49 protein-coding genes and 1 pseudogene (2 of these 50 only partly in view) are annotated in these 57,671 nt (G+C 63.0%); 14 read left to right on the top strand and 36 right to left on the bottom strand.

The window, feature by feature from the left end; translation table 11 throughout:
• The 11 genes from A9K66_RS22420 to A9K66_RS22370 all read right to left on the bottom strand — a co-directional run.
• Positions 1-1,264, bottom strand: partial view of a phage portal protein gene (locus tag A9K66_RS22420; protein ID WP_067328035.1) — the 5' portion only. It extends 341 nt beyond the left edge of the window; 1,264 of the gene's 1,605 nt are visible here — the first part of the coding sequence; its start codon is at positions 1,262-1,264; its stop codon lies off the left edge, out of view.
• Positions 1,261-3,261, bottom strand: a complete 2,001-nt coding sequence (locus tag A9K66_RS22415) for a terminase gpA endonuclease subunit (RefSeq protein WP_245307644.1) — start codon at positions 3,259-3,261, stop codon at positions 1,261-1,263. The genes A9K66_RS22420 and A9K66_RS22415 overlap by 4 nt, the downstream gene beginning before the upstream one ends.
• Positions 3,258-3,824, bottom strand: a complete 567-nt coding sequence (locus A9K66_RS22410; RefSeq protein ID WP_067327961.1) for a hypothetical protein — start codon at positions 3,822-3,824, stop codon at positions 3,258-3,260. Before A9K66_RS22410 ends, A9K66_RS22415 begins: the two co-directional genes overlap by 4 nt.
• A 174-nt stretch (positions 3,825-3,998) precedes the next feature.
• On the bottom strand, positions 3,999-4,595 hold the full coding sequence (locus tag A9K66_RS22405) for a phage tail protein (RefSeq protein WP_082954019.1): 597 nt from the start codon (positions 4,593-4,595) through the stop codon (positions 3,999-4,001).
• A gap of 96 nt (positions 4,596-4,691) precedes the next feature.
• On the bottom strand, positions 4,692-5,528 hold the full coding sequence (locus tag A9K66_RS22400; RefSeq protein WP_156751125.1) for a hypothetical protein: 837 nt from the start codon (positions 5,526-5,528) through the stop codon (positions 4,692-4,694).
• A gap of 341 nt (positions 5,529-5,869) precedes the next feature.
• Entirely contained in the window at positions 5,870-7,681 is a 1,812-nt protein-coding gene (locus tag A9K66_RS22395; protein WP_067327959.1) for a phage/plasmid primase, P4 family, read from the bottom strand.
• Complete coding sequence (locus tag A9K66_RS22390; RefSeq protein ID WP_067327958.1) at positions 7,678-8,928, bottom strand: hypothetical protein; 1,251 nt, start codon at positions 8,926-8,928, stop codon at positions 7,678-7,680. Before A9K66_RS22390 ends, A9K66_RS22395 begins: the two co-directional genes overlap by 4 nt.
• A 2-nt stretch (positions 8,929-8,930) precedes the next feature.
• Positions 8,931-9,626: a DNA methyltransferase gene (locus A9K66_RS22385; protein ID WP_067327957.1), complete on the bottom strand. Its 696-nt coding sequence runs from the start codon at positions 9,624-9,626 to the stop codon at positions 8,931-8,933.
• The gene (locus A9K66_RS22380) at positions 9,623-9,862 is read right to left on the bottom strand and encodes a hypothetical protein (RefSeq protein ID WP_067327956.1); all 240 of its coding nucleotides are present in this window, start codon (positions 9,860-9,862) and stop codon (positions 9,623-9,625) included. The genes A9K66_RS22385 and A9K66_RS22380 overlap by 4 nt, the downstream gene beginning before the upstream one ends.
• A complete protein-coding gene (locus A9K66_RS22375) occupies positions 9,852-10,136 on the bottom strand; it encodes a transcriptional regulator (protein ID WP_067327955.1) in 285 nt (94 codons plus the stop codon). Before A9K66_RS22375 ends, A9K66_RS22380 begins: the two co-directional genes overlap by 11 nt.
• A 262-nt stretch (positions 10,137-10,398) precedes the next feature.
• Entirely contained in the window at positions 10,399-10,647 is a 249-nt protein-coding gene (locus A9K66_RS22370; protein WP_082954018.1) for a Cro/CI family transcriptional regulator, read from the bottom strand.
• Positions 10,648-10,729: 82 nt separating this feature from the next.
• Here A9K66_RS22370 and A9K66_RS22365 point away from each other — a divergent pair, with 82 nt between their 5' ends.
• A complete protein-coding gene (locus tag A9K66_RS22365; protein ID WP_067327954.1) occupies positions 10,730-11,434 on the top strand; it encodes an XRE family transcriptional regulator in 705 nt (234 codons plus the stop codon).
• 21 nt (positions 11,435-11,455) lie between these two features.
• Here the strand turns inward: A9K66_RS22365 and A9K66_RS22360 are convergent, their stop codons facing one another.
• The 6 genes from A9K66_RS22360 to A9K66_RS22330 form a co-directional block, all read right to left on the bottom strand.
• Positions 11,456-12,274: a Dam family site-specific DNA-(adenine-N6)-methyltransferase gene (locus A9K66_RS22360; RefSeq protein WP_067327953.1), complete on the bottom strand. Its 819-nt coding sequence runs from the start codon at positions 12,272-12,274 to the stop codon at positions 11,456-11,458.
• 31 nt (positions 12,275-12,305) lie between these two features.
• Positions 12,306-13,637: a hypothetical protein gene (locus tag A9K66_RS30475; RefSeq protein ID WP_156751124.1), complete on the bottom strand. Its 1,332-nt coding sequence runs from the start codon at positions 13,635-13,637 to the stop codon at positions 12,306-12,308.
• Positions 13,637-15,136 (bottom strand): DGQHR domain-containing protein, encoded by a 1,500-nt coding sequence (locus A9K66_RS22345; RefSeq protein ID WP_156751123.1) that lies wholly within the window; start codon positions 15,134-15,136, stop codon positions 13,637-13,639. Before A9K66_RS22345 ends, A9K66_RS30475 begins: the two co-directional genes overlap by 1 nt.
• A 317-nt stretch (positions 15,137-15,453) precedes the next feature.
• Positions 15,454-16,338, bottom strand: coding sequence for a thermonuclease family protein (locus A9K66_RS22340; protein ID WP_245307643.1), 885 nt, complete (start codon positions 16,336-16,338; stop codon positions 15,454-15,456).
• Between the two features lie 126 nt (positions 16,339-16,464).
• Entirely contained in the window at positions 16,465-17,307 is an 843-nt protein-coding gene (locus tag A9K66_RS22335; RefSeq protein ID WP_067327948.1) for a plasmid partitioning protein RepB C-terminal domain-containing protein, read from the bottom strand.
• Complete coding sequence (locus A9K66_RS22330; RefSeq protein ID WP_067327947.1) at positions 17,304-18,866, bottom strand: recombinase family protein; 1,563 nt, start codon at positions 18,864-18,866, stop codon at positions 17,304-17,306. The genes A9K66_RS22335 and A9K66_RS22330 overlap by 4 nt, the downstream gene beginning before the upstream one ends.
• 62 nt (positions 18,867-18,928) lie before the next feature.
• On the opposite strand from A9K66_RS22330, the pseudogene A9K66_RS22325 reads away from it, so the two are divergent.
• The 7 genes and pseudogenes from A9K66_RS22325 to A9K66_RS22295 all read left to right on the top strand — a co-directional run.
• Positions 18,929-19,183, top strand: a pseudogene (locus A9K66_RS22325) (type II toxin-antitoxin system HicB family antitoxin); the annotation flags it as partial.
• A 182-nt stretch (positions 19,184-19,365) separates the two neighbouring features.
• Positions 19,366-19,683 carry a YMGG-like glycine zipper-containing protein gene (locus A9K66_RS22320; protein ID WP_067327946.1) on the top strand — a complete coding sequence of 106 codons (318 nt, stop codon included), beginning with the start codon at positions 19,366-19,368 and terminating at the stop codon, positions 19,681-19,683.
• Between the two features lie 114 nt (positions 19,684-19,797).
• Positions 19,798-20,415, top strand: coding sequence for a methyltransferase domain-containing protein (locus tag A9K66_RS22315; protein ID WP_067327945.1), 618 nt, complete (start codon positions 19,798-19,800; stop codon positions 20,413-20,415).
• Positions 20,416-21,004: 589 nt separating this feature from the next.
• The gene (locus tag A9K66_RS22310) at positions 21,005-22,591 is read left to right on the top strand and encodes a hypothetical protein (protein ID WP_156751121.1); all 1,587 of its coding nucleotides are present in this window, start codon (positions 21,005-21,007) and stop codon (positions 22,589-22,591) included.
• A gap of 81 nt (positions 22,592-22,672) precedes the next feature.
• Entirely contained in the window at positions 22,673-23,695 is a 1,023-nt protein-coding gene (locus A9K66_RS22305) for a phosphatase PAP2 family protein (protein ID WP_067327943.1), read from the top strand.
• Positions 23,696-23,704: 9 nt separating this feature from the next.
• The gene (locus A9K66_RS22300; protein ID WP_067327942.1) at positions 23,705-25,252 is read left to right on the top strand and encodes a S8 family serine peptidase; all 1,548 of its coding nucleotides are present in this window, start codon (positions 23,705-23,707) and stop codon (positions 25,250-25,252) included.
• 165 nt (positions 25,253-25,417) lie between these two features.
• Positions 25,418-26,119: an adenylate/guanylate cyclase domain-containing protein gene (locus A9K66_RS22295; protein WP_067327941.1), complete on the top strand. Its 702-nt coding sequence runs from the start codon at positions 25,418-25,420 to the stop codon at positions 26,117-26,119.
• A 163-nt stretch (positions 26,120-26,282) separates the two neighbouring features.
• Here the strand turns inward: A9K66_RS22295 and A9K66_RS22290 are convergent, their stop codons facing one another.
• Both A9K66_RS22290 and A9K66_RS22285 read right to left on the bottom strand, forming a co-directional pair.
• Positions 26,283-26,534, bottom strand: coding sequence for a hypothetical protein (locus tag A9K66_RS22290; RefSeq protein WP_156751120.1), 252 nt, complete (start codon positions 26,532-26,534; stop codon positions 26,283-26,285).
• Between the two features lie 177 nt (positions 26,535-26,711).
• Entirely contained in the window at positions 26,712-27,233 is a 522-nt protein-coding gene (locus A9K66_RS22285; RefSeq protein ID WP_156751119.1) for a hypothetical protein, read from the bottom strand.
• On the opposite strand from A9K66_RS22285, the gene A9K66_RS22280 reads away from it, so the two are divergent.
• From A9K66_RS22280 to A9K66_RS22270, 3 genes are all read left to right on the top strand, one after another.
• On the top strand, positions 27,209-27,724 hold the full coding sequence (locus A9K66_RS22280; protein ID WP_156751118.1) for a hypothetical protein: 516 nt from the start codon (positions 27,209-27,211) through the stop codon (positions 27,722-27,724). The genes A9K66_RS22285 and A9K66_RS22280 overlap by 25 nt on opposite strands.
• A 35-nt stretch (positions 27,725-27,759) precedes the next feature.
• On the top strand, positions 27,760-28,404 hold the full coding sequence (locus A9K66_RS22275; protein WP_067327938.1) for a hypothetical protein: 645 nt from the start codon (positions 27,760-27,762) through the stop codon (positions 28,402-28,404).
• 233 nt (positions 28,405-28,637) lie between these two features.
• Positions 28,638-29,933, top strand: coding sequence for a tyrosine-type recombinase/integrase (locus tag A9K66_RS22270; RefSeq protein WP_067327937.1), 1,296 nt, complete (start codon positions 28,638-28,640; stop codon positions 29,931-29,933).
• A gap of 281 nt (positions 29,934-30,214) precedes the next feature.
• Here A9K66_RS22270 and A9K66_RS22265 read toward each other — a convergent pair whose 3' ends face one another.
• The 6 genes from A9K66_RS22265 to A9K66_RS22240 form a co-directional block, all read right to left on the bottom strand.
• Positions 30,215-32,005 carry an alpha/beta fold hydrolase gene (locus A9K66_RS22265; protein ID WP_067327936.1) on the bottom strand — a complete coding sequence of 597 codons (1,791 nt, stop codon included), beginning with the start codon at positions 32,003-32,005 and terminating at the stop codon, positions 30,215-30,217.
• Positions 32,002-34,536, bottom strand: a complete 2,535-nt coding sequence (locus A9K66_RS22260) for a glycoside hydrolase family 2 protein (RefSeq protein WP_067327935.1) — start codon at positions 34,534-34,536, stop codon at positions 32,002-32,004. The genes A9K66_RS22265 and A9K66_RS22260 overlap by 4 nt, the downstream gene beginning before the upstream one ends.
• 37 nt (positions 34,537-34,573) lie before the next feature.
• Positions 34,574-35,572 (bottom strand): DUF1839 family protein, encoded by a 999-nt coding sequence (locus tag A9K66_RS22255; RefSeq protein ID WP_067327934.1) that lies wholly within the window; start codon positions 35,570-35,572, stop codon positions 34,574-34,576.
• 1 nt (position 35,573) lies between these two features.
• Positions 35,574-36,497, bottom strand: coding sequence for an amino acid--[acyl-carrier-protein] ligase (locus A9K66_RS22250; protein ID WP_067327933.1), 924 nt, complete (start codon positions 36,495-36,497; stop codon positions 35,574-35,576).
• A gap of 1 nt (position 36,498) precedes the next feature.
• Positions 36,499-37,638, bottom strand: coding sequence for an acyl-CoA dehydrogenase family protein (locus tag A9K66_RS22245; RefSeq protein WP_095823921.1), 1,140 nt, complete (start codon positions 37,636-37,638; stop codon positions 36,499-36,501).
• 68 nt (positions 37,639-37,706) lie between these two features.
• Positions 37,707-37,952 (bottom strand): acyl carrier protein, encoded by a 246-nt coding sequence (locus tag A9K66_RS22240; protein WP_067327931.1) that lies wholly within the window; start codon positions 37,950-37,952, stop codon positions 37,707-37,709.
• A 350-nt stretch (positions 37,953-38,302) separates the two neighbouring features.
• Between A9K66_RS22240 and A9K66_RS22235 the strand changes: the two genes are divergently transcribed.
• Positions 38,303-38,626 (top strand): hypothetical protein, encoded by a 324-nt coding sequence (locus tag A9K66_RS22235; RefSeq protein ID WP_067327930.1) that lies wholly within the window; start codon positions 38,303-38,305, stop codon positions 38,624-38,626.
• Between the two features lie 27 nt (positions 38,627-38,653).
• On the opposite strand, the gene A9K66_RS22230 is transcribed toward A9K66_RS22235, so the two are convergent.
• From A9K66_RS22230 to A9K66_RS22215, 4 genes are all read right to left on the bottom strand, one after another.
• Positions 38,654-40,270, bottom strand: coding sequence for an ABC transporter ATP-binding protein (locus tag A9K66_RS22230; protein ID WP_067328032.1), 1,617 nt, complete (start codon positions 40,268-40,270; stop codon positions 38,654-38,656).
• 17 nt (positions 40,271-40,287) lie between these two features.
• Complete coding sequence (locus tag A9K66_RS22225) at positions 40,288-41,412, bottom strand: ABC transporter permease subunit (RefSeq protein WP_067327929.1); 1,125 nt, start codon at positions 41,410-41,412, stop codon at positions 40,288-40,290.
• The gene (locus A9K66_RS22220; protein WP_066997760.1) at positions 41,405-42,328 is read right to left on the bottom strand and encodes an ABC transporter permease subunit; all 924 of its coding nucleotides are present in this window, start codon (positions 42,326-42,328) and stop codon (positions 41,405-41,407) included. Before A9K66_RS22220 ends, A9K66_RS22225 begins: the two co-directional genes overlap by 8 nt.
• A 174-nt stretch (positions 42,329-42,502) precedes the next feature.
• Positions 42,503-44,095, bottom strand: coding sequence for a peptide ABC transporter substrate-binding protein (locus A9K66_RS22215; RefSeq protein ID WP_067327928.1), 1,593 nt, complete (start codon positions 44,093-44,095; stop codon positions 42,503-42,505).
• A gap of 290 nt (positions 44,096-44,385) precedes the next feature.
• Here A9K66_RS22215 and A9K66_RS22210 point away from each other — a divergent pair, with 290 nt between their 5' ends.
• The gene (locus A9K66_RS22210; RefSeq protein WP_082954015.1) at positions 44,386-44,832 is read left to right on the top strand and encodes a TadE/TadG family type IV pilus assembly protein; all 447 of its coding nucleotides are present in this window, start codon (positions 44,386-44,388) and stop codon (positions 44,830-44,832) included.
• A gap of 23 nt (positions 44,833-44,855) precedes the next feature.
• The gene (locus A9K66_RS22205; protein WP_245307640.1) at positions 44,856-46,649 is read left to right on the top strand and encodes a pilus assembly protein TadG-related protein; all 1,794 of its coding nucleotides are present in this window, start codon (positions 44,856-44,858) and stop codon (positions 46,647-46,649) included.
• Between the two features lie 6 nt (positions 46,650-46,655).
• Here the strand turns inward: A9K66_RS22205 and A9K66_RS22200 are convergent, their stop codons facing one another.
• The 7 genes from A9K66_RS22200 to A9K66_RS22170 all read right to left on the bottom strand — a co-directional run.
• Positions 46,656-48,299 (bottom strand): alpha-glucosidase family protein, encoded by a 1,644-nt coding sequence (locus A9K66_RS22200; protein ID WP_067327926.1) that lies wholly within the window; start codon positions 48,297-48,299, stop codon positions 46,656-46,658.
• The gene (glgX, locus tag A9K66_RS22195) at positions 48,299-50,299 is read right to left on the bottom strand and encodes a glycogen debranching protein GlgX (protein WP_067327925.1); all 2,001 of its coding nucleotides are present in this window, start codon (positions 50,297-50,299) and stop codon (positions 48,299-48,301) included. The genes A9K66_RS22200 and glgX overlap by 1 nt, the downstream gene beginning before the upstream one ends.
• Before the next feature lie 196 nt (positions 50,300-50,495).
• Positions 50,496-52,124, bottom strand: coding sequence for an alpha-D-glucose phosphate-specific phosphoglucomutase (locus A9K66_RS22190; RefSeq protein ID WP_067327924.1), 1,629 nt, complete (start codon positions 52,122-52,124; stop codon positions 50,496-50,498).
• A 3-nt stretch (positions 52,125-52,127) separates the two neighbouring features.
• Positions 52,128-53,573 carry a glycogen synthase GlgA gene (gene glgA, locus A9K66_RS22185; protein WP_067327923.1) on the bottom strand — a complete coding sequence of 482 codons (1,446 nt, stop codon included), beginning with the start codon at positions 53,571-53,573 and terminating at the stop codon, positions 52,128-52,130.
• A 67-nt stretch (positions 53,574-53,640) separates the two neighbouring features.
• A complete protein-coding gene (gene glgC / locus A9K66_RS22180) occupies positions 53,641-54,906 on the bottom strand; it encodes a glucose-1-phosphate adenylyltransferase (protein ID WP_067327922.1) in 1,266 nt (421 codons plus the stop codon).
• Between the two features lie 14 nt (positions 54,907-54,920).
• Positions 54,921-57,155 (bottom strand): 1,4-alpha-glucan branching protein GlgB, encoded by a 2,235-nt coding sequence (gene glgB / locus A9K66_RS22175; protein ID WP_067327921.1) that lies wholly within the window; start codon positions 57,153-57,155, stop codon positions 54,921-54,923.
• Between the two features lie 114 nt (positions 57,156-57,269).
• Positions 57,270-57,671, bottom strand: partial view of a glycogen/starch/alpha-glucan phosphorylase gene (locus A9K66_RS22170; protein ID WP_067327920.1) — the 3' portion only. Its footprint extends 2,061 nt past the window's final position; the window shows 402 of its 2,463 coding nt (coding positions 2,062-2,463); the start codon falls outside the window, past its right edge; it ends in the stop codon at positions 57,270-57,272.

The following is a 57,671-nucleotide window of genomic DNA, read 5'->3' as shown; positions in this document are numbered from 1 at the left end:
TCAGCTCGTCCACCAGATGCTCGAAGCCGATCTGGCAAATCGGCGAAGCGATGCGATCGCGGCGGCGGGTGACAACCGGGTGCAGGGACGCCCCTTCCATTCTGGTCGAGGAATAGGTCGCGCCCTCATAGTTCATCGTGTAGCTGGCAACGCTGATGCCGATCGCGCGCGCCATGCCGCGCTGCAGCTCGTTGGACACGGGCAGGAATTGCGGCCCCGGAATGCCCGTCGACATCAGGTCCAGTTTCTCTCCGGGCGCCAGATGTGAGATTTTCGGATCGCTGCCGACCGAGATTTCGCTTTCGGCCGCCTTGTCCATGACGGCAAGGAAATAGTCGCGGAACTGGGCGCGCAGTTCCTTGCCGTCCTGACTTTCGCCGAGCGCTTCAAGAGCCTCGAAGGCCTCTGCCGAAGGCTTTTCGCTGGTCAGCACCTGGGCAAAGACGGTCTGCAGGATGCCGGTCTGGATCGTCACGTCGACCAGCGTCTCCCATTGCAGGTATTCCCGAAAGGCCGCGACGAGTCGAGAAATGCCGCGCACGTCGTTGCCGTCCACCGGGTCGAACACATGAGCGACCATCTGGCGCCCTTCCGCGTCAAAGGCCCGATGGTCGCGCTTGACGACGATGCCGGTATCTTTCTCGGCGAGACGGTAGGCGACAGGACGGCCGTTCGGATCGTGGATAACGCCCTGATACAGCCCCTCGAACTCACTGGTGTCCTGCACCAAAGCGGCGGGGGTCGTCAGGCACATCTTGGTTCCGGACGTGATGCCGTAGCGGCGGCGGTCGCCGGCGGACATATAGTCCATCAGCATCAGCGCCTCGCCAAAGACGACGTCATGGCGCAGAGCGATGTCGACCTTTTGCGGCACGATGAACTTGCCCTTGAGGTCGCATTCGCGCGCGTTCCATGCCCAGCGTTTCCACTCGGCCTTCAACAGCTTGATGAAATCGTCCGTCTCCTTCCTGTCATAACCAAGCTTGGACAAATCCGGCATCGGATTGAGGATGAGCTCGACTCCGACGGTGTCGGCGATGACCTGGTCGACCGCGCCTCTCAGACGGCCGGAATTCTGGATGATGTCCATGGCAAGGCCGGCCGCGCGGCGCCAGGCGGTGCGGACCTCGTCGCGGTGGTCGCGCAGCGCGGTGCCGCGCGTCGACAGGATCCGGGAACGGCTGTCGCGCAGATACCCGGCATTTGCAGGCGGGCGCGGAGCGGACGCGCCTCCCCTGCCGAATATCCGCTCCAGCAACTTCATGCGCGCCTTTTCCATTTCTCGCGACGGGCTTGCGAGGCCTCGTCCGTCGTCGATTCCGTCGGGTCCGTGGTCTCAGGCTTCGGGGCATGGCGCAGGCCGTGAAGCAGATCCGGCTCCGAAGCCGGTCTCAGCCGCTCGCGCAGCGCCGCCCAGTCGTCCGCCCTGTTGGTCGACAGCCCGAGCATTTCCGCCATCGCCATGGCGTAGACCTGCGCGTCCAGGCAGTGGTTGTCCGGCCGCAGGCGTTTCCATTCCTCATGGAGCTTGCCGCGCACCACCTCGGCGACGAAGGCCTCCGCCGTGAGCTGCAGGAAATATTCCTTCGGCAGGAAGTCGCCGAAATGCACATAGCCCGGCGGATCAGCCGGCTCGCCGGAACGCAGGCCTGGCTTGTGCAGGTTGGCGAACAGTTCCGACTTGAGGCCCCATGTGCCGACGGGCCACAGCATGGCGCTGCCGAAACGCTTGCGCTTGCCGCGCTTGGTGACCGACTTCTTCGCCGGGACGCTGATTGCCGGCACACCGCGCCCGCCGACGCCCTTGACAGCATAGGCATTGGGGCGCCGCCGGCACCATTCCAGGACCTGGTTGGTACGACCGCCGTCGCCGCCGTCCACCGCCATCGCCTCGATCCGCCGCCAGCTACCGAAAGCGTCGTCGAGCGGCTTGGCGAGGAACTCACCGAGCTTCGTCCAGGCGCCTTCGCCTGCATTGTCCGTCGCGCCCTCGAAGAAGCGGACGCCCAGCACCCAGCACTGTCGGTTCTCGCCAAAGGCGACGACAACGGCCCAGATGCCATTGTGCTGCACGTCGGCGCCGGCGACGAGAATAAGTCCTTCGGCGGGGATCTTCATTTCCGCGAAGGGCTCGCGGCGCTCCATCAGCCGCTCATATTCCGGCGCGTTGCCCTTCACCTTGGCGGGAAGGCCGTACACCAGATTGAAAATACCCTTGTCACCGAGACCGCCGGCCTTGGAGTGGTTGAGAATGTCCTCGGCGATCGCTTCGTAGCTCATCATCAGCGAGATGAAGGCATCGACATGGAAGCCGGGGTGCCGGTCAGGACCGGTCAGGGTGGCGATGTAGCGCCCATTGCGGACGCCGATGACCCGCTCGGTTTCGCTGATGATGTGCCCGCAATGCGGGCAGACATAGAAGCTCTTGTGCGGATGCAGTCGATCGAGATGGAAGCCCTCGTGGCCTTGGACGAACTCTTCGCCGCATTCAACGCAGCCAATGTTCCAGAAACGCTGGTCGGAGCGCTTGAAGGAGCGGTCGATCCGGCAATGCCCCGGCAGGTCGCCCAGGTCGTCGCCGGTGTCGATCTCAGGCGTCGACAGCTCGAAGATCTTGAAGGCCTTCGTGCGCCGGAAGGCGGTGAAGCGACCGAAGAACAGCGTTTCCGGATCGTCGCCGCTGACATGGGTCTGCCACTTGGAGACCTCGTCCTTGACGCCGTAGCGCGTCGTCTTGCCCGAGAGATCGGTCGCGACGTTGGCGTTGGCGAGCATCAGTGATCCGCCGGCGAAGCGCTTCTCGTAGATGGTCGAGCCCGAGCCGGACCGGCTCACGGCCGGGAAGATCACCTGCTTGCCGGTCTTCACCTGCCAGGCCTCGATAAGCGGCTGCAGCTTCTGGCTGTTCATGTCCTGCAGGAAATCGATCGACGGCAGGCCGTAGATGGTGTTGTCCGGGGCCGTGTCGGCGATGTAGAGCGACCAGGCAAGGGCGAGGATCGAGACGCCGGTCTGCTGCGACTTGCGCACCGTCACCAGATTGCAGGGATGCTCGAGCGACAGGCAGTCGGCGATCTCGCCGAGATATGGCGCGTCTTCGAGCGCCCAGAGTTCTCCCTTCTTAGGCCCGTCGACCAGCACGATGTTGTCGGGCAGCCAATGGCGAAAGCGCGCCGGCGGGCGAGGCCTGATCGCCTCCGCAAGCGCCATGCCGGCAAGGCGCAGCGCGCCGGGATGGCCGGGCCCGACGTGGATGCTCACAACTCTTCGTCCTCGAGCACGTCGTCATGCTCGGCAGCTTTCTCGACGATGGCGCCGAGCCGATCGGCGATTTCGGTGTTCAACTCGAAAGCGATGCTACGCAACAGCACGCGCAGGCCATGAGCGCCTTCTCTGGAAACTGCCAAAGCCATGTCGTCGGCCTTGTTCTGCAGGCGAGCGATGCTCGATTGGATCTCCCGGCCGCAGACGGTCAGGGCTTCACGCATCCGGTCGGTACGAACCAACTGGCCGATATGCTCCTGCCGACGCAGCTTTTCGCGTCCGACTTTGAGCCAGGCTTCTTGCCGAAGCGCTTCGTCACGCGACGTGCTTGAGTTGGCCGACGGAGCTGACGGGGCGTCCTTGCGAGCTGCCGCTATCTTCTCGGAGCTGGCGAACTCGCCGCGGTAGTGATCGTAGTGCGCCAGCGAGAACCGCATGATCCGATCGCGCGCGTCGCGCTCGACCGGAAGGTCATGCTCCTCGACCAGTCGCCGCGCGAGTTTGGTCACGGCCTGCTTCGTGACGCCGTCGCGCGCCGCAACGTCGGCCGGCGTCGCCATCACGTTTTCTTCAGACGGCATCCAGACAACTTCCTTCGAGCCGCTGACAACCCTGACAACCCAACTTTTTCGATGGTGCGACTGGCAGAAATCCAGGGGCCGGTCTGCCCGTTTGAGGTCGAGGGACGGATACGGTCCCTATACATTGAGTGGCGGCGCGGCTGTCTTGCCCAGTCAGTCGAAGAAGCCGGGAAGCATGAAGCTGATCTCATGCATGACCCTCGGCGGCAGCTCGCGGTTGGCGAAGGCCGTGAACTCTTGCGCCGTGTCGCCCTTGACCATCTCGGCCGGGATGATGACCCCTGAATCCACGAGTGAGACGGGCCTGGCCCACCTCGTCGAGGACCGGTCCGGCGCGTAGACGTGGCCGCCCAAGCGCTTGGCGGTGACGCGATTTGGAAACCGGCCTGCCTTGGTGAAATCTCCGGCAAACAGCCGCCGCATGCCGAAGGGCGAAGCGGTCACGCCAGCCCGCGTCTCGCGCGGCTTGAAGTATTTGAGCGAGACGTCGCCGCCCTGCGTGCGCATGGCATAGGCGAGCTCGCCATAGTTGGCCCGCTCGACCTTGATCGCCCTGCGGATGGTCCGGTACGGCAGCCCCGTCTGGTTCGCGAGCGTCCGCGTCAGCTTGGTGCGCAACCGATCGCCGACATGATTTACGGCTCGCGCCAGCACCAAGCTGCGCTGCATCTCGCTCAGGCGGCCCAGCGCGTTGTCGAGCCGCTTGAGTCCGGAGAGATCGGCCCACCGGATCGTCAGCAGGCCGTTCAAGCTCGCACTCCGAAAATGAAAAGCCCCGGTCGCGAGGAGCGCCGGGGCCAGTTCTTTCTTACCGTGATCAGGTCTATGTCAAGTTTCTGCCGCGCGTCAACGGACGGAGGCGTTTTTTTTCGCGCGTTGATCCGCAGCGCTGTCTGCCAACCACACCCCAAGTCTGTCCTCTTCAAGCCAGGGCGTCATCGAGCGATCGGAAGACACCAGCCGATGCGCGATCAGCTGCGGCCCGAGCTCGGCCTCGAGCCTGCGCAGCGCTGCGACCCAGATCTGGTAGTCGAGCCGGCCCATGATGTCGCCGCTCGGATCGGTCGCGAACTCGTACTTTCGGTAAGCGCCCCTCGCCGGCCGCTTGACGCGCTCGTCATAGCCATGCACCTCGATGTCGTAGGCCTGGCCGTTGTCGTCGATGACGCGCTTCATGACGAACCAGGCCGGCTTGCCGGCGCGCTCGGCCAGCCGAATCCTGGCGGGCTCTGCGCCCCAGTCCGGCTCCCGCCCGAGGATCGCGGTCCCGACGACCAGGCTGACAATGCCTTCGCCGCGTTGCTCGTGCGAACGGGCGCGATATCGTTCAACCGAGCGCGCGACATAGAGATCGGCCAGGCAGTGCGTATCCGGCCAATCTGCCAAGGCATTCCAGCCCGACGGGATGACGACCTCGCAAACTGCCATCGCCGCGACCGCCCGGCCAACGGTCACCGCATCTTCGTGTGGCTCGCCCTGCTCGATCCAAAAATTGTCGTAGTCTTTGCGGCCGCCGTCTATCAGCGCGCCAAGCTCGCCAAAGCTGGTGATCTTGCCCCATGAGGAAGCCTGCAGCATACGCCAGGCCGAATGCGGATTTTCCAGACCTTCCACGCCACCGCCCTTCGGCAGCTCATGGACGAAGGCCCAGGTCAACAGCTCTTCTATGTTCACCGTCTTCATCTGCATTCACTCCTTCGTCCCAATTTTCCTCTTATCGACCCAGCTCGCTGCTCTACGTCCCAAATCGAAAAGGCAACAAAGCGAACAAAAGCAGCAGGATAGCCGGAATGTCGGGACGGGAGGGTCACAAGGGACGATGAAATCCGCGCCATACATGAAACACCCGCCATCCCTCTTTGCATCGGTTGATCTCATCCGCGCATAGGCAAACCGAGAAAAATCCACCCTAGCGTCCCTTGCTTCCTAACCTGCTGTTTTCCCGAACCCTTTTAGCCAGTCTCTCCCGCCCCAGTCTGCGCTCTACCGTCCCTCGCGGCCTTGGCGCGCAAAAGGGGAAAGGGTCAGCCCTCAAAGCCGTATGCCTCGGGCGAAGGGCCTGGATCGCGGCCGGGCGGCCGCACGAACTCGTCCTTGACCCTGATGCCCCGGTAAATCGTCGTGCCGCTTTTCGCCTTCCAGAAGCGCTTCATCGCGCCCTCAGGCGATCGCCATGTCAGCCGGGTGTAATCGGGAAGCTTGCGTGAGAACGTAGAGGCTTTGAACTCGGCCGCACCCTCGCGGGCTGCCCAGTTGGCGTAGCCGAGGTGCAAGTCGCCCGGCGACGTCTCGTCATCCTCCTTGCCCGTCACGATGCAAGCGTTGCGCAGGAAGGCGCCGATCGGATCGCTCTCTTCCCGATATTCGCGGGTCGCGGCGAGCACGCTTTCCGGTGGTCGCAACCCATAGTTCAAATAGTCGAGCGCCCCCTGCACCAGCCAGGCGAAGACGCCGTCGGCTTCGGCGCGCAGCTTCTTGGGCAGGTCCCGATCGATCCTGTCCTTCGAGATCTGGACTTCCCACGGCACGAGGTAGACGCGCCGCCAGATGCCGTCGGAGGTGTCGTCGATGCGCGGCTTGTGGTTGCCCGAAAGCAGGATCTTGAACTGCGGCACCACTTCGAAGAAATCCTGGTGCAGCCGCCGCACCGCGATCTTCTCGCCGCCGGTCAGCGTCTTGATCAGCGCGTCCTTCAGCTTCACGCCCATTTCGGGTTCCGATGCCGCGACCAGCCGCGCTCCGGGCAGGCGCGCGAGATCCGGCGTCGCTTCGTTGCCCCCTCGCCTGGTGTCGCCGGCGAAGCTGTCTATCGACAGCGTCACCGCAAAGTCGCCGAGGATCGAGCAGAGCAGGTCGACGAAGGTCGACTTGCCGTTCGACCCGGCGCCGTAGAAGAAGACCAGGCATTGCTCGACGGTGAGGCCGAGAAGGCAATAGCCTGCGAACCGCTGCAGGAAGCCGCTGATCTCGGGATCCGGCTGCACTTCCTTCAGGAAGGCGTCGAAAACCGGAGCCGCAGCTTCCGGTCGATACTCGGCCTCGCCACTCTTCGAGATCAGGTCAACGGGATTGTGCAGATCGAGGCGCGCCTGCCACTCGTAGACAGGATCCTGCGGATCCGACTCCTCATGCTCCATCCGCACAAACCGCAGCGTGCCGGAACGGCAGTTGAAGGCGTAGACATCCCTGTTGAGGTCGCCCACCATCCTGGCAACATGCGGCAGCGCCTCCTTCATCATGTTGTCCAGCTTCGACGAACCGGCCGAGCTCTTCGCATGACGATGCCGTGACGATTTCCTCGCGTTGGCACTTTTCCGCGCCTCATCGGCTGCGTCGATGATGTCTTCCAACTCCATCAGCCGGCCGAGCTTCTCGGCGTCCCAGTCCTTCCTCGGCGCGCCTAAGCGCTTGCGCTCCAGGCGGGCGTTCCGGCCGGCCTCCAGAGCCCTCTCCTCATCTTCGGTCGCGGTCAGCAGCGCGGCCTCGGCCGAGATCAGCTCGGCGGTCCTCTGGGCCAGCGGCCGCACCACGGAACCGTCCTCGTCCTCTTTCCAGCGCGTGCCGTCGAAACCATGCCAGCCGACGCGCGCCACATGCAGCACGCGCGAGCCGTGGCGGATCAGGAAACGCCGGCCGTTCCCGATATCCGTCTCGGGCTCCGAGGCGCAGTCGCTCAGCACCGACTGCTCGTCGGGCTGGTCGGGAAGCCGCCGCCGCGTTTCACCCGCGCCAGGCAAGGGGGATCGGGGCTCTTTGACATAGGCGGCGGCCTGGCGCTGGGCTTCCTCGAGCACGGCGGCCACCTGGTCCGGCATGGCGGGTTTCTTGTTGCTCACGCCACCCTCTTCGCGGCCTCGGCAGCCATGGAGGCGAAGTCGCATCCAGGCCGCGGCCAGACGATCGGGATCGCCCTGCCCGGCCGCGCATGCCGGGCACGGGCGCGCGCCATCGCCGCCGCGGTCACAACGCGCTCGGAGTCGCTATCGGCGAGCAGCACGAGCTCGGTGACCTGTTCGCCCACCCACATGGCGTCCTCGGGGTCCTGACCAGGTCGAGGAATCGGGCCGGCAATCATCACCGGTCGCGGCACGCCTTTCGAATCCGGCTTCTTCAATTCCGGATGGGCGAAGCGCGAGGCGGGATCGGCCGGGCCGGCAAGATTGCCGAGATCGCCGGCGGCGAAATAGAACGTGTCCTCGCGCCAGTTCTCCCAGCAGGCAAAGGCCGCGCCGTTCTCGATTCCCTCCCCGCCGACCCAGCGCGCCGCGGAAGGATCGCCGAAAAGCGGGATCAGCCCGCCCTTCTTCGAGCCGCGCATTTTCTTGGTCGGCAGGGCCTCGCCCGTTGCTGGATCGCTGAGCAGCGGCCGGAACTTCGGCGACCTGGCCAGATCGATCCAGGTGATGTGGCAGCCGATCGCATCCAGATCGGCATTGAGGAAGGGCGCGACCATCGCCGGGCCCGAATAGAGCTCACTCGGCCGACCGCGCTGATCGTTGCCGTGCCAGTAGGCCAGCTCCGATGCGCAGCGCAGCCATTGCGAGGCGCTGCGCCCGCAGCCGCGTGCCTCGAGATAGTCGACGACCAGCCGCCCGAACCGGCCGACGCGTGCCGCGGCTTCGTAGATGGACCTGGCCTTTTGCCGTTCGCGCTCGCGATAGTCGACCCGCCGTTCGGCGCGTTCAGCCACCCGAGCTTCATTTAGACGCCGGCATTCTTCGAGACGCCTGCGTCGAGCGTTCGCCGCGTCGGCATTTTCGGCTCCCGACTGGCTAGGAACTGGTCGGTCGAGCACAATGGAGCACGCCTCCAGCAACCCCTCGCGCCGATGCAGGTCGAGGCCTTCGCAGTGGGCAGCCATGCCGATGCCGTCATTTCCGCCAGCACCGCCAGCCCGGCAGTTCCATTTGTTCTTGGCGGTGTTGAACGCAAAGGTGTCCGTGCCGCCGCAATGCGGGCATGGCTGCGGATGCTCGTGCCGGCGCCCGGTGAATTTCAGGCCGAGCCGTTTGGCGGCGTCGTCGATCGAGACGGCGCGCGCCTCCTCGACGCACTGTTCAATGACGAAGCCACCAGACTGCATGCTCAAAACAGCGGCTCCTGTTTCGGCTCAGCTGGGGCTTCGACAAACATATCTGGCTGTGCATAGGCCTTTCGGATCCGCTCGCAGGCGATCTCGAAATAGCCGGGATCAATTTCGATGCCGATGAAGGGGCGGCCCTGCTTCACGCATGCGACGCCAGTGGTACCTGAGCCCATAAACGGGTCCAGCACCGTCCCTTCCGGCAGGAAGGTCAGGCACCAGATCATAAGCTCGACGGGTTTTTGGGTCGGATGGACCTTGCCGTCCTGGAGCGCTCTCGCGCGAGGGTAAGTGAAGATCCGAGCCGCCCTGTTCTCGTTCACCCAGGCGAACTCGCAATCCGCAAGCGAGAAGTCCCGCTGCCCCTTATCCCAGACCAGCCACCGCATGGTCGGTGGAAGATAATCGGTAAAGTAGTTGCCGCCCCAGATGATCTGCCGAGGCGCGATCTTCCGAATCTCATCGAAGGTGCGCCGGTCAGGCCGCTCCTTGTCCCATTCAGGGGCGCCATAGGACTTCCAACCGTTCTTGTCCGAACCGCCCTTGCCGTCGCCCTTGCCTTTGAGAAGACCGCCATAATCGATTCCGTAAGGGGGGTCCGTGAGAACGCCGGCAACATTCGGCAGTTGACGCATCACCGTCAGACAATCTCCGAGAATCAGGCGGCAAGCGCCTATGATCTCTTCGCGGCGGTTCATTCGAACTCTTTTCCGATGCCCTCGCCTCCGCGTGAGAAGAGAGCTTCGGCTTCGACCAGCGCCCGCAACTGCCGCGCGGATAGCCCCAGCCGCGCCCGCACCTGCTCGAGGCTCTGGCCCATTTCGAACAGCAGCCGCACGCCTTCGGCCTGCATCGGCAAAGGCAGCTTGAAGAGCGTCGCCGCGTCGATGCTGCCGGGCGTTCCGAAGATCACTTTTTCAGGTCTATCCAGCATCGCAGGTGCTCCCTGTTTCAGTGCTCGTCCCGTGAAACATCGCGCCGGCATGTGGCGGCGGCAGGTAAAAGGCGCGGAAGGAAAGCTTCAGCCAGTCGCAGACGGCGATGACCTTCGGCGCCGAGACGTTCTGGCCGTTGCAGATGCGCGAAAGGTCGGAAGCGCTTACCCCGATGTCGGCGGCGCAAACGCGCCAGCCGCGGCCGTCTTCCTCGAGCTTCGCCCGCAAGAGCTTACCCAATTCGCGATAGTCATAGGCAGCGAGCCTGACCATGCCTGGTCCTTTTTGAGAAACAGCGCCGGCTCCTCGCCTATCCAGGCGCAGAGCGCGAGAAACTCGTCGGCGCCCGGATCGCGGCCTCGCGCGGCGCGAAAGACGGCGTCAACCTCGACCTCAGCCTCCCGTGCAACCCGCGTCGGCGACTTGCCGCGATGGATTCGCCGGGCTTCGAGGAAAAGCGCAAACAGCGTGAAATCCACCGGCTCTTTCTGGCAATCTCGGCCATTTTCCGGCATTTTGATCGAGGAGGCGCGGCTCATCGCGGCGCCTCCTCGCCGCTGCCGGTCACGGCTTGGGAGGATGCGCGACCGGCAAGAATATCGGGACCGAAGAGGTCGGGGCGCTGCGCATGGCGCGAGATGCCGGTGGCGCGCTCGATGTCGAGCACGCGTTCGGCCGGCACCCGCTTCCAGGAATAGAAAGCCTGGTGGCGGATGCCCAGATGCGAGGCGAGCGCGCCCAATCCGCCAACCTTGGCGGCTGCGATTCTGACGATTTCGATCATGGCTGATGGTAGGTATTACCTACCTACTCTGTCAACAGGCAATCGCTTGCAAAAAAGTAAGCAATAGTTACTATGCTGCGGAATGATCGCGACGATACGCACCGACTCGACGTCCCTCGGCCAGCGCCTGCGCCAGGCGCGGGAGGCTGCCGGCCTGACGCAGAACGACGTCGCCGATCACTTTGGCATCAAGCGCGTCTCGGTCACGCAATGGGAGACCGACACCACCCGCCCCTCGATGGAACGGTTGCCCGAGCTTGCCGCGCTGCTCAAGACCGACGTGGCCTGGCTGCTCGACGCCTCAGGCGCAGCGCCGGTGCCGGTCGTGCGTGAACCGAAGCCGAGGGCGGCGCGAACGCCGATCATTCCCGGCGACGAGCTGGTCGGCGGGCGCGACCTGCCGATCTACGCCGCCGCCATGGGCGGCGAAGGCCACATGATCGTCACCTTCGAGGCGATCGACTGGGTGAAGCGCCCGGCGGTGCTGCAGAATGTCCGCGGCGGCTACGGCATCCTGGTGCGCGGCGAATCGATGATCCCGGCCTATTGGCCGGGCGACACCGCGCTGGTGAACCCGCATCTGCAGCCCGCGCGCGATTCCGACGCCGTATTCTTCCACACCCCGCCCAAGGAACGCGGCGACGAGGAAGCGATCATAAAGCGTCTCGTCGGTATTAATGACCGCGAGTGGACGCTGGAGCAGTACCGGCCGGCGAAGACGTTCACCGAGAGCCGCGTGGACTGGCCGATCTGTCACCGGGTGGTGGGGAAATACAACGCGCGGTAACGCCTGGGAGCGCCTCGAATTCTAGAGGGGCTCGCACCTCTGAAGGTTTGCTGAAAAAAGTGCCTCTGTGGTCTTGCCACGGCGACCGGACTCGCTAGCCAACACGCTGACCCGCGTCACCGAGCGATAATCGCAGATCTGGGCGTAAAGTTCTCGTACAGAATCGTGATCGGCATTCGTGACGACCACCGCTGCTCCGCGATCGATCGCGGATGCCACTGCGTCCCGCAACCTGATTTGGTCCTCCCATCCGAACAGCGTCTCGTTGTATTTGATGAAGCCGTTGAGGTTGTGGCGAACGGTGTACGGGGGATCCACAAAGACAAAATCGCCTCGAGTTGCCCGAGCGATTGTCGGCTCAAAGTCGCAGCAGACGAGCTCCGCGCCTTGCAACCGACACGATATTCCCTCGAAATCTTCATTGTCGAAGACGACCGTCGATTTCGTTCCGATGGGCACGTTGAACACGCCTTTCAAGTTGACGCGATAAAGCCCATTCCAGCACGTTCGGTTGAGATACATCGTGCGGGCTGCCCGCTCGAGGCGGCCTTTTGGAACCTGGGACCGCACATCGTAGTAGTAGCTGCTGCTGTGCTTCGCATGGTGATACTGCATCAACTCCATAAGCTCGCGCGGCGAGTCTCTCAGGACGGTGTAGAGGTGGATCAGTTCGACGTTGACGTCGGACAGAATAGCGCGCGCAGGCGCCAGGTGGAAAAAGATCGCGCCCGCGCCCAAAAATGGCTCGATGTATCGATCGAATGACACCGGAAGGGGGAGTTGATCCGAGTTGGCGAGCCACCGCTTTCCGCCCGCCCATTTGAGGAATGGCTCCGTCACGAGCAGCGTCGCTGGAGAGAGCGCGTCTTCTTCATTTGCACAGGCTCCAAACTCCGATTCGCTCAGCTTCGTAAATAGTCGGCAGCCCCTTTGCGGCACGCGTCATCCAATCATTCAAGGAAGTCGGCTCAGGGTCAATCGATTCGTCAAAGTCGAGCAGTGCTAACTCAACGTCGAGCCACAAGTCGATAGGGTCGCTCAGCGGCTGGGCAGGCGGCCAGAACCCTCGATCGACGGCGATCGGATCTATCCAGGGGCGCATATCGCCCGTGACGTAACTGACACCTGACTCGACTAGCGAGTTCTGTGTGAGAGCCGTCGCCGCGCGCAGCAACAGAAAAGCCCGAGCCAACATCTCCGTCGGTTGCGCGGGACGGGTTGTCGCGTTCGCGAGCTGCAGGAAGGCGGGGCTTCTAGGCTGTTGCGCATTGGTCAGAAACTCGACCGAGGTGAGACTCCTGATAGCGGGCGGAAGCTCCTCATACCGGGTAGCAATCGCACCGGCCGCATAGTTCTGGTCGTTAGTGACGGTGCGATGCTGCTTGAGCAACAGGGAGCGCAGCATGAACCTGTCGAGTTGATCGAAGCTCGCGCCCGAGGTCGGTTCGAACATGGCCCAGAAATTTCGGACGAAGTTCAAAGCCCCAGGAACCGATTGGGCGAGCGGATTCATCGCCTGAGGCGAATAACTGGAGATATTTCTATATGCGTGCTCGTCCTTGCCTCGCTTGAGGTCGAGTCCCCAAGCTTCGATCAGAGAAGTAGCCGCTCCCGTTGCCGGTATGCCTGGCCAGATCGCGTCGAGACATTCACGTAGAGAACTACCTCTAATCTTCATCAGATCGAGTAGAGCTCGGGAGGTCGGAACGCCGGAGGCCCAGGCGCTTAGCGCTTCCCAGACGACATCGTGTGTACCCATGCCAGGCCCGTCGGCACGTGGCCTTCCACGGCGATCTTTGGGGGGCTCATCGAGGCGCTCGATCGCGCCGGCAGAAGTGACGACAAAATTGGTGCGATTGAATATTCCGACGCCAAGATTGGCGAGAATGCAAAGGCCAGCTCGAAGTTGGGCGTAATAGGCAAGATGGCGCGCCGCATGGCCGTCACCGGCGAGAATTGCTGAAAGGGAACGCGACGCATAGCTCCAGCCATCGATGCAATGGTTGGGGATCGAAGCGGCAAGCCCTTCGATCGCTTGAGCGGAAGCGACAGCCCCCCAACGATTCCACGCTGGAAGTTGTCCGTTGTTCGCGGGATGCCCGACCGGGCACCACTGGTCAACCGACTGATTTGCAAAGCTCGCCAATGCGCCCAGCAGGTGACCGCGACCCGCCGTCTGAAGGATGCCGTTTCTGATCGCCATTATGCGCCCGATTCGATCAAACCATGCGCGACACGGCCAACCTGCGTGTCGTCTTCCGCTATTGTGCGGAGTACGTCTTCACGAAGTGCGGCGTACCCGCCGCTGCCACGGTATGATCGTTTTCGCACCTCGATGTCTTCGTCACCCTTGACATCAGGACCTTCGAGCGAACGCCAGTCGAAGCATGCCAAGCCGTTCGCAAGCTCTACCATCCGCTGCCGGAACGCGGTGTTGCGCAGGCCCTCGAGAGCGGCATCGACTTCTGCGACGGAAGTTTCGTTCTCGCTGTGTTCAGGGAAGTGCCAACGATTAAGTTGCCAGTGATGAGCGTCAGTATAAAAGACGTCATTGGCAATCGTCAGGACTGCTCGCACACCTTGATCTTGATTCAGCCAAGACGTTTTATCGGTGAAAGCTCGTACTGCATCCCTTTTGTAAGCTCTGACCCAGAACTGCTTATCGTTGCGTCTGATCGCCTCAAGGAGATCAATCCAGAGTTGGATTACAAAGGCCGCTTGCTGTGGCCGGGTCCACTCAAGCGGCTCGCCATCGTCGTCAAGATTCGACTGAAAGAGACCCGGACGGCCTTGCCCTCGACCTGTGCTCAGAAAACTACCCAATAGCGCGCGAACCCAAGCAGCCTGGCTGACACCGCCTGCACCGCGCTCACCCAACATGTTGATTCGGTTTCGCCAAGGGCTCTGCGGGTGCGAGTAAATTAATTCGGTCAATTCTTGCGCCCGAGCTTCACGATAGACGGTCAGCTCACCAACTCGATCAAGCCAATCTTGAGTACGCAGAAGAGGATAAAGATCAAATGCATGACTAGGGTTGATGCGCTTCGGAGAGACATTGATGGACCAGAAAAGGTAAGCTTGCCAGGCAATGTCGAGACCATGAAAAGCGACAACAGGCAACTCGAAGTCGTCTGGAATGGCGCGACCGTCCCCAAATGAGTCGAAGGCCCACAGACGGTGCTGACCATCGATGACCTCGAAGGGTGCGAGTTCATCCTCTGCGAAATTAGTGTCTTGTGGAAGTTCCAGTGAACATCGGTCGTCTTCATCTTCGGTAATTGTGACTAGATGACGTGGATGCAATGTTCGTCCACGCCGCTCATCGCCTTCAACCAAGATGTTCAGCACGATCGCGGTTGGCAACCAACCGGGTTTTCGCAACGAGAGCGTCTCGACAGTCCTCTGAGGGGGCTTTAGATCGCCATAGGGATAGCCATAGCGGATATAGCGTTGAATGCGCCCAGTGCGCGAGGCGTCCCGGATCCGCTGAATTCCTTCTGCCTCAGCACCCTCTCGTTCGCGCTTGTAGACATCGCAAAGCTTACGCAATTCCGCTGCAGACATCGAAAACATATAGAGGTTCTCGGAAGGGCGGCGACGATAGGCGGTCTCGCTGAAATCGTAGCTGTTCCATTCATCAAGCCATTGCTTAAAGCGCAATGCTTGAACACGGCGGCCTGCCGCTTTTCCATCCTCAACCACTTATTTCCCCCACGCATTAGTTTTAACGCGGTACCCCCCGCCACCTTGGGTGCCCAAAGCCGCTCGGCTCGTTATATATCCACCTACTTCTTGATTATGGATGATCAGTAAACGGCAATCGACAGCATATAGTTTCGAAGGATTTACATCAAATAGGCGTCGGCGCGACGATCTCACAAGTGAGCAGCAGCGTAAAGGCCGACTCCTGAAAACAACTCCCAATGGAGGCCGATATAACAGGCCATCAGCTTGGCCATGCTGCGGATAGTGCTTTTCACATTTGGGTGATCTCCAAGCCGCACCGCCTGGGTGACATCCTACCGCTTCGACCTTCGCCACCCTGCTGCGACAGCCTCGGCTTCCGAGCAGAACCATCTTTCGCCCTTGGCTTGGTTGATGACGGTGACGCTGTAATATTTCTGCCCGGGCAGGTGGTAGATCCGCTCGCCTTCCGTTGAAATGTTGCCCTTGATGTTGCAGCCGGTATTGCCGCCGCCGACTGCAAACGTTGGGGTCGCCGGCGCCTGAGCATCATCACTGTGCTGCGCTCGCCAGTCCCAGGGTGCCTGAAAATTCCCGACCCATAGTCCCAGCTTTGCCGCCTGCGCCTTGGCCTGTTGCGCTCCATAGGCGCCGCTGCTGTATCTCGGCCAGTCCAGCGCCTGCCCCTGCCCGACCATCCACCCGGCCACATCGGCCCCGTCCGCGCGCGTGCAGTTGCCGACGAAGCGGCCATAGCGGTCCCATGTCACGAAGACGCATTGCACCGGCTTGGAGGCCGCAAGAAATTTGTCCAAGGCTTCGGCAGAGCGCCGACCGCACGGATATTCGAAGCCCTTCGCATCATCGCAATATTGGCGGCTCTCGGGCGCGTCGATCCCGTCGAAGCGTACGCGCTGGCCGTGGATCTCGATCGTGTCGCCGTCGATCACCGAGGCGACGCCGGCGATCGACACAGGCCTCGGCTTGATGATGTTCTGCAGGTTGATTTCGGGCAGCGACCCGCTGTTGTGCATGATGAACTGCGTGACCAAGGCAGAAAACGCAGCCACCGTCACGAGCACAAGACGAAGCGGCACGCTTGCCCATCGCCGGGATCGTGAGCGCTTGGAGCCTGCGCGCCCTCGCCACCGGTCGGAGCGATTGTTATATCGAGCCTTGTCCAAGCCCTCTCTCCCCAAGAGAAAGATGCGGCCGGACAATCCGTTAAGCAAGCCCCCCGATTGCTTCCAGGGATCTGGCGCAGGGCTCACGGCTCAGTGCAGCGCCAGCCCCGTGATCAAAACAACGAGTTCGACGGCAAGGGGGAGAGCTCAAATCCACGCGCTTCATTCAGTGATCGGTGCACGTTTCTGAAACCCACTTTCGCGAAAGTCGAGCAATTCCTGATACACCTCAAGATGCCCGGCAAAATTGCGCGCCATAAACCGCACTAGCGCGGGGTTGTTCAGCAATTTGTCAATATAACCGGTGACGGCGATCAGGTTGAGCACTGTTGCGCCATGGGTGCTGGCGGCGCTCAGATATTCATGGCTGACCTTGGCCAGGTCGGTTTCCATGGCAGCCAAGCGCGTCGGGGAGATGCCCTCATATTGCTTTCTGGGCGCAAAGGGATCGGTGAGCTGCGATCGTGGTGTGAGCGCGATCAACACTCTCGCCACTCGAAATTGCACCCGGTCCAACGCTAGCATGAGACGCACGATTTCAACCTGCCGGCTCGGCACGACCTCTCGCAACAAGGGGAAAATCTTCAAGGGGACGCCGAAATCGTTCAGGAGGTCGAGAGCCTCGAGACAGATACCGCCGACAAGCTGCGGCTCGGCTGTGAAGCACGACGGGCCGTGCTGTTCTTCAGAACGGGAATCGGGTCCGGTTGGTGAACCTTGCGTCAGGATCCAAGGCAGCGTTCCGAGATCATGCGCCTGCAGCAAAGCGCGGAACGCCGCGTTGGCCAGGATCTGACCGGTGGCATTGACTACGACTTCCAGTTGATGCCGCGCTGCGACGGCTTCTCTGATGAAATCCTGCATCCGATCCAATTGGCGTTCATAGGTCCGCAAGAATGCCGGGCCACGCAATGGATTCTGCGGCGCCTGCAAATTGGGCGTAAGACGGGTGGCATGCCGGTTATTCTCGACGAAGCGACGAAGCTCGGCCTTGGTTACTGTCACGGAATCGAAATCGATTCTCGTCTCGCCATCTCCACGACAGGATCGAGCGAAGCGAAGAGGAAGGCATCAAGGCGCACGCCGTTGTTTGCGTTAAGCATGCGAAGGGCGGATTGCGCTTCATGCGCCGGCGCAATGAGGAAGTCACGAACAGTTTGATGATCAGGCTCCATTCTGATTAAAATCGTCACATCTGGCCCAACGAGACCGCGGTTCCAAAAAATCCAGCGTGGATAACCGGTGACGATACTCCGATAGCGCGCGATCCATATCGCGATGGAGAATTCGTCATTGATGCACAGAAGCTTTGTTTTGCGATCGTACAGTGCCGAACCACCGACCTTGTCAATGTTCGACATCAATTCCTCGACGACTTGCTGCCGGATCTGTTTGAGCCGGTTGCTGACATCGAGTTTCCGATAGTTCGCCGAGGCGTCGTATCCGATCAACTGGTAGGCGGCCTTCATGCTTCCAAATCGATGCGCGTAAATGGAGGATGAATGACAGCCGGGGGCGGCGTCAATGATTGGGCTCGACAGCTTCCCCCGCTCTTTCAGCAGCTTGGTCAGATCGGCAAGCAGCTCCTCATCGGGCCTGAGGTAAGCGCGCGCGCGCCTGATAGCTTGCGCACGATCGAAAAGCGCCCGGGTCACGAGCGGCTCGATGACAGCGTCGGCGCGAACAAATGCGCTTGGCGGATTTCTTACCCGGTCGTGTAGAAGCCTATGGGATATGCGATTCCAGACATTGTTGCCGATGTACTTCTCGCTCGTCAGTATCGTGCCCACGCATGCTTTGGTCCATGGTCGGCCGCGTTCAGTAACCAGGCCGCGAGCGTTCAATGTAGTCGCAATTTCGGCTTCCGTTTTTCCCTTCGTCACGAATTGATTGAACATCCATCGTACGGTGGAGACCTCCTCTTTTGGCCCCGGGACGAGAATGACGCGATCGCTTGCCAGCCCTTTTCGCTCGTTTCGATGAAGCATCGCCTTGGCATTTCCGGAGCCGTCAACAAGAAGGCGCCTGAAGCCGTAGCCCGCGGGGCCGCCGCCGCTGAAACCCAGTTTGACGATGCGGCTTTGACCGGCGAAGACCCTGTTCGACAGCATGCGGCTGTACTCCGCGGCCATGCTGCGTTTGATCGCCTTCAGGACGTCGGACCCGATGCTCCCATCGTTGACGAATAGCTCGGCGCAGAACTCGATCCGCACTCCGGCTATCTGGCACCGGTATTCATAGGTGGCGCTTTCATCGGTATTCTGGAAGCGCCCCCAACGGCTCACATCGTAGACAACAACGGTCTCGAAATCGGCTCGCCGGCTTTCGACATCTTCCAACAGCTGCTGCAAGCCTGGGCGCCCCACGAGGCTGAGGCCACTTCGCCCGGGATCCTCATAGGTCGCAACAATGTCGTAACCCATGACCTTCGCATAATTGCGGATCGCATCTCTCTGGTTGTCGATCGAGTAGATCTGCCTGTCTGTGGACATGCGCAGATACTCGGCCGCACGGATCCTTGGCCTCCCGAGGGGGCCGGCGGGAGCCGTTGCAGACTTGTCCATCTTGCACCGTCGTGCGGGTGTTTCTAAGCTAGGGGCCGGCCGCCGCGCGGCAAGAGGAAGGAATGCGCCAGTACATCGGGTTGATCCACAAAGAAGACGCCAGCGATTACGGAGTGTCCTTTCCTGACTTCCCCGGCGTCGTTACCGCCGGCGCAAGCCTCGGCGAAGCGCGCGATTTAGCCGAACAGGCTCTCGCCTTTCATGTTGGGGGTCTGATTGATGATGGCGAGGCCATCCCAGAACCTAGCTCTCTTGAACAGATCATGGCTGACGCCGACAATCAGGAGCTCGCGACCATCATTGTTCCATTGAGGACCCGCTGAAGGGTTACTGCCGAGAGGGTCGCCTTTGCCGTTTGGCAACCATGGCCTTCAACCACCGGGAAACCCTGACTCATTTCGTGAGCAGGCTCCGCCGCCGTTCCGCCGCAATGCGAGCCCACTTCGGCCAGGTACGCCCCTGTTTTAGTTGGTCTTTGGGGCTTGAAGGAGTTCTGGAGATGATGATCAAGAAGGTTTTTGTGGCGGTGCTGATGACCGCGGCACTGGCCGGATGCGAGACCCAAACGGAGGGCCAGCAGCGTGCCACCACCGGCGCGCTGATCGGCGGCGCGGGCGGCGCACTGGTCGGCCAGGCGATCGGCGGCAACACCAAGTCGACGGTGATTGGCGCGGCAAGCGGCGCGCTGCTCGGCGCCGTCGTCGGCAGCGCCACGACCCCGCAGCGCCGCGGCGAGCAGCTCTGCCGTTACCAGGATCGCTACGGCCGCATCTACACTGCGCCTTGCGACGACCGGTATTACAACGGCGACTATTGACCCTTTGAGTGACTGGGAGACGGCGTTTTCTGCGCCGGCTCCCCTCTTCCGTCATCCTTTTGTACGGTTCTCGATGTAAAACCGTCTCTGCGGCGGGCTGCAGAGGAGGTCGAGATGACGACGACCCTTGCCGGCGCGCTGAAGGACCGTGGCAAGCGCGCGGTGAAACGGCTGATCGGCTACGATTCCCGCAACTGGCTGCGCATTCGCCAGATCGAGGCTTTCACCGCCTTCCTCGAAGCGGCCAATCGCAAATCCCGCGACGTCATCGAAATCTCACCGGGCTGGAACCGCTACTGGCGGGCGATGTGCCCGAACTACCGCTCGGTCGATTTTCCCGAGTTCGACATCTGCCGCGACCGCACCGACGAGCAATTTTCGATTGTCATTGCCGACCAGGTGCTCGAGCACGTGCAGCGGCCGCTCGCCGCCGCCGCCAACATCCATGCAATGACCAGACAGGGCGGCTGGGCAATGGTGGCTACACCCTTCCTGTTCAGGGTGCATGCCCGGCCGCACGATTACAACCGCTGGACGCCGGCGGGATTGAAGCAGGTCATGGTCGAGGGCGGCTTCGCAGAAAATGACGTGCAGGTCTTCGGCTGGGGCAACAAGGCCTGCGCGAGGGCGCACATCGGCGGGCCGGTGCGGGCCTACGGCCTGTGGCGGGATCTCAGCAACGACGAGGAGTACCCGGTGATGGTGTGGGCATTCGCGAAGAAGCGCTGTTAGCCTCGGTCCGGGGAAGCCGATTTTGGGCCGGTGCCGGTCAGGCAGCTTGAAATGCCGACGATAGAAGCGGGAATGGTGAACTGTGCGTCCCACTTTCCACAGTTGCACGACAAAATCGTGACTTTAGCTATCGCTAAATTTTGTCGACAAGTATTGGATTCCGTTTTCAGTTAAGATATCACTAATATGAGAAAAAAATTGAGGCCAATTGGGTGGCCGAAGCGGGCCGGCGGCTCCGAGGCTGGAATGTGTGAAGCGGACATTTAGGCGCCCCCATGCATCGACGTGAACTGACCCAACTCCGACAATGGGACCGCTCACATCGAACGACCGTTTGACGTCGCCAAAGAGTCCTTCCGTCACAGCAGAAATGCCATCTCGAATCCTTGCCACGTCTAGGTTTGACCTTACGGAAGCCGAGAGCTACAGATAGATTTATATTAGTGGATCATATATTAGGGACAATGGACGCGAGGGGCCGCTAGTGTACTCGGATGGCCGTCCTTTCCTTAGATTGATTGGGCCATTCGCGATTGAGCGCGCGGATGGCGCGGACGTTACGCCGCATGGCAGACGGTCCAAAGCGCTCTTGGCCATGCTTGCCCTGGCACCCAACGGTACGCGGAGCCGAAAATGGCTGCAAAGCAAGCTGTGGAGCACTCGCGGCGAGGAGCAGGGTGCAGCAAGCTTGCGGCAGGAACTGTCCGAGGTTCGGAAGTCGCTCCGCAATGCCGGCCTGGATCTAATCTCGACCGATCGTGATGTGGTTCGACTCGACGTGGCTTCGATCGGCATCGATTTGAACGATCCGCCCGAAGGCTCTGCCACGCGTGATCTGCTTGAGGGCCTCGATATTCGCGACCCAGAGTTCGAGGATTGGCTTCGTGAGCAAAGAAGCCAATGGCCCCGACCTCGCACAGTGCCAGCAAACATCTGTCCTGTTGGCGCGGCAGATTCATTGTCCGGACAGCAAATCGCCTCACCTCTGAATTCGTCGCGGCTATGCTTGGGCCTAGTTCGCGATGCCAGGTGGACGGAGGGCTCCGCTAACAGGGCCGTCGGCGACCTTGTCCTGGATCTTGTGGTTCGATCGATCCTGAATTTCGAAGTGGTCGACGTCGTGGATTTTCAAGCGCAGGGACCGCTGACCCAAGCGCCTGGCACCGCGTTACCGGACTGGCTGTTGCAAACCAGGGCAACGGTGGTGGGCAACAGAGTGGGCCTGACATTTGGATTGATTGCGCCCGGTGACAGCCGGCTCTTGTGGTCGCATACGGATTTTCTCGAGCTTGCCGAGCTGACTGGCCCGGCGAGCCAGAAGCTGATGTCGCTGGTCAATCAGATCGTGTTTTCGATCCTCGAATTCGTTCTCGATCCTAAGTCCATCCGCGACGAGCCCCGACACCGGGCGTCTCGGCTTGCATTGACAGCGCTGCGACAGGTGTTCCGCATGCGCGATACGGACCTGGATTCGGCGGAGCGCATGCTCGCCGAAGCATATGAGCTCGACCCGCGTAGCACATATCTGGGGTGGCAGCTGTTTGTGTTTGTCACCCGCTTTGGCGAAAGACGGGTCGGCCGTTCGGGCACCTTTCACGATCAGGTTCGGGATTGCGCCAGTCGCGCCGTCGAAGCGGCCCCCTTCAATCCTATCACGCTGGCGTTGGCCGCTCATGCCCATTCGTTTGTCTTTCGTGAATACGCACAGGCACTGGAACTCGCCGATCGAGCGATAGCTGCTAACCCGCTGCAAGCCATTTGCTGGGACATGCGGGCCCTGACGCTCGGCTATCTCGGCGAGGTGAAGCGTGGATATGAGGATGCGATGCGCGCACGTGCACTGGGCGGGCCTCCCCTTTATCGTTACTGCATCGATACCACGTGCTGCATCTTGGCAACTCTGAACGGGCGCTTCGAGGAGGGGATACGTCACGGCGAGCGTGTCCTTGCGCAGCAACCTACATACCTACCCGCTTTGAGATACTCGGCTGCCTGCCACGGGCATCTGGGGCAGACTGTGGAAGCAGTTAGAACTGTCGAACGCCTGCGCGCCTCGGAGCCGGATTTCTCGCTCGAGCTGCTTTCGGATGAGAATTATCCAATTGCAGGCGTACTCGGAGTTTCGGTTATCCAGAGCGGGCTGTCGCGGATAACGCTGCCAAGGTACGCGACCTAGGGTTGCGCACCGCACTTACGTCGAGGCCCCGACCACCAAGTCGCGCGGATCGAATTTGCAAGCTTTAGTTGAGGGGTGGACATGATGGCGATAATTGATCTTAACAACAAGTTGTTTAACGCTCGCTTCCTGGTCAGAGGATCGGACATACGACAATATCCGTTGATATTGGGTGACGCAAAACCTGAAAAAGCTCTTGAGGAATACATCAAAAATAGAGGCGGCGAAAAACTGCATCCTTTCGTGGCCATGATGGCCAAGAGCAGCGTTCTGTCGATTCAAGATGAGCAGATCGTGATAACGATTTCCGATGACCCTGTGGAGGGTGTCATGCGCCTTTCGCCAGCCTTCCGGGCGGGGCCGAGCGCAGGTCGAGGTCGAGGCAGGGGCAGAGGGCGCGGACGAGGACGGGGACGCGGCAGAGGGCAGACGGCTTTCGAAACTGGCGAGGAGGCTTTGCCGGCGTGGCACGACAAGCGTGCCCTGCACACGATCGGACTAAGCGTCGCGAACAAATATCTCGGCGCGATCTGGGAGGACATTCTTATCGATCCCCCGCCCGGACCTTCAGAGAGCCTCAGGGAGACAGAAGCGCTTCTCGATCTGCAGAAGAGGAGGGAAGGTGACCCGGTGCGGCGCGAGGAGATCGTCCGCCAGGCATCGTTCGGGATTTTGGACTACACGGCACCGCTCGGAATAGACACTCTCGCGGGCTTCGAGGGGACATGCGCATTGATTGTTGCGATCCTCGAACTCACAGAGGAGATCGGGCTCAACTACAAAGATCGATTCAATCGGCCGCGGCCCAACATCATTGAGCAGAGGCTGCGGCCGGCGCTTCCGGTTCCTTCGCACGCTTCCTACCCGTCCAACCATTCATTTCAGTCATTTGCGGTGGCGAACGTTCTGCAACGCATGTTGCCCGAGCACGCAGGCGTAACCGCGCTTTATGCGCGCGCCCGCCGGGTGGCCGAGAACAGGGAATGGGCAGGGCTGCACTACGCCAGCGACACCGATGCCGGCGAGGAACTGGCTGCGCGCATTTCTCCGTACTTGGTGGACGCGATGGATGAAACGATCCGACGTGCCCAGAGCGAATGGTAGGAGGGTGCCATGACGGACGACATCAAGAAGGGCGAAGGCCATCTTTGTTATGACTGGTATCACTACCTCTGGCACCTGATCGCAATCGGCGCCTTACGCGATCGTGCGCGCATCCCTGAAACGCGGTTGCCGCACGAGGCCGCATACCTGCTGGAGGCCGACGCCTGGGATTTGTTGGCTACTGACAAGCCCGGTTACGGCGAGGTCATTGCCCAGATTGATACGGGAGTGAACTCAAGCCATCCCAATCTCGACCCTCGTATCCGTCCTGCGGTCAGCTTCGCCGCTCACCCATTCGGGTTGAGTTACGTCACACCCAAGCAGCAACCGGCCGTCTTGCGAGGGCCGGAAAAACAGCAGAGCAAGAGCTTTGTGGGCGACGATACCTGGGCATGGGCGGAAGGCCTGATCAAATCGAGAAACAATGCGCAGGAAGTCGAGGTTCAGAAATCGCTGCTTCGAGCACTGAAAGATGGGCGCGGCGTAATTCAGGAGACTGCTGAGACCTCGCGTATGCGCTACTCAGCGCACGGGACCGCCTGCGCCGGGCTGATGGTCGGCGCCCCTGAGGCCTCGCCTGCGAAGTTGAGGCAATTTGGCAACGGTGAAGGCGCGATACCTTATTGGGGCGCCGCCCCAGGCGCTGAACTCCTGCCGATCGAGATTTCCGCACGGCCCGACGCAGCGCAGCTCATTCTGGCGTTCCTCTATGCCCGCGACCAGAAGGTTTCAGTCATACACTTTCCCCGGGAAGTACCCGATCCATGGCGAGCGCACCGTTCCTATCCTGGACATGGCGACAGCAGATATACTTCGGTCGAACAGGCAAAGCCAATTTGGGATTATTTCGAGAAGCTTTTCGAGGCGATCAGCGAGGAAATCCCCATCATCTGCGCAGCCGGCAACGATGGCTACGACCATCTGATTTACCCGGCGAGCAAGGCCGGCGAAAGCAACGGCGTGATTGCGGTAGCGGCCGTCACTTATCGGGCGAGACGTTCAGCATATTCCAACTACAGCGGCGATCCGACCGACAATTCCGTCACCATTTCCGCGCCATCCGACGACCAGGAGGTGTGCACGCGCTGCCAAATACGACTGGACAGGGAGTCGCCGCGTTCACGTGACCACAATTTCGATATCTATGAGAAGCTCCCCCAGGTTGAATACGCGCCGCAGGGTGTGCTCACCACCGACATCCCGGGCTACCACGGCTATTCCGGCGGACAGTTGGAAGGGATCCAGCCACCGACCGTCGAAAGCAGAGACCGCGCCGGGCTGTACACGGTGTTTGGCGGAACATCTGCCGCCTCGGCCATCGTCGCGGGAGCAGCCGCTTTGTTGCAGTCGAAACATCGCTCCACCGGTAGGCCGCTCAACGGCATAGAAGTTAAGGCGAAGATGATCCAGTCGGGCGCAAAGGAGGTTTCATGGCCTTGGCTTGAAAAAGCTAACGTTCCGATTCTACCGGATAGCCCTAATTGCGAGAGAAGGGTGCCTTCGTTCGATCAGCAGTTTGGAGCGGGGCTGCTTGACCTCCGTAAGTTGTTGAGCTGAGGGTCCCGCCGAATTTGACTGAAAAGGTCGGCTGCAAGCCGCTAAAGCCGGCCTGAATGGATTTCTGACGTAATTCTGACGTGCCCCCCACGGCAGGCTTACGATCCGCCTACGCCGTCCAGTCATATTCGAGCGACGTTTGAAATCGCTCGGGGCCGGACTCCAATGCATCCGATCACTGCCTATACGAATTCACAGACTGACCGCGTGCTCCCGTCATTCGGCATCGGTGAAACGAAATTCCAGCGCGCCATCGCCACCATCATGTTTACCGACGTGGAGGACTCGACCGGCTTGGCGAACGCGCTTGGCCTGGTCGAAACCACGCGGTTCATGATCGAGCACTTCGCGTTGACCCGCCAGGTCGTGGTGGCCCATGGAGGGACCGTTCAAAACTTTACCGGCGACGGCGTGCTAGCGGTCTGGCCGGGGAGCGAAATGACGCCTAGCGAAACGGCGCTAAAGGCGCTGGCCGCCGTCGCGGAACTGGTACCGCAAATCTCGCTCGGCAACGCTTGGAAGCGTTCTACGGGTTCCCTGTCGCGCCGCATCAGGATCGGCTTACACTCCGGCGAGGTGATGTTCATCAACGATCGCCGGTGGGATTTCTCTTTTCTGGTCGGTTCGGAGGTAAATTTCGCCCGCCGCGTCGAGCAGGCTGGCAAGAGGGAGAATGGTGCAGGCGTCGACGCGCTGGTGATGGTCAGCGGTGCGACCCTCCACCTTGCTGGCCTGGCGACTGCGTCGATCGACCCCTACGAGCTTGTGCGGCTAACCCCCGCCGAACTGGCTCATCGCCAATCGCTCGACTGTCGTCGACCGTGTTCGCGAAGCAGAACTATGGCGCGTGCAAATGTCGGCCGTTGAGAAGGTTAGCTGACGTTGAACCCTACTTCAGCCAAATGGCGGCTTGTCGCGCACTTGCGACCTCCAGCGCAGTCGCCGGCAATGTCCGCTTTAACGCAGTGACACCGCAACTTTAATACCGAGATGCGGCGCAAAGCGGCCGTGGCTGAGGGTGGCTCAACGTTCAACAGGCTACAGGCATTTCAGCCTCAAGCGCTGGAACGATCCCGTTGGCGTAGAGAATGATGGCATCTTCGAACTCGCCGGTCGAAGGATCGCCCGTACGGCTGAACGCCACGACGCCGGCCGAACATTCCGCCAGTTTCTCTGCCAGTCGCAAAGCATGCTCGATGTCCTGTACTTCCACCGCCGCTCGGGCGGCGATCGCTCCCTTGGGCGTGAAATTGAAACTCTGAACCACGAAATACGTCAGCAATGCCGCCTCCTTAGCCGCGTCAATCTGACTCAGCCTGCAGAACAAAACAAGTACAGATGCAGCGGGCCGATGCGACAAATCCACAGCCCAGGGGTGCACGGCAAACCTACCTGTCTTGACAGTGTAGGTAGGTATTGCCTACCATTGGGAATTACCATTTGGAGCCGGGCGGTGAAATCAATCTCTGAAGCGCAGCAGTCCCGCGATCTTTCCGCTCGGCCCGTAGAGAATCAGCACTGCCGCGCAGGCGAGGTCTTCGCTTTTGCCCTCCCAAGCCCGGACGGTTTCTTTGACCTTGCTCCGAATGACCGCGGCAACCGTCGGGTCGTCGAGCTTGACGTCCTCGGCGGCCAGCATCAGGGCCATGGCGCCTTCGTTGATTTCCAGTTTCGGACAGATCTTGGTGCCGGCGATTGCCTGCCCGACATGGGACATAATCGCCATTTGCCCATCGCTGTAGGCAAAGGCTGGACCGGGCATGACGAACAGCGAGACGACAGCTCGCACCGACTTTCTCATCCGATCCCCCCTGCCCGCAGCGCGCGGTTTGAACGCTATCACAAGGCGGAAGCCGTCGCGAAGCGGCTCGCCGCCATTGCCTTCATTGCCGCCACCCTGTTCTGCGCCGCTGTCACCGTCGGCGCCCTCTGATTTTCCGTCCAAGGAGACCCGTCTTGCTCGACAAAGTTCATCGTTCATCGCAAACCCGCCGCGAGTTTCCGGAAGCCGGGTTGGACACCCATCCGCGTTGCTTGGAAATGTCAGAGGCCATGCGCGATCTGTTCGCTGTCGGCGGCGGCGTTCGGCTTGAAGACCTGGTCGGGGCCGGCTTCACCAGCGCCGAAATCATCGAATTTCAGGACAGCGCCGCACGCCTCGCTTTGTTCGCCAGCACCAAGCAGATCACCATCCGCCCGGATCTGCTTGCAGATATGATTGAGAAGGCCCGGCACGCAGCGCCCAATCGGCCACCGCTGCCCGGCGGCGCGCAGCCTACACAGAGTCTCATCCTGGCCTGGGGCCGGTATTGTGCGGCCCGCGGCGCGCTGCGGCTCGACCCCTGGTCGGGTCAACGCGAACGCTGCATTTCGGTGCTGTCGGGCTATCTCGACCGGCTGCCGATCTTCCCGGCCATTCGCTCGAGCGTTCTCACCGCCGTCGAAGCAGCCATGCCGCAGGTGCACCAATGAGGCCCGCCAGCAAGGCGCTTGGCGGGAGACCCGCCATGATCCCAACGTTCAAGCCGGATGGGTCGGCCTTCGACCTCCTCGAACCGAAGGCGTCCGACATCAGCTTCGCCGATATGGCCAACACGTTGTCCAAGCTCGCGCGGTTCAATGGTCTCTATCGCTGCCCGGCCTACTCCGTGGCGCAGCATTGCGTGATGGGTGCCGACGCGCTGTTCCGCGAAACCGGCGACGGCTTGGCCGCCGGCTATTTCCTACTTCATGACGGGCATGAATGCGCGCTCGGCGACATCACCAGGCCGGCAGTCGATCTGATCCAGCATCACATCTGCCGACTGGCGAGCGACGCGGGATTGGCTGCAGATTTCATCGACCAGCTCGCCCACCGCGCGATCGCGTCGGCCAAGCGCAGCATCGACCTTGCGATCTACGAGGCGGCTGAATTGCCCAACATCGACACAGTGCCGTCCTATGGGCGTCAGATCCGCGACATGGATAATCGCATGCTGGTTGCCGAGGCCGCGGCCCTGTTCGGAGCCAGGCCGACCAGCGCTTGTCTGCCGCGCGTTTCGCTGCCTCCGCCAAAGCTTGTCGGCGCGATCGAGCCGTGGGGCGCCATGAAAGCAGAGCTTGCCTTCATCGACCGCCTGCAGCGCTATCTCGGCATCGCGGCGCGAGGCTGAACGTGCAGTTCTCGCCATGAACACCAGCGGCAACGACACTCAATGAACGGATCGGATGACTACACGGAAAACGCGCCGCTGCGGCTGGACATCGCGGCCCGGATTGCTTTCCCTGATGGCTCGATGGGCCCAGCCGGTTTGCGCAAGGAGCGCGACCGCGGGCGGCTAGAGACGGAAATCATCGCCGGCAAGGAATACACCACACTCGCAGCAATCGGGAGAATGAGGAAGCTATGCCGCGTCCAAGCAAGGGAATCCGACTCGTCTGGCGATCCGAGAGCCGAAAGGCCGACGGCAGCCTGCGCAGCAAGGCCGGCTGGTACATCGAGGACGCCGGACGACGACATCCCACTGGCTGCGGCAAGAGCGAGCTTGTTGAAGCTCAAAGGCAGCTCGCCGACTACATCAGCGAAAAACATCAGCCGACGCGCCAGCGCAACCGCGACCCCGACCAAGTAAAGATCGCCGACGTCATCAACGTCTATGCGGAAGACGTCGTCGCGCTCAATCCGTCGCAGAGCTATCGCAAGGAAACGGCCGCGCGCCTGCTCGCCATTTTAACCTTCTTCACCGGTACGGTCGCCGACATCTCAGGCGCACTCTGCCGGGAATATGTCAGCGGCCCGGCCAAGAACGGCCGGATCCTGCCGACGCCAGCGATGGGACGCCGGCAGCTGGAGGATCTGCGCGCGGCGATCAACCACTATCACGCCGAAAAATACATCACGGCCGTGCCGAAGATCGTGTTGCCGGCGCGATCCGAGAAGGCCAAGCGCGCGCTGACGCGATCAGAGGCGGCGAGGCTGCTCTGGGCAGCTTGGCAGATGCGGCAGACCTGGAAGGGGCAAGAGAGCGATCGCCGGACCGGCCGGCACGTGGCGCGCTTCATCCTGACCGGGCTCTACACCGGCACGCGATCCGCCGCCATCTGCGGGGCCGCGACACGGCCGACAGTGGGGCGCGGCTTCGTCGACCTTGAGCGCGGCGTCTTCTTCAGGCGAGCCGCCGACATGGTCGAGACCAGGAAGCGACAGCCGCCGGTCAGGCTGCCGGACCGGCTGCTGGCGCACATGCGCCGCTGGGCGCTTACCCCGGTTGACATCAAGACCAAGGCACGCGGCAAAAGCCGCACGATCGGCCGCATGATCGCGCACGATTTCATCGTCGAATGGGAAGGCGGCCCGGTTCGCTCCGTTCGCAAGGCCTTCAAGTCGGCCTGCGAGAGCGCTGGCCTCGGCTGGTACGAGGCGCGGATCGTCAAAGGCGTCGAGAGCAAAGTCTTCGTCACCGACGTCACCCCGCACACGCTGCGTCACACTGCTGCGACGTGGCTGATGCAGAACGGCGTCGAGCTTTCCAAGGCAGCCGACTTCTGCGGCATGACGGAAGCCGTGCTGCGCAAGCACTATTACCACCATCACCCCGATTTCCAGGCCGACGCCGCAGCGGCGATCACGGCCAAGGCGCCGATGACGCGCCAGAAGAGCAACATCGTCCGATCGGGCGTCTCCCACCTGAAACCCACCTGAAACCCCGGAAACAAACGTGAACAAAGGCCTCAAAAGTGGCCGATCATTAATCGCAAAAGCCCGGAATTCCGGGCTTTTTCTGGCAAGACAGCTTGTTCGGGACGATGGGGTCGCAGGTTCAAATCCTGCCACTCCGACCAGAACGAAATCTCCCGAAAATCTTTAGTTTCCCTGATTATTCAAACCTTTCGGCTTCGCGCAGGAGAACCGTATCGCTGCGTGACGCTTCAAGACGCGACGCGCTTGCCGCATGTCAATACTCAAGCCGAACTGATGATCCCCTACGGCGCCAGGAAGGAAGGGCTTGCCGTCGCGCGCACCGGCTCGGAACGAGCATAACCGTCACGCCTGATGCCGCCATGGTCGATCAGGCGAGCGATCACGGCGCGCCGTGCGTGATACGGCGTCAGCGTGTGGTCGGCATTCGGCAGCGAGACCCTGGTCACGCCGCGAATGCTATCGAGCCGCTCTTCCTCCGAGCCAAAATGGCGGGCGATCTCCTTGAGGCTCAGATCGCCTTCCGAGGTTACGAGGAGGACCCGCACGCCGCGGCCGCATAGGTCGCGCATCCAGCGTTCCACCCGCCGCTGTCCAAGCAGCGCGGCCGGATGCAGCATCGACAATGTGGACTTAATCGCCTCCAGCCCGCGCCGGACGATCAGCCGGGCGCATCGCGAAGCGATCCCGCGCCATGCGGCGTCGGCCGGCTCGCGGCTCTCCTGCCTGGCGGCAGCGTTCTGCCCGAGCACGGCCTTGGACGTCTCGTAAGTCTTCCAGACCGCCATCTCCAGCGCGTAGGAACCGTTCCAGGCGAAGCAGAGCGGGTTGATCATGGTCAGCATCCGTACCCGCCGATCGGCCCGCGCGGCGTGAAAAGCCTGAAATGCGCCTGCGCAGGTGCCGACCAGGCCGACCCCGGGGTAGCCGGCTCGCTCCATCCAGTTGATCGCACGACTTACATCATGGCGCGTGCGCCGGTCATAAAGGAACAGGCGCCCTTCCTCGGTCGGATCGCTCAGGCCAAGTCCGGGCAGGTCGACGCGCAGCGAGGCTACGCCTTCCGCCGCCAGGGCTCGCGCCGCTTCCACCGTGCCGCGCGCCCAGCCGACATGCGGCACGCCACCGGCATTGAGGAAGATCACCGGCTCGGCCTCGGTCTGGCGTCCGCGCGGTCGGCAAAGCACACCGCAGATCATCGGCGCCGGTCCGATCAGCACCGGGCTTTCCGTGTAATGCGGACCGTCCAGGATCTGCGATACATCGCGCGGCATGGCCTTTCCCGCTGCCGCTTCGCCGGCCTGGTCGGCGATCCAGGCGGCGCAGCGATCGAGAGCGGCGGCCGGAATCCGGTTGGCGGTCGGGTCGCACATCAAGAGAGGATAGCCATCGAACTCGGCCGTCGCGATTTCCGCAGCGCCCGCCGAGTCGCCGCCGACCTCTTCGGCAGCCAGCGGCTTGCCGTTTGTAAGCACCAGCATCGGCAGGGATGGAAGGCCAGCCGCGGCATGCCGCCAATCGAGCGCCGAGAGATCAGCCAGCGTTTCATGCGAAATTCGGAAGCCGGCGGCCTCGCGCCCCTCGGCGAAAACCCCTTCGCCCGCCGAGCGGCTGGCCAGCGGCGCGTCGATCATGCGCGACATGGCTGTGATCTCGCGAACATAGGCCTTGCCGGAGGACGGCGGCGCGAGCAGCACGAGACCCGCCACGTCGTCGCGTCCGGCCGCCGCCAGCGGGGCCAGCAGGGCACCAAGCCGGAAGCCGACCAAAATGACGTCCGCCACGCCGCAATCCTGCTTCAGCCGATCGATTGCTGCGCCTATGCTCGCCGTCCACCGTTGCACCTGACCGGGCGTTGAATGATCCCCGGCGGCATTGCCGCAGCCGGGATAGTCGAATTGCAGCGCCGGCAGACCGTTTTCGGCCAGCTTGTCAGCCAGAAGCCGCAGGAAACGCCGGCTGCACAGGTCCTCGTGGCCATGCGCCCCGGCGATCACGACACCCCGGCCGCGCCGCCCGGTGCCCCTGCCTTCATGAAGCCAGCCGATCGTGTCGGCGAAGACGACCCCCTTCATGCCACGCTCCCGGCAGGCCGCAACGACTGCATGCTCTCCACCCTGGTCTCTACATTGTCGGCTTGCGGCGCATCGTAGGCCACCTCGCGATCGCCATTCAGCGCCGTCACGACGCCGGCCGGCGTGGCAGAGGCCGGCCCATCCAGGCCAATTTCCTTCACCGCGCCCGGCATCAGGTGGAAGCCGTTCTCGCGCGGGAAAAACAGCCCATCCTTGATGGCGACGTGATAGGCGGCGCGCTTGCAAGCGAGCCGCAGGCGCCAGCCGTCTCGTCCGCGCATCAGCCCTGCCGACAGGCCGACATCGCGTCGCGCGGTCATGACGCCGGGAAGCACATGAAAGGCTTCGGCCAGGATCTCGCCGTCGCGGTCTTCCAGCCTTGCCACGGTTACCTCGTGCCCCGCTGGGCCGAAGCGATAGGCATAAGACAGATCAAAGAAGGCGCCGAGCAGCGAGAATGCCGCAAGCGACTGCGTCCCGCGCGCCTGCAGAGTGACCGGCCGGCGCGCCGCCACCACCGGGGTGACGCCGTCGCGCAGGCAGGCAAGCGATAGCGTCGCCTCGACTGCCCTTGCCGTGTCATTGACGAGATGGACGCTCAGCCCGTTGACGCCCTCATCGCTCAGCGTCAGCCGGAGCGGCGCGAAGGCGCGTCTCAGCGCATGCCAGACCGATTTCGGCCGACCGGCAGAATCGACGACGCCCCACCCTGCTCCCGGGCGCAGATCCTTCCAGAAGAACACCAGCGCGCCCGCCGTCGGGGAGGCCGGTCTGCGCCATTCGTCGATCGTGCGCTCAACCACCTCGGCAATGACGGCGCGCGAGAGGTCGAGGTAGCGCGCCGGATCCTCCATGCGCAGCCGGCGAGCGTCGACACCGAACAGCGTCTCCAGATAATGCTCGCGCACGTCCTCGAAATCCCACGACGCACCTGCATCGCGCGGCACGCCGGCCTTCCAGCGCGGATCGTGGCCGGGCGGAACGGGCAGATGCTCATCGAGCGTCGCCTGTTCCGGCACGTTGGCGAAGGCGAGGCATTCGCTGGCGAAACGCACCTCCGCGCGGCGCGCGTCCTCCAGTGGCCGGCAATAAGCGCCGACGCCATAGTAGTGCGTCGGGCCGCCATCCGCGGCGAAGGGCAGGCTGCCGCCGGAGGGCGAGGAGGACACGAGCGCCAGATCGGGCAGGATCGCCTGCGCGGCCGGACGCACGACATCGTCGAACCAGGGTGTCGGATCCATCGCCACCGGCATGCCGAGCATCGCGGCCTGCTGCGCCACCTCGCTGCCGCCGCACAGCACCGCCAGCGACGGCGAATGCCGAAGCCGCCCCAACAGGTTCTCCACCTCGCGCGACAGCGCCGCCCGCCAGGCCGCGCTCTTCGCCGGATAGTCGAAATTGGCAAGCATCAAGTCCTGCCAGACCAGAATGCCCATCTCATCGCACAGCTCGTGGAAGGCATCGCTTTCATAGGCGAAGGTGCCGCCGAGCCGCAGCATGTTGACGCCGGTTTGGCGCGCGAGATCGAGGTCGGGCTCGATTTCGGCTCGCTCGCAGGGCAGTCGCACGGGATCGGAGGGCGTCCAGACCGCGCCGCGGCAGAACACCGGCACGCCGTTGACGACCAGGCGAAAATCGCGTCCGTCAGCACCGCGATCGATCTCGATGCGGCGGAATCCGACTCGGCCCAGCCGGCTGCGCACCGTGCCCAGCGTCGCCATGACTTCGTGCAGCGCCGGCTCGCCATGTCTGTTCGGCCACCATGGGGCGACATCGGCAATGGCCAATTCCGCCGTCAGCCGGGTGGGTGTCTCGAACTTGAGGGGCGCGCGCACTCCGGCACAGCGGACATGCGCCGTTTGCGCATTGTCGAAGGGTTCGGCGAGGGTTATCGCAACGGCAAGATGCCCGGTCGTGCCGTCGAGCCTGGCGCGCATGTCGGCATCGAGGATGCGCTGCCCGCCATTTTCGTGGATCAGCTTGACGGGACGCCACGGCCCGACGACATCGAAGCTCGGGCACCAGCCCATATGGCCGATCAGGGTCGTGCGCACCAGCCGCAGCCGCTGATCGTCGATCATGCGAGGGCGCCAGCGGGCGCGCGGACCGATCGCCGTTTCCAGATGGCGGTCGAGACTGCGAAAGACGATGGCGAGCTGCTCGCCCCCTGAAAGGCTTACCGCAGCCTCATGGCGCTCGAACATCGAGGTCGAGGTGAACAACAGCCGATCGTCAAGCCAGACCTCGGCGACAGTCGCCAGCCCCTCGAACACCAGCCGCACCGGACCGGTCGCGTCGAGCCTGCGGCTGTACCAGACATCGCGGTCGTGCAGCCGGGTTGGCTGCTTGCGGTCCCAGCGGCCATGCTTTTCCAGCGTGGCGGCCGCCGTGCCGGGACAGGCCGCGTCCAGCCATTCGGCATTTGCGTCTATGTCATTCGGCGAAGCCCAGGCACCTGCCGCCGAGATGGCCATCCGCCACCCCCGATCCAGCAATCCGGCAGTGCCGGCGATCGACACCGTGGCGTCCATTCCCCCACCCATCATCAAATGCGCGTCGGCCGGCCCGCTAGGCCGCCTTGGAGGCGACATCGGCCATGCGGGCGTCCAGCACGTCCATCACCGTTTCGTAGGCCTGCGCCATCGGCGCGATTGCTTCCGTCAAGCCGTCGAAGCGCTGCCGCGCCATCGCGCGGGCGAGCTTGAACTGCATGACCTTGGCGCCCTCGGCAATGTTGCCGGCGGCTTGCACCGCCTCTGCCAGGCAGGTTTCGCCGTGCTGCCCCAGCCATTCGAGATGACTGCCAAGAAGTTCGAAATTCGCGCCGACCTGCCGCAGCGTGTTGAAGGCATAGGTGTGGAAATAGGCAGGCGACTTCGTCGCCAGCCTTTCAGCGTGGCGGCCGAACGCGGCCGCATAGGCGTCGAGCGGATTGCGCTTCGGCCGCCGCTTCAGGTGATGCGTGAGCAGCGCCGCCGCGGTCCCGACCGCGTCGCGGGCCGGGCGCGTGGCGTCGAGCTTCACGAATTCCGCGTAAGGAAACAGCGGCAGGTCGCCCGCCGACACACCATCCCATTGGCCGAAGATGCCGTCATAGTCTTGGCCCTCGAGCGCGAAGTAGCCGTCATTGTGGAAGTAACGCATATGCCGCGCCTCGGAATCGAGCGCATTGATGCCGACCGTGGTCTTGGAATGGCCGCTGCGGTAGGTGATGCCTTTGGTGTCGGGCAGGTAGAAGGCATCGACCTCGACCAGCGGCAGCCGGCCGAGCTCGACTTGCGTCAGCACATGCGTCTCCAGCCGTTCGAAGACCGCCAGCTCTTGGATGTCCAGCCCCGCCAGCCTCTGCAGGTCGGCGGTCGGGAACTTGAAGAACGTGAACTGATCACCTTCGAAATCCTGCGCCGCGGTGAAACCGAGCGCTGCGACCGGATCGTGCCCGGTCGCGTGCAGAACCTCGATCAGAAGATCCACGTAGCAGTTGGTCTGCGGCCACCGCCTTTGCGGATCGTGCAGCCAGTGCGGCCGGTAGGTGGCCGGATCGAGGCCGGCGATCGCTCTCAGCATCTCACACGCTCCAGAGCACGTCGCGGACCGGCGCCGGCCAGGCTTCCGCGTCCGGCCCATGGTGGCGGAACAGCGCCAGCGCCACGCGCTCCAGCCCGAAGCCGACGCAGGCCGAATGGCAGAACTCCCCGTCGGCGAACTTCAGGCCCCAGGTCTGGCCAAAATGGTCCTGGTGATAATTGAAGCTCAAGCAGGCGGTCGGCTTCTCGATGCTGGTCACCGGAATCAGCAGCTCGAATTTCAGGCCCTGATCGCGCTGGTTGTTGGCCATCATCCTGCCGCCGCGGCCGAAGAACGGATCGTTGGCAAGATCGACCTCGCAGGGCAGGTCGAGCGACTCGATCATGGCCCTGCCGCGCTTCAGCCAGCTTTCGCGGAACGAGCGCACCTGCTCGGCCGTACCGATCTTGACGAACTCGCGCATGCGGAAGAGCTGCATGCGCGCCGGGTCCTTCGACGGCTCGTGGCGGAAGCAGTAGGAGGAGAGCTCGAAAAGCAAGCCCTGCGCCGGCACCGGGCCGCGCGCGGCGATGGTGGGATAGAGCGGATAACAGGCGGCGGGTGTCAGCGCGAGGTCCGTCGCCTTCTGCAGCTCCGTCCAGTCTCCGCCGTCAGCCAGCATGCCGAGCAGCTGCGCATGCTCCCGCTCGCCGCCCATGAAGGAATGCACGCAGCCGGCAAGCTGCGGGAAGCTCTTCATGTAGCCGCTCTTCTCCAGCGTCGCGCGGCTCATGCCCGGCGGAAAATGGATGCGGGTGGCCTTGTCGGGCGCGCCGAGCCGGGTGACGAGACGCTCGAACCGCTCGATCACGTCCTCGAACGCGCCCGAACGGCCATAAAGGCCGTCGACGCCGGATTCGAACAGGATGCCGTTCTCGAACAGGCTGTCGAGCAGCGACTTGGAGTCGAATGTCTTGGCGTCCATCTCAGCTCCCCAGGCCGGTGTCAAAGCGGCTCATCAGCATGAGCGTCGCGGTATTGGAAAGGATGCGGTCGTTGGAGATCATCACCGGCGCCGAGGTCACGTCGCGCAGGTGCCGGCCGACGCTGAACGGGGTACCGTTCTTGTAGCCAAGAATGCCGTTGACCAGCATGGCGAGACGCACCACGGCGCCGGCCTTCTCGCTGGCCGCGACCTTCAGCGCGTTGATCTCGGCGGCGAAGCCGATCGAAGACAGCGCGTCGTCGTCGCCCGCGGCCGCTTCGAAGCGGTGGATGGCGGCCGCAAGGTGGCCTTTCATCTCCTGCAAAAGGGCGGCCGCTTCGGCAAGCCTCAGCGCGCCCGGCGGCATGGAGTCGGGCTGCTTGCGCGCCGCCGCCTTGACGAAGGCCTGCGCCCGATTGAAGGCGTCGGCGGCGATGCCGAACCAGGTCGCCGCCCAGAAGATGTGCGAGCTGGCCAGCATCGACTGCGCCGCGATCTCGGAGAACGGCTTCGGGAATATCTGCGCCGCGTCACCCGTGGCGACCAGATGAAAGCCGTCGGAGCAGGTGCCGCGCATGCCGAGCGTGTCCCACACCGACGTGCGCTCAAGCGTGCGGTTGGCATCGGCCGGGATCACCACCATCACCTGATCGGAGCTGGCCGCATCCGGGGCGCGACGCGCCGTGGCGAGGATGGCGTCGGCATAGTTGCCATAGGAGATGACGGTGGCTTCCTTGGTCAGCGCGAAGCGCCCGCCGGCGACCTCGACCGCACAGATCGAATTGCGCAAATTGCCGCCGATGCCGGCCTCCGTCGTCGCCGAAGCCATCAGAAGCTGCTCGTCGGCGATGCGCCGCATATAGGCGCGGTGCCAATCGCTGGCGCCTCCGTGAGTGACAAAGCTCGACGTCTTGATCTGATGCATGGCATAGATCATCGCGCTCGAGCCGCAGGCCTGGCCGAGCTGCACGATGAGGTCGGCGATCTGCATCGTGCCGAGCCCCTCGCCGCCATGCTCGATCGGGATCGCCACGCCGAGTAGGCGCTCGCGCTTCAGCGCTTCGATCGTCTCCGCCGGGAAACGCCCCTCCTTGTCGACGGGGTCGGCATGGCCGGCGGCGATCTCGGCGACGCGGCGCATGCGCTCGGTCGCGGCTTCGGGCGCCTCCGCGAGCGAGGCCGCCTCTATCTTTCTCAACACGTTCATGGCTACGCCGCCTTGCGCGTCAACTGCGAAACCGCATCCGCGATGCTGGCCAGCGAAGAGAAGGTGCGCCGCGTCAGCATCGTCTCGGGGAATTCGATGTCGAACTCCTCTTCGAGCGCCAGCATCATCTGCACTGAGGCGAAGGAGGTCAGCCCCGCGTCATAGAGATTGGCGTCGTCAGCGAGCGTGCCGAAATTCAGCGGAATCATCGGATGCTGCTCGAGCAGCGAGCGTATCTGGTCAATCATGGAGGCCCCACCTTGCGTTGTGCAGCCGGCAATATCGCAGACGCAATGCAACCGTCGCGTTAACGCCGCAGAGCAGTTTCAACCATGCCTAAGGATCGGTAACGGACCGCAATACAATTTTACGGCTCTCGATTCGGACGGACCTCTGTCCGGCGTTTCTTGTGGCTCTGTATCCGCATCGATATCAAGCCACGCGCTTTCGCCGCCGCCAGCCTTCCGCAAAAGCCTGCCGTCAATCAATCAATCAGATAAATGGTCGACAATAGGCCCTCACTTTGGCCTAATGGTTGCCGCTATCCCATTCGAGAGCTGCTGGACGATTTTTGGAACGGCGAGACCGGGGTAAGAGTATGAAGTTCACGCTGCGGGCTCTCTTGCCGTTGACCTTGATCGCAGGCTGCTCGTCGAGTGTTGCGTCGATCAATCCGGCGAAATACGACGGGATGAGCTGCGCCGAGCTCAACAGTGCGCTCGGCGACACCGCCACCGATATTTCGCGGACGGCGATCAGCCGCGGCAAGGTCGCCAATACCAGCGTGCCGACTTGGCTGCTCGGCGGCGAGCGCGTGAAGACGGTCGTGGCCAATCGCGATACCGCCAGGATCGAGCGGCTGCAGCAACAGCAGCAGGCGATCATCACGGCCAGGAAGAGCCGCTGCCCGTCCTCGCAGTGACCAGGGCGTCGCCGAGCAGCGGAAGTCTCAAGCGCTGATGCGGAACCTGGTCGTATCGATCGCCGCCTTCATCAGTGTCTGCGTGTAGGCTTCCCGCGGATTGCCGAAGATCTCCTCGGCCGGCCCTTCCTCGACGATCTTTCCCTGCTTCATGACGATGATGTAGTCAGCCATGGCGCGCACCACTGCGAGGTCGTGGCTGATGAAGAGGTAGGACAGTCCATGGTCCGCCTGCAGCTTGCGCAATAGCTCGACGATCTGCTTCTGCACCGAGCGGTCGAGCGCCGAGGTCGGCTCATCAAGCACCACTACTTTCGGCTTCAGGATCATAGCGCGGGCAATGGCGATGCGCTGGCGCTGGCCGCCGGAGAATTCATGCGGATAGCGGTTGCGCGCGTTCGGGTCGAGGCCGACCTCTCGCAGCGCCTCGACGGCACGCTGGTCGCGCTGCTTGCCCGTCAGCGAAGGCTCGTGCACCAAAAGCCCTTCGGTGATGACCTGGCCAACCGTCATGCGCGGCGACAGCGAGCCAAACGGATCCTGGAAGACGAGCTGCAATTCGCGCCGCAGCGGCCGCATCGCGTGGCGGTCGGCCTCTGAGATGTCGCGGTCGCCAAAGCGGATGACGCCGTCGCTGGGGAGCAGCCGCAGCAGCGCGCGGCCGAGGGTCGATTTGCCGGAGCCGGACTCGCCGACGATGCCGATCGTCTGGTTGCGCTTCAGCCGGATCGATATCTTGTCGACGGCCCGCAACATCAGCGGCTCGCCGCCGAGAAAACCACCGCCGATTTTGAAGACGACCTCCACGTTGCGGCCCTCGAGCAGCACGGGCGAATTGGCGGGCGCGGCCGCCTTGGTGCCGGTCGGCTCGGCGGCGAGCAGCATCTTGGTGTAGGCGTGCTGCGGATTGGCGAAAAGCGCTTCCGCCTCGCCCTCTTCCACCACCTCGCCCTGGCGCATGACATAGACGCGGTCGGCGAAACGGCGGACGATGCCGAGGTCATGGGTGATGAAGACGATCGCCATGCCGAGCTTGCGCTGCAGTTCGGCAAGCAGCATCAGGATCTGCGCCTGAATGGTGACGTCCAGCGCCGTCGTCGGCTCGTCGGCGATCAGGATGTCGGGATCGTTCGCCAAAGCCATAGCGATCATGACGCGCTGGCGCTGGCCGCCCGACATTTCGTGCGGATAGGATTTCAGCCGCCGCTCGGGATCGGGGATGTGCACCAGTCTCAACAGCTTCAGCGCCTCTTCACGCGCGGCCTGGGCGCTCAGGCCGCGATGGCGGCGGATTGGTTCGATGAGCTGGTTGCCGATGGTGTAGAGGGGATCGAGCGAGGTCATCGGCTCCTGGAAGATCATGCTGATCTTGCGGCCGCGAACCTTGTTGAGCTCGCTCTTGGTCATCTCCAGCAGGTTGCGGCCGCGGTAATCGACCTGGCCGGTCGCTTCGCCATTGGAGGAAAGCAGGCTCATCGCCGCCATCATAGTCTGGCTCTTGCCGGATCCGGATTCGCCGACAACGGCGACGGTCTCGCCGGCATTGACCTTTATGCTGATGCCCTTCACCGCCTCGACCGTGCCGTCGAGGGTCTGGAAGCGGACGCGCAGGTCCTTGACGCTGAGGATCGTTTCGCAAGCCATGTCAGCGATCCCCATCCTTATCGATCTTTGGGGTCGAGCGCGTCGCGCAGGCCGTCGCCGACAAAGTTCAGCGCGAACAGCGTCGAAACGAGGAAGAAGGCCGGGAACAACAGCAGCCAGTTGGCATAGCCGATGTTCTTGGCACCGACCGAAATCAGCACGCCCCAACTGGTCATCGGCTCCTGCACGCCAAGCCCGAGGAAGGACAGGAAGCTTTCCAGGATGATGACCTGCGGCACCAGCAGCGTCATGTAGATCACCACCGGCCCGAGCAGGTTGGGGATGACGTGGCGCACGAGGATGCCGCGCTGGCCGACGCCCATCGCTTCCGCCGCCTGAACGTATTCTTGCCTGCGGATCGACAGCGCCTGGCCGCGCACGATGCGCGCCATGTCGAGCCACAGCACCGCCCCCACCGCCAGGAACATCAGCACGAAGTTGCGGCCGAAGAACACCACAAGCATGATGACGAAGAAGATGAAGGGCAGCGAGTAGAGCACGTCGACGATGCGCATCATCACCTCGTCGACCCTGCCGCCGGCAAAGCCGGCCGTCGCGCCGTAGATCACGCCGATGACGCCGGCGACGACACCGGCAAGCAGGCCGATCGCGAGCGAAATGCGCCCGGCCATCAGCGTGCGAGACAAGAGATCGCGCCCGGTGTTGTCGGTGCCGAAGAAGAAATACTGCTGCTTGACGGCCGAGCTCATGGTCATTTCGAGCCCATCGGGCGACTTGCTCTCGATCTTCGTGTCGTCGAAGGCGTCGGAGCGGTCGAGATAGCGGATATTGCGGTCGTCGATCGGCTTCTTGGAGGTGACGGTGACGACGACGCGGCTGCCGTCCTGGTGCCACTCCTTGATGTCGACGCGCATGCGTTTGATCGCGTCGCTCAGCGCACCCTGGATCATGTCGGGCTTCGGATAGGCCGACAGGCTCGGCGGCGTGCGCACATAGTCGCCATAGATGGTCGTGTATTCATGCGGCACGACCATAGGGCCGAACACGCTGATGACGGCAATGAATGCCAGATAGTAGAGGCTGAACATGGCGGCGCGGTTGCGCTTCAGCCGCGCCCAAGCATTGCCCCAGAGCGAGCGGCCGACGATCGGCTCCGGAGCGGCTACGGCAAGCTCAGTCATAGCGCACCCTCGGATCGACGACCGCATAGAGAAGATCGACGATCAGGTTGAAGACGATGGTGAAGAGCGCGATCACCACCACAGTTCCCATGACCAGCGTGTAGTCGCGGTTGAGCGCGGCGTCGACGAAGTAGCGGCCGACACCTGGAATGGAGAAGATGGTCTCGACGATGATCGAGCCGGTGAGCAGCGCCGCCGCCGCCGGACCGGTGAAGGAGACGATCGGCAGCACGGCGCCGCGCAGCGCGTGCTTGACCACCACCGACCAGTCGGAGAGGCCGAGCGCGCGGGCGGTGCGGATGTGGTGCGAGCGCAGGCTCTCGATCATCGAGCCGCGCATCAGGCGGGCGACGATGGCGATCTGAGGCAGGGCAAGCGTCAGCACCGGCCCGACCTTGTTGATTAAGGCGCCGTCGCCCCAGCCGCCGATCGGCAACAGCTTCCAGGAAAGGCCGAAGACGAGCTGGATCACCGGCGCGGTGACGAAGGTGGGGATGGTGCTGCCGGCGGTGGCTAGAGCGATCACCGAATAGTCGGCTATTTTATTCTGGTTGAGCGCGGCGATCGTGCCGAGGATCGAGCCGAGCAGCAGCGCCAGCACCAGCGCCGAGGTACCGATCTGCACCGAGATCGGCAGGCCCTTGGCGAAGAGTTCGGTGACGGTGAAATCCGGCAGGTTGTAGCTCGGTCCGAAACTGCCGCGCAAAAGATTGCCGAGATAGTGGAGATATTGCAGCCAGAGCGGATCGTCGAGGCCGAACTGGGCTTCGAGATTGGCCCTGATCTCGGGGCTCAAGCCCCGCTCCTGGTTGAACGGGCCGCCTGGCGCGACGCGGATCAGGAAGAACGCCACCGTCACGATGACGAACAGCGTCGGGATGGCGGTCAATAGCCGCCGGAAGACATAACGCAGCATCGGCGCCCCGCTTCAGCCAGGGCGACGGCTCTCCAGACGAGATCGTGGCGCGCTGGCATCTCTGATCTTCGCACCGCGATCGCCGAAAATCCAATGCGACTTTCGGCCCGGCACGACGACAGACCGCGGCCGCCGCTCCCTAAAAGAGAGCGGCGGCACGGCCAAGGTTCCTTGTCAGTCCTTGGAGATGAAGCGAGACGGATGAATGTCCATCACATTGTCCTCGAAGCCATGCAGCTTGGAGGAAACGATGTCGTGGTAGCTGTAGTAGAGCAGCGGGATTTGGCCGACATCGTCGACGAGGATGCGCTCCGCTGCGGCGAGGTCCTTCATGCGCTCCTCAGGCTTGCCGCCGGCGGCGGCTGCCTTGTCCATGGCGGCTTCATAGGCAGGGCTGTTATAGTTCGAGTAGTTGTTGCCGCTCGCCTTGCGCGAGATGCCGAGGAAGGTCTCCGGATCCTTGTAGTCGGCGATCCAGGCGGCGCGGGCGACGTCGTAGTTGCCCTTCTGCTCGAGGAAGCCATAGTGGGTCTTGGTGTCGGTGTTGAGCAGCGTCACCTCGATGCCGAGCGGCTTCAGCTGTTCCTGGATGGCGACCGCGGTGTTCTTGTGGTTCTCCGAGGTGTTGTAGCGGATCTCCATCTTCAACGGATGCTCGGGTGTATAGCCAAGCTTTTCCAGCACTTTCTTGGCCGCATCCTCGCGGTCGATCTGAGACATGTCGGCGTATTTGGCCAGTGCCGGCGTGTAGCCCTCGATGCCCGGAGGCACCATCGAATAGCCGGGCAGCATCGAGTTCTGCCAGACCTTCTCGGCGAGGAAGTCGCGATCGATCGCCATCGAGATGGCGTTGCGCAGCTCGACGTTGTCCCAAGGCGCCTTATCGGTCTTGACCGCATAATAATAGGTGCCGAGATATGGCCCCACACGGATCTGGTCACCGAATTTGGTTTTGAGATCGGCGAGCTGTTCGGTCGGCAGGTCGCCATAGCTGTCGAGTTCGCCGGCCTCGAAGCGCTTCATCGCGGACGAGCGATCCTCGGTCGGGATGTAGTTGACCACGTCGAGCTTGACGCTCGCGGCGTCCCAGAACTTCGAGTTCTTGACCAGTTTCATGTGGTCGTTGGGAATCCACTCCGCCAAGGTATAGGCGCCGTTGGAGACCAGCTTGCCCGGTTTGATCCAGTCCGCGCCGAGCTTGTCGATCGAAGCCTTGTTGACCGGATAGGTCGCCTGGTGGGTCAGCATCTCCAGGAAGTAGGGCGTCGGCGCCTTCAGCGTGACTTGCAGGGTGTTGGCGTCGATCGCCTTCACGCCCATATCCTCAGCCTTGCCTTTCTTCGTGTTGAAGTCCTCGGCGCCTTTCACCGGATAGAGCATCGAGGCGTATTCTGCAGCGGTGGCCGGGTCTTCCAGCCGATGGAACGAGTAGACGAAGTCGTCCGCCGTCACCGGGCTGCCATCCGACCACAGGCCGTCCTTGCGCAGCTTGAAGGTGTAGACAGTGCCGTCGTCGGACACCGTCCAGCTTTCGGCGGCGCCCGGAATGAGGTTCGTCTTCGGGTCATGCATGACGAGGCCCTGGAACAGGTCGCGTATAATATCGGCCTCGTAGACCGTCGACGTCTTGTGCGGATCGACCGTCTCCGCCTCGGCAGCGGATCCGCGATTGTAGACGGTCTCGGCAAAGGCGGGCGTGTAGAAAGCACCGGTCGCCAAAGCCATCGTGGTGGCGAACACGGTCGCCTTCAGCAGGTTTTTGAGCATGAAGTCTCTCCCTTGTTGGCGCGGCCCCTCAACCACGCCTTGAGTGTTGACGCCCCGGAACCGTCAACGGGTCCCTTTTGAGCGCGCCCCGGTTCCCTTCCGGCGGCTGGTGGCGGGAGACTAGACAGAGGAATATCTTATTTCAACTGCCCGCTGCTTGACGTTGAGTGAGCAGCGTTTCGCTAAAACAGCGATATCTAAAGCTTAGGCGTCCCGTTCAACTGTGTGCACCTTTCGGTTGTCCCAGCCGTTTTCTGTTTTTGCAAGCAGGTTTTGGCATTCTCCGGCCCATGCTGAAGAACCGAAATTTCCTTGCTACTTGGTTCCGTTTCCGGGCTGACGCCGCGGGCACGTCTGCGGTCGAATTCGCCATGCTGGCGCCGATCTTCATCCTGCTATTGCTCGGAATGGTTGCATACGGAATCTATTTCGGCGCCAGCCATTCGGTCCAGCAGATCGCCGCCGACGCGGCGCGAACGGCGATCGCCGGCCTCAACCAGACGGAGCGCCAGGCGCTGGTCACCGATTTCATCAGCCATGACGTCGCCGGCTATGCTTTTGTCGACCCGAAAAAGCTGACGGTCGACGCCAAGGACAGTACCGTCGACGGCAGCCAGTTCATCGTCTCAGTCAGCTATGACGCGCGCGACCTGCCGATCTGGAGCCTGTTCCGGACGCTGCCGTTGCCGGGCACCACGATCCAGCGCCAGTCGACGATCCGGGTCGGAGGCATATGATGCGCTACTCCGCGGGGAGAGTGATGGACGCTGCGCGACGGCTGATCGCCGACCGGCGCGCCAATTTCGCGGTTATGACCGCGCTCTGCACGCCAGTGGCGCTGACGCTGACCGCGTTCGCGATCGATGAGGGCTCGCTTTATAACGAACGCCGCGCCGCGCAGTCGATCGTCGACCTCGCCGCGATCACCGCCGCCGCCAACATCAACAAAGCCCAGCAAGCCGTGCTGACGACGCTGAGGGACAACGGAATCACGTCCGTCGCCGTGCAGCAGCAGGGCACCAAAATCGAGCCGACCGGCAGCAAGGCGGTCGTCGAGGTCGTGCCCGGACGCTATTCGGGGGTCAGTTCCATCGCGGCCGGCAGCCGCTTCGAAGCGGGCAAGCTGCCCTACAATGCCGTCCAGGTGTCGATGAAGAAGCTCGGCACGCTCTATTTCGCCGCTTCGGTGATGGCTCCGCCGGTGATCGGCACGACAGCCACCGCAAGCGCCCAGCCCGCAGCAGCATTCTCGGTCGGATCGCGCCTCGCCAGCGTCAATGGCGGCGTCCTCAACGCGCTGCTCGGCGCGCTTCTGGGCGGCAACCTCTCGCTCAGCGTGATGGACTACAATTCGCTGATCTCGGCCGATGTCGACGTGCTCTCCTTCACCGATGCGCTGGCGACGCAGCTGCGTCTGACCGGTGTTACCTATTCGGACGTGCTCGGCTCGAAGGCAACGGTCGGCCAGATCGCCACCGCGATGGCCAACGTGCCCGGGCTCGACCGCACCGCCAAGCTCGCGCTGCAGACTATGGCCTCGAGCGCCACCAACTCGGTCAAGATCCCGCTTAGCCACCTCGTCGACCTCGGCTCGGTGGGCAGTCTGGGGCTCGGACAGAAGCCCGCCGGGCTTTCGGTCAGCGCCAGCGCCATGAGCATGCTGAGCGCAGCCGCGGCGCTCGCCAACGGCACGAACCAGGTTACGGTCGACCTCGGGGCGACGATACCGGGACTGACATCGACGACGCTCCAGGTCGCCATCGGCGAACCCATGCAATCCTTGCCATGGCTGGCGGTGGGAGAATTGGGCACGGTGGTGCGCACGGCGCAGACGCGCATCAAGCTCAATGCCAGCGTCGGGATTGGAAACGGGAACAACGGCAATGGCTTCGGCAACGGCACCGGAAATGGCACAGCCGGCATTAATCTGGGCGGCGGCGTCAAGCTGCTTGCCGTCAACCTGCCGCTCAATATCGAGGTCGCCTATGCCGAAGCCAAGCTGACCGACATCAGCTGCCCGACCGGCCCCTCCAGCATCAAGGTCTCAATCGCCGCGCAGCCGGGCGTCGTCGCGGCCCATCTCGCCGACAGCAACGCCAGCGGCTTCGCAGATTTCGGCAAGCCGCAATCCTTCAGCGACGCCGACATCGCCGACGTCAGCCTCAAGATGCTGCTGATCAACCTCAATCTGCTGCAGATCAAGGGATCGTCGGCCTTCTCGGTCACCAACATGGCGCCGACGAATCTGACCTTCAGCGCCACCGAGATCGCCAACAAGGCGATCAAGACAGTGTCGACCAAGAACCTGACGCAGTCGCTCACCACCTCGCTGGTGAACAACCTGTCGCTGACGGTCAACGCGCTCGGCCTCGGTCTCGACGCGACCACCCTGCTCGGCACGGTGAAGCCGGCGGTGACGACGCTGCTCAACGGCGTCACCGCGCCGGTCGACAACCTCGTCTACAATGTGCTTGCGGTGCTTGGCGTGCATGTCGGCGAGGCCTATGTGCGGGTCACCGGCGCGACTTGCGGACGCTCGGTGCTGGTGCAGTAGCGACCGTCAGCCAATTCTCCCGACGAAGCACCCCACAGGCGGCAGCGCCAGCGCAGTTTCTCCGAGAACACCGCCAAGAACGCCGGCGACGTCTACGGCAAGAACCGTTATCTCGACATCGCTGATCTCGGCCGGCAGCGTCCAGTTCGCCGGCTCACCGGCGAAGTTGAAGACGCATAGCAAGTTCTCGTTTTCGTGCTGACGGATGAAAGCAAGCACATCGCCCGCCGCCTCTAGGAACCGGATCGAGCCGGCGATCAGCGCCGGATGGCGCTTGCGCAAGGCCAGCATCGAGCGATAGGCGGCAAGGACAGAACCGTCCTCGCCCTCCTGCACATCGACCGCGCGGGCGCGATGCGACGGCGGTACCGGCAGCCAGGGCTTGCCCACGGAGAAGCCACCATTTTCGGCCCCGGCCTCCCACACCATCGGGGTGCGGCAGCCGTCCCTGCCCTTCACGCCCGGCCAAAAACGGATGCCCAGCGGATCGCGCAGGTCCTCATAGGCAAGCTCGGCTTCCTCCAGCCCAAGCTCCTCGCCCTGGTAGAGGCAGATCGAGCCGCGCAGGCAGGACAGCAGCGCGATCGCGAATTTCGCTACCGCATCAGGATTTTCGCCCGGCTGCGTCCAGCGGCTGACATGGCGCATGACGTCGTGGTTGGAGAAGGCCCAGCAGACCCAGCCGTCGGCAACCGCGTTCTCGAACGCCTCGACGCAGCCGCGCACATGGGCGGCCGAGAATTGCGGGCCGAGCAGGTCGAAGGTGTAGCACATCTGCAATTTGTCGCCGCCGGAGGTGTAGGCGGCGAGCGTCTGCAGCGAGCGCTCCTCATCGCCCACTTCGCCGACGGCGGCACGGTCCGGATATTCGTCGAGCAACGCGCGGAAGCGCTTCAGGAAATCGAGATTCTCGGGGCGCGTCTTGTCGAAGAGATGCTCCTGGAAGGCGTAGGTGGTGGTGGCGACGTTGGTGCCGGCGACGCTTGAAGCCAGCGGCGGGTTGTCGCGCAGCCAGCGGTCGTGGACATAGTAGTTCACGGTATCCAGCCGGAACCCGTCAACGCCGCGCTCCAGCCAGAAGCGCACGGTGTCAAGCACCGCATCCTGCACCTCCGGATTGTGGAAATTCAGATCCGGCTGCGCGGCCAGAAAATTGTGCATGTAGTATTGCCGGCGGGTGGCGTCCCACTCCCAGGCCGGCCCGCCGAACAGCGACTGCCAGTTGTTGGGCGCACTGCCATCCGGCTTGGCGTCGGCCCAGACATACCAGTCCGCCTTGGCGTTGTCACGGCTGGCGCGGCTCTCGACAAACCATTCGTGCTTGTCGGACGAATGCGAGATCACCTGGTCGATGATGAGCTTGAGGCCGAGCCGGTGCGCCTCGGCGACCAGCGCGTCGAAATCCTCCAGTGTGCCGAACATCGGATCGACATCGCGATAGTCCGACACGTCATAGCCCATGTCGGCCATCGGCGACTTGAAGAAGGGCGAGAGCCAGACGGCGTCGACGCCGAGCGAAGCGACATGGGCAAGACGCGACGTTACCCCCTTGAGATCGCCGCTGCCGTCGCCGTTCGTATCCTGGAAGGAGCGCGGATAGATCTGGTAGACCACGCAGCCGCGCCACCATTCGGCATTCCCACCAGCCATTACGAACCCTTCCCGGCGTGGGCGTTTCCGGCCGCCCTGCGCTCGATCATGAAATTGATGGTGCGGCCGGGCAGCGGCCGCGCAAGGTCGATCGCCCGCGTCTCGATCGCCGAACGCCACTCGTAGCCATCTCGCGGCGGCAAGGTGAAGACGCATTGGCGGCGGTCGCCATTGACCATGACGGCAAGGCGACCGCGCTGGCTATCGCCGAGGATCATGACGAGGCGGTGACGGCCGGGATCGTTCCAGTCGGCCTCGCCGAGCGGTGCGCCGGTTTCGGTCAACCACTCGACGTCCGGGATTTCCATTCCGTCTGCAGCTTTGCCGGTCAGGAAATTCGTGTCGGATAACGGCGGAAAGGCACGGCGCAGTTGCGCAAGCGCTGCTGTGTACCGCTCCAGCGCCCGGTCGCGGCCGGCCCAGTCGAGCCAGGTGATGGCGTTGTCCTGCGCATAGGCGTTGTTGTTGCCCTTCTGTGTGCGGCCGAACTCGTCGCCGGCGGTCAGCATGATGGTGCCGCGCGAGGCAAAGAGCGTCGCAAGCAGCGCGCGCTGGTCACCGAAGCGGGCCTTGGCGATTTCGGCGTCATCGGTCTCGCCCTCGACACCGTTGTTCCACGACAGATTGTCATTGTGGCCGTCGCGATTGTGCTCGCCATTGGCCGCATTGTGCTTCTTCTCATAGGCAACGATGTCGGCCAGCGTCATGCCGTCATGCGCGGCGATGAAATTGACGCTGCGGCTCACCGGCTGGCCCGCCCTGCCGAAGACATCGGAGGAGCCGGCAAGCCGCGTGGCTAAAGCGCCGATCGCGCCCGTGTCGCCGCGCCAAAAACGCCGGACGTCATCGCGATAGCGGTCGTTCCATTCAAGGTATGGCGGCCGGAAATTGCCGAGCTGGTAGCCGGTCGCGCCAATATCCCATGGCTCGGCGATCAGCACGCGGTCGGCGAGCACGGGGTCGCCGGCGATGGCTTCGAGAAGCGGCGCCTCCGGATCGAACGTGCCGTCAACGCGGCCGAGCACCGGCGCCAGATCGAAGCGGAAGCCGTCGACGCCGGCATGGCGGACGAAATGGCGCAGCGTGTCGAGCACCATCCTCTGCACGACCGGGTGGTCGCAGGCGACGGTGTTGCCGGTGCCGGTGTCATTGGCCAGTCGGCCGTCCGGCATGTGCCGATAATAGGTCCGGGCGTCGAGGCCGCGCAGCGACAGTGTCGGCCCGAGCCGGTCGCTTTCGCCGGTGTGGTTGAAGACGAGGTCGAGGATCGTGCCGATACCCGCTTCACTCAGCGCCGCGACGGTATCGCGCAATTCGCTCAGGCCGCCCGGTGCCAGGCGGGGATCGAGCGCCATGAAGGTGACGGGGTTGTAGCCCCAGGCATTGTTCAGCCCCAGCGGCGGCAAATGGCGCTCGTCGATCGAGGCCGTGATCGGCATCAACTCGACGGCGGAAACGCCGAGACGCTTCAGATGCTCGACGACAGCCGGATGGGCAAGCGCCGCGATGATGCCGCGCTGGGCCTCGGGGACGTCCGGATGCAGCCTGGTGAAGGAGCGGACGTTGAGTTCGTAAATCAGGCCGCCGGGCCGGAACAGCGGCGGCTGGGGCGGCTGCGGTTTGGGCAGGGAATGCGCAATTGCCTTCGGCATGAGCGGCGCAGTGTCGGCGCCTTCATTGCGTTTGGCGGCCAGCCTCCAGTGATATTGGTATGGACGATCGACCTCGACGGCATACGGATCGATGAGAAGCTTGTTCGGATCGAACCAGAGGCCGCGCTCCGGCGCATAGTCGCCGTCGGCGCGAAAACCGTAACGCGTGCCGTTCCCAAGGCCGGGGACAAGGAGTGCATGCACGCCCTCGCCTTCCGGGTTGAGTTCCAGCCGGTCGATCTCGCGCGCGCCGCTGTCGTCGAAGAGCGAGACCCAAAGACGTCTGGCCGATGAGGAGCAAACGGCAAAGCGGATGCCTTCGGGAGTGATGCTGGCGCCGAGGGTCATGCGGGCCTCTCCCCTTCTCCCCTTGTGGGAGAAGGTGGATCGGCGCGCAGCGCCGAGACGGATGAGGGGCGTTGGAAGGAATGAGGCGTCGATGTTCTGGACACGGGTTTGCGCCAAGCTGGAGCACCCCTCAACCGTCCGAACTTCGCTCGGCCACCTTCTCCCACAAGGGGAGAAGGGGAAATCCTCACCACTTTCAAGTAATCACGCTCGGCTTGTTGCGACCGGTGTGGCTCTTGATGCCGGCGATGTCGTCGGCGGCGGCGATGAGGTCGGCGAGCGCTTCCTGCGTGTCGAGGTCATGCCTCGCCTTGTCGGGCTCGTAACGCTCGATATAGACGCGCAGCGTGGCGCCGGAAGTGCCGGTGCCGGAGAGGCGGAAGACGACGCGCGAGCCACCCTCGAACAGGATCCTGATGCCCTGGTTCTTGCTGACCGAGCCATCGACCGGGTCATGATAGGCGAAGTCGTCGGCACTGGCGATCTTCATGCCGCGCACGCTGGTGCCGGGCAGCGAGCCGAGCTTGGCGCGCAATTCGTCGACCAGTGCGTTGGCGCGGTCTGTCTCGACCTCCTCATAGTCGTGGCGCAAATAATAGTTGCGGCCGTACGTTTCCCAGTGCTTGGTGACGATGTCCTTGCAGCTCTCGCCGCGCACGGCGAGGATGTTGAGCCACAGAAGCACGGCCCACAGCCCGTCCTTCTCGCGCACATGGTTGGAACCGGTGCCGGCGCTTTCCTCGCCGCAGATCGTCGCCATGCCGGCGTCGAGCAGATTGCCGAAAAACTTCCAGCCGGTCGGCGTCTCGTAGATGCCGACGCCGAGCTTCTCGGCGACGCGATCGGCCGCTCCGCTGGTCGGCATCGAGCGGGCGATGCCCTTCAGGCCTTCCTTGTAGCCGGGCGCCAGATGCGCATTGGCGGCCAGCATCGCCAGAGAATCCGAGGGCGTTACGAAGATGCCCTTGCCGATGATCAGGTTGCGGTCGCCGTCACCGTCGGAAGCGGCGCCGAAATCCGGCGCGTCCGGCCCCATCATCTCGTCATAGAGATGTTTGGCATGGACCAGGTTCGGATCGGGGTGATGGCCGCCGAAATCGGGCAGCGGCTTGAAATTGCGGCAGGTCCCGGCCGGGGCGCCGAGCCTACGCTCGAGGATCTCCTTGGCATAGGGGCCGGTCACCGCGTGCATGGCGTCGAAGCGCATGCGGAAGCCATATTTGAAATTCGCGCGGATGGCGTCGAAGTCGAACAGGCTCTCCATCAGCTCGGCATAGTCCTTGACCGGGTCGAACACCTCGACCGTCATGCCGCCGGCTTGGAAGGTGCCGATCGTGTCGATGTCGACGGTGCCGATGTCGGCGATCTTGAAGCTCGAGATCGTCTTGGACTTTTCGAAGATCGCGTCGGTGATCTTCTCCGGCGCAGGGCCGCCGTTGCCGGCATTGTATTTGATGCCGAAGTCCTCGTGCGGGCCACCCGGATTGTGGCTGGCCGACAGGATGATGCCGCCAAAGGTCTTGTATTTGCGGATGATGTTGGACGCGGCCGGCGTCGACAGGATGCCGCCCTGCCCGACCATCACCTTGCCGAAGCCGTTCGCAGCGGCCATGGCGATGGCCGTCTGGATGACCTCGCGGTTGTAAAAACGGCCGTCGCCGCCGATCACCAGCGTCTTGCCCTGAAAACCTTCCAGCGCGTCGAAGATCGACTGGATGAAGTTCTCGGCATAGTGCTCCTGCTGGAAGACGGGCACCTTCTTGCGCAGGCCGGAGGTGCCGGGCTTCTGGTCGGTATAGGGTTTGGTAGGGACGGTTTTGATCATGCCTCAGGCAGCCCTTTTTGAAAGCAGCAAGCGATAGAGTTCGACATATTTCTCGGCGCTCTTGTCCCAGGATACGTCGGCCTTCATGCCCTGGCGCTGGATCGAGGCCCAGGCGGCGGGTCTGGCATGCGCTTCGACCAGGCGGCGGATGGCGTGCAGGAGGGCGCCGCCATTGTTCGGCGCGAATTGAAAACCGGTGGCGACGCCTGCCGAAAGCGCCGCCTCGTTGGCGTCGATGATGGTGTCGGCGAGGCCGCCGGTGCGGGCGACGACCGGCACGCAGCCATAGCGCAATCCATAGAGCTGGGTCAGCCCGCAAGGCTCGAAGCGTGAAGGGATGACGATCGCGTCGCAACCGCCCTGCATGATGTGGGAGAGCGCCTCATCATAGCCGATGACGACGCCGACGCGGCCGCGATGCCGCGCGGCCCCGGCAAGCAGCGAGCCTTCGAGGCCGGCATCGCCCGAGCCCAGAACCGCCAGTCGTGCTCCGCGCTGAACGACGCCGTCGACCACGGCAGCCAAAATGTCCATGCCCTTCTGCCAGGTCAGACGGCTGACCACGCAGACGATCGGGCTGTCGTCAGGCTCGAGGCTGAAGCGGTCCTCCACGGCCTTGCGGTTCAGGTCGCGCGCTTCCAGCGTCTCGGCCGAATAGTTGGCGACCAGGTGCTTGTCGGTCGCCGGGTTCCAGATGTCGACATCGATGCCATTGACGATGCCGTAGAGGTCGACGGCGCGCATGTTGATCAGGCCGTCGAGGCCCATGCCGAATTCCGGCGAGCGGATTTCCTGCGCGTAGGTCGGGCTCACCGTGGTGATCGCCCAGGCGGCCTGCAGGCCGGCCTTGAGGAAGCCGACGCCGCCATAATATTCGACGCCATCGAGCTGCATCGCCACGCCCGGCAGGCCGAGCTCGCCGAAAATGCCGGAGCCGAACTGTCCCTGAAAAGCAAGGTTGTGCACGGTGATCAGCGACGGCACGCCGATCGCGTTGCCGTAGCGCATATAGGCGAGCGTCATTGCCGACTGCCAGTCATGGGCATGCACGAGGTCTGGCTGGTAGCCGGAGATCGCGCCGCCGGCGATGTCGCCGCCGACCTGACTCAGCGCCGCGAAGCGCCGCCAGTTGTCGGGCCAGTCGGAGCCGGAGGCGGTACCATAGGGCCCGCCCTGGCGGTCGAAAAGATGCGGCGCGTCGAGCACGAAGAGCTCGAGCTCGCCGATCTTGACGGCGTGAACCGAAGCCTTGCCGCCCTGCAGCAGCGGGTACTGATAGACGGCCTTCTTTTTCTTGAAAGCGTCCATCACCACCGGGTAGCCGGGGATGAGCGTGCGCATCGCCACGCCCTTGCTGGCGAGCGCGATCGGCAGGGCACCGGTCACGTCGGCAAGCCCGCCGGTCTTGATCAGCGGGAAGATTTCGGGCGTGACGGACAGAACCTGCATGCGCCTAAGATCCACGGCTAAAGTGACAGCTTTGTTGATCAGACTGACAACTTGCCGATCAACCCTATCAGGTTGACAGCTTGTTGATCATATCCTGAGTGATCAGGCAGATGCCCTTTTCCGAAACGCGGAAGCGCTTGGCGTCGAGTGCCGCATCCTCGCCGACCACCAGCCCCTCCGGTATGTGGACGCCATGGTCGATGACGACGCGCTTGAGGCGCGCGTTGCGCCCAACCTGAACGTCGGGCAGCATCACCACTTCCTCGAGCTTCGCATAGGAATTGATGCGCGCGCCGGTGAAGATCAGGCTGCGGCGCAGCGATGCGCCGGAAACGATGCAGTCGCCGGACACCAGCGAGGAGATCGCCTCGCCGCGACGGCCGTCCTCGTCATGCACGAATTTGGCCGGCGGCTTCAATTCGGCATAGGTCCAGATCGGCCAATCCCGGTCGTAGAGATCGAGTTCGGGCGTGACATCGGTCAGGTCGATATTGGCTTCCCAATAGGCGTCCACCGTCCCGACGTCGCGCCAGTAAGGCTCCGACTCGTGCGAGGAGCGGACGCAGGATTTGGCGAAGCGGTGGGCGATCGCCTTACCGTGCTGGACGATGTAGGGGATGATGTCCTTGCCGAAGTCGCGGCTGGATCCTGGCTCGGCCGCGTCGCGGCGCAACTGCTCCATCAGGAACTTGGTCTTGAAGACATAGATGCCCATCGAGGCCAGCGCATGGTCCGGCTTGTCCGGTATGCCGGGCGGGTCGGCGGGTTTCTCGATGAAGGAGATGATGGTGTCCTTCTTGTCGACATGCATGACGCCGAAGCCGGTCGCCTCCATGCGCGGCACTTCGAGGCAGCCGACGGTGACATCGGCGCCGGCATCGACGTGCTGGCGCAGCATCAGCTCGTAATCCATCTTGTAGATGTGGTCGCCGGCTAGGATGACCATGTATTCGGGGCCATAGGCCTCGATGATATCGATGTTCTGGTAGACCGCATCCGCCGTGCCCTCGTACCACTGCGTTTCCGAGACGCGCTGCGAGGCGGGCAGGATGTCGAAGCTCTCGTTTCGTTCGGGGCGCAGGAAGTTCCAGCCACGCTGCAGGTGGCGGATCAGCGAGTGCGCCTTGTATTGGGTGGCGACGCCGAGACGGCGAATGCCGGAGTTGAGCGCATTGGACAGCGCAAAATCGATGATGCGCGTCTTGCCGCCGAAATAGACGGCGGGCTTGGCGCGCCGGTCGGTCAGCTCCTTGAGGCGGCTGCCGCGGCCGCCGGCCAGCACATAGGCCATGGCATCGCGCGCCAGCGGCTGGGTTCTCTTGATCTCTGCCATCGTTTGCCTCCCTCCTAAGCTGTCCGGACCTTTGCTTCGTCCGCGACGAATTCCAGCATGATCGTCGACAGCGGCGGCAAGAGCATCGTCGCCGACGTGCCGCCCCCTTCCCCGCTCGCCACGATCATGCCGCCATTGCCCATGCCGGAGCCGCCATACTCGGCGGCGTCAGTGTTGATGATCTCGCGCCACTCGCCCGCCTTCGGCAGCGGCACGCGATAGTTCTCGCGCGGCACCGGCGTGAAGTTGGAAATGACGGCTATCGGGTTGCCGTCCGGCGCGCTGCGCAGCCAGGCAAAGACCGAATTGTCGCGATCGTCGACGATCAGCCAGGAGAAGCCTTCCGGCTCGCAGTCGCGCGCATGCAGCGCCGGGCGCGAACGATAGAGGTAGTTCAAGTCCCGCACCGCCTGCCGGACGCCGCGGTGCGGGGCGTGCTCCAGCAGATTCCAGTCGAGCGCGCGTTCCTCGCTCCACTCGCGGCGCTGGGCGAATTCCTGGCCCATGAACAGGAGCTTCTTGCCGGGATAACCCCACATGAAGGCGTAGTAAGCGCGCAGCGTGGCGAATTTCTGCCAGTCGTCGCCTGCCATCTTGTGGAGCAGCGTGCCCTTGCCGTGCACGACCTCGTCATGAGAGAGCGGCAGGACGAAATTCTCGGAGAAAGCGTAGACAAGGCCGAAGGTGATGTCGTTGTGATGGTGCTTGCGGTAGATCGGCTCCTTGGAGAAATACTCCAGCGTGTCGTGCATGAAGCCCATGTTCCATTTGAAGCCGAAGCCGAGCCCGCCTTCATGCACCGGCTGCGATACCTTCGGCCATGAGGTCGATTCTTCGGCGATCGTCATCACCCCGGGATGATGGCCGTAAAGCTCCTTGTTCATCTTCTGCAGGAAGCTGACCGCCTGCAAATTCTCGCGCCCGCCTTTCTCGTTGGGGATCCACTCGCCTGACCTGCGCGAATAATCGAGGTAGAGCATCGAGGCGACAGCGTCGACGCGCAAACCGTCGACATGGTATTTTTCGGCCCAGAACAGCGCGTTGTTGACGAGGAACGACACCACCTCGCGGCGGCCGAAATTGTAGATGGCGGTATTCCAGTCGGGGTGAAAACCCTGGCGCGGGTCGGCATGCTCGTAGAGCGCGGTGCCGTCGAACTTCACCAGCCCATGCTCGTCGACGGGGAAATGCGCCGGCACCCAGTCGAGGATGACGCCGACGCCGGCACGATGCGCACCGTCGACGAAGCGGGCGAAGCCATCGGGATCGCCGAAGCGCGCGGTCGGCGCATAAAGGCCGGTCGTCTGGTAGCCCCAGGACGGATCGTAGGGGTGCTCCGAGATCGGAAGGAACTCGATATGGGTGAAGCCGGTTTCGACCACGTAGGGGATCAGCTGCGCGGCGAGCTCGTCCCAGGTGAGGAAGGTGCCGTCATCGCGGCGCTGCCACGAGCCGGCATGGACCTCGTAGATCGAGATCGCCTCGCGCCGCGGATCGGCCTTCTGCCAGAAGCTGCGATGGGCCTCGTCGCCCCATTGATGCGCGATCGGCGGCGCCGTCACCGAAGCGGTCGCCGGGCGCAGCTCGGACTCGAAGGCGAACGGATCGGCCTTGAGGGGCAGGCGCACGCCGTCGGGACCGATGATCTCGAACTTGTAAGGCTGGCCGGCGCCGAGGTCCGGAATGAACAGCTCCCAGATGCCGGTGTCCTTGCGGTCGCGCATGGTGTGCCGGCGGCCGTCCCAGTCGTTGAAGGCGCCAACCACCGAGACGCGCCGGGCATTGGGCGCCCATACCGCGAAATGCACCCCGGTGGCCCCCTCATGCTCGATGATATGGGCGCCGAGCTTGTCGAAGAGCCTCAGGTGTGAGCCCTCCGCCATGTAGTAGTCGTCCATCGGGCCTAGCACCGGGCCGAAGGAATAAGGGTCGGTCAGCCACCAGTCGCCGCCGGCATTCCTCGCGTGATAGCGCAACGGCTGACGCTTGCGGATCGAAAGCTTGCCCTCGAAGAAGCCGGCATCGTTGCTGCGCACGAGTTCCCCGGCTTCCTTGCCGGTGAGCGTATAGGCGGTGACGCATTCGGCATTGGGTACGAAGCAGCGGGCGACTAAGCCCTTGCCGGCCGCGTGCACACCCAGAATTGCAAAGGGATCGCCATGCGTTCCGGCGACAATGGCCGCGACATCGCCGGCTGGCGCCAGTCCGTCCGGCCCGCTTGGTGCAGCGGTCGCGCGCGGCTTCCTCATCAGGCGGCGTCCCTCCCTGGGAACTATTCTGGTTTGTGCATATGTTGGCCAAAACCGCTAGGCACTTTTGGGCGACATGCACGTCCACGTTGTCGGCGGCCTCATGCAATCACATCAGACAGGTACGTTCCAGATTTCTTTCGCGTATTGGCGAATGGTGCGATCGGACGAGAACCAGCCGACGCGGGCGACATTGCGGATGGCGCGCGAGTACCAGTCGGGACTGTTACGCCAGAGATCGTCGACCTCGCGCTGGCAGGCGGCGTAGGAGTCGAAATCGGCCGCCACCATGAACCAGTCGCTCTGATAAAGGCCGTTCATGAGGTCGCGGTAGCGGTTGGGATCGTCAGGCGAGAAGACGCCGGAGGAGATCGCCGACACCGCCTGCGACAACTCCGGCGAGGACGCGATCACGCCGCGCGGATTGTAGCCGTTGTCGCGGCGTTCGGCGACCTCGGCGGTGGTGAGGCCGAAGATGAAGATGTTGTCGTCGCCGACGCGCTCCTTGATCTCGAC

Origin of the sequence: Mesorhizobium sp. AA23 (assembly GCF_001672435.1) — a bacterium.
In the GTDB taxonomy this organism is placed as follows: Bacteria; Pseudomonadota; Alphaproteobacteria; order Rhizobiales; family Rhizobiaceae; genus Mesorhizobium.
This window is presented reverse-complemented; position numbering and strand designations above follow the sequence as displayed.

Coding starts and splice junctions, on each gene's coding strand:
- A9K66_RS22215 (WP_067327928.1), bottom strand. CDS start 44,095: ATGCTCAAAAACCTGCTGAAGGCGACCGTGTTCGCCACCACGATGGCT.
- A9K66_RS22300 (WP_067327942.1), top strand. CDS start 23,705: ATGACGGACGACATCAAGAAGGGCGAAGGCCATCTTTGTTATGACTGG.
- A9K66_RS22330 (WP_067327947.1), bottom strand. CDS start 18,866: ATGGACAAGTCTGCAACGGCTCCCGCCGGCCCCCTCGGGAGGCCAAGG.
- A9K66_RS22250 (WP_067327933.1), bottom strand. CDS start 36,497: ATGGACGCCAAGACATTCGACTCCAAGTCGCTGCTCGACAGCCTGTTC.
- A9K66_RS22295 (WP_067327941.1), top strand. CDS start 25,418: ATGCATCCGATCACTGCCTATACGAATTCACAGACTGACCGCGTGCTC.
- A9K66_RS22400 (WP_156751125.1), bottom strand. CDS start 5,528: ATGAAGACGGTGAACATAGAAGAGCTGTTGACCTGGGCCTTCGTCCAT.
- A9K66_RS22235 (WP_067327930.1), top strand. CDS start 38,303: ATGAAGTTCACGCTGCGGGCTCTCTTGCCGTTGACCTTGATCGCAGGC.
- A9K66_RS22210 (WP_082954015.1), top strand. CDS start 44,386: ATGCTGAAGAACCGAAATTTCCTTGCTACTTGGTTCCGTTTCCGGGCT.
- A9K66_RS22220 (WP_066997760.1), bottom strand. CDS start 42,328: ATGCTGCGTTATGTCTTCCGGCGGCTATTGACCGCCATCCCGACGCTG.
- A9K66_RS22410 (WP_067327961.1), bottom strand. CDS start 3,824: ATGGCGACGCCGGCCGACGTTGCGGCGCGCGACGGCGTCACGAAGCAG.
- A9K66_RS22315 (WP_067327945.1), top strand. CDS start 19,798: ATGACGACGACCCTTGCCGGCGCGCTGAAGGACCGTGGCAAGCGCGCG.
- glgC (WP_067327922.1), bottom strand. CDS start 54,906: ATGGCAGAGATCAAGAGAACCCAGCCGCTGGCGCGCGATGCCATGGCC.
- A9K66_RS22285 (WP_156751119.1), bottom strand. CDS start 27,233: ATGAACGATGAACTTTGTCGAGCAAGACGGGTCTCCTTGGACGGAAAA.
- A9K66_RS22375 (WP_067327955.1), bottom strand. CDS start 10,136: ATGGTCAGGCTCGCTGCCTATGACTATCGCGAATTGGGTAAGCTCTTG.
- A9K66_RS22305 (WP_067327943.1), top strand. CDS start 22,673: ATGATGGCGATAATTGATCTTAACAACAAGTTGTTTAACGCTCGCTTC.
- A9K66_RS22265 (WP_067327936.1), bottom strand. CDS start 32,005: ATGAAGGGGGTCGTCTTCGCCGACACGATCGGCTGGCTTCATGAAGGC.
- A9K66_RS22205 (WP_245307640.1), top strand. CDS start 44,856: ATGGACGCTGCGCGACGGCTGATCGCCGACCGGCGCGCCAATTTCGCG.
- glgB (WP_067327921.1), bottom strand. CDS start 57,155: ATGAGGAAGCCGCGCGCGACCGCTGCACCAAGCGGGCCGGACGGACTG.
- A9K66_RS22365 (WP_067327954.1), top strand. CDS start 10,730: ATGATCGCGACGATACGCACCGACTCGACGTCCCTCGGCCAGCGCCTG.
- A9K66_RS22225 (WP_067327929.1), bottom strand. CDS start 41,412: ATGACTGAGCTTGCCGTAGCCGCTCCGGAGCCGATCGTCGGCCGCTCG.
- A9K66_RS22200 (WP_067327926.1), bottom strand. CDS start 48,299: ATGGCTGGTGGGAATGCCGAATGGTGGCGCGGCTGCGTGGTCTACCAG.
- A9K66_RS22245 (WP_095823921.1), bottom strand. CDS start 37,638: ATGCGCCGCGTCGCCGAGATCGCCGCCGGCCATGCCGACCCCGTCGAC.
- A9K66_RS22380 (WP_067327956.1), bottom strand. CDS start 9,862: ATGCTGGATAGACCTGAAAAAGTGATCTTCGGAACGCCCGGCAGCATC.
- A9K66_RS22385 (WP_067327957.1), bottom strand. CDS start 9,626: ATGAACCGCCGCGAAGAGATCATAGGCGCTTGCCGCCTGATTCTCGGA.
- glgX (WP_067327925.1), bottom strand. CDS start 50,299: ATGACCCTCGGCGCCAGCATCACTCCCGAAGGCATCCGCTTTGCCGTT.
- A9K66_RS22240 (WP_067327931.1), bottom strand. CDS start 37,952: ATGATTGACCAGATACGCTCGCTGCTCGAGCAGCATCCGATGATTCCG.
- A9K66_RS22230 (WP_067328032.1), bottom strand. CDS start 40,270: ATGGCTTGCGAAACGATCCTCAGCGTCAAGGACCTGCGCGTCCGCTTC.
- A9K66_RS22370 (WP_082954018.1), bottom strand. CDS start 10,647: ATGATCGAAATCGTCAGAATCGCAGCCGCCAAGGTTGGCGGATTGGGC.
- A9K66_RS22260 (WP_067327935.1), bottom strand. CDS start 34,536: ATGGACGCCACGGTGTCGATCGCCGGCACTGCCGGATTGCTGGATCGG.
- A9K66_RS30475 (WP_156751124.1), bottom strand. CDS start 13,637: ATGGCGATCAGAAACGGCATCCTTCAGACGGCGGGTCGCGGTCACCTG.
- A9K66_RS22255 (WP_067327934.1), bottom strand. CDS start 35,572: ATGCTGAGAGCGATCGCCGGCCTCGATCCGGCCACCTACCGGCCGCAC.
- A9K66_RS22390 (WP_067327958.1), bottom strand. CDS start 8,928: ATGCAGTCTGGTGGCTTCGTCATTGAACAGTGCGTCGAGGAGGCGCGC.
- A9K66_RS22275 (WP_067327938.1), top strand. CDS start 27,760: ATGATCCCAACGTTCAAGCCGGATGGGTCGGCCTTCGACCTCCTCGAA.
- A9K66_RS22320 (WP_067327946.1), top strand. CDS start 19,366: ATGATGATCAAGAAGGTTTTTGTGGCGGTGCTGATGACCGCGGCACTG.
- A9K66_RS22190 (WP_067327924.1), bottom strand. CDS start 52,124: ATGATCAAAACCGTCCCTACCAAACCCTATACCGACCAGAAGCCCGGC.
- A9K66_RS22270 (WP_067327937.1), top strand. CDS start 28,638: ATGCCGCGTCCAAGCAAGGGAATCCGACTCGTCTGGCGATCCGAGAGC.
- glgA (WP_067327923.1), bottom strand. CDS start 53,573: ATGCAGGTTCTGTCCGTCACGCCCGAAATCTTCCCGCTGATCAAGACC.